The organism is Eubacterium sp. BL-380-WT-2B (assembly GCF_009696115.1).
Lineage (GTDB): Bacteria > Bacillota > Clostridia > Eubacteriales > Eubacteriaceae > Eubacterium > Eubacterium callanderi.
This window is the reverse complement of the sequence record NZ_VUMP01000006.1, coordinates 345,266-402,936: the sequence shown is the minus strand read 5'-3', so window position 1 is coordinate 402,936 and position 57,671 is coordinate 345,266. Positions and strand designations below refer to the sequence as shown.

General features: G+C 46.7%; 49 protein-coding genes and 2 riboswitches (2 of these 51 running past the window's edge). Of the genes, 36 read left to right on the top strand and 13 right to left on the bottom strand.

Features of this window, described 5'->3' with window-relative positions; translation table 11 throughout:
* Positions 1-1,413, bottom strand: partial view of a hypothetical protein gene (locus tag FYJ53_RS14180; RefSeq protein ID WP_154557387.1) — the 5' portion only. The gene continues 318 nt to the left of window position 1, outside the view; the window shows 1,413 of its 1,731 coding nt (coding positions 1-1,413); its start codon is at positions 1,411-1,413; its stop codon lies beyond the left edge, outside the window.
* A 38-nt stretch (positions 1,414-1,451) separates the two neighbouring features.
* Here FYJ53_RS14180 and FYJ53_RS14175 point away from each other — a divergent pair, with 38 nt between their 5' ends.
* The 4 genes from FYJ53_RS14175 (at position 1,452) to FYJ53_RS21170 (ending at position 6,534) form a co-directional block, all read left to right on the top strand.
* Positions 1,452-3,464 (top strand): sensor histidine kinase, encoded by a 2,013-nt coding sequence (locus FYJ53_RS14175; protein WP_154557386.1) that lies wholly within the window; start codon positions 1,452-1,454, stop codon positions 3,462-3,464.
* Between the two features lie 140 nt (positions 3,465-3,604).
* On the top strand, positions 3,605-4,519 hold the full coding sequence (locus tag FYJ53_RS14170) for a hypothetical protein (protein ID WP_013379356.1): 915 nt from the start codon (positions 3,605-3,607) through the stop codon (positions 4,517-4,519).
* A 162-nt stretch (positions 4,520-4,681) separates the two neighbouring features.
* Positions 4,682-5,932 (top strand): Glu/Leu/Phe/Val dehydrogenase, encoded by a 1,251-nt coding sequence (locus tag FYJ53_RS14165; RefSeq protein ID WP_148428733.1) that lies wholly within the window; start codon positions 4,682-4,684, stop codon positions 5,930-5,932.
* 314 nt (positions 5,933-6,246) lie between these two features.
* Entirely contained in the window at positions 6,247-6,534 is a 288-nt protein-coding gene (locus tag FYJ53_RS21170) for an arsenic metallochaperone ArsD family protein (protein WP_158308580.1), read from the top strand.
* A 45-nt stretch (positions 6,535-6,579) separates the two neighbouring features.
* On the opposite strand, the gene FYJ53_RS14155 is transcribed toward FYJ53_RS21170, so the two are convergent.
* Together FYJ53_RS14155 and abc-f are read right to left on the bottom strand one after the other, a co-directional pair.
* Positions 6,580-6,810 (bottom strand): hypothetical protein, encoded by a 231-nt coding sequence (locus FYJ53_RS14155; protein ID WP_038354041.1) that lies wholly within the window; start codon positions 6,808-6,810, stop codon positions 6,580-6,582.
* Between the two features lie 88 nt (positions 6,811-6,898).
* Positions 6,899-8,836 (bottom strand): ribosomal protection-like ABC-F family protein, encoded by a 1,938-nt coding sequence (gene abc-f, locus FYJ53_RS14150; RefSeq protein WP_148428731.1) that lies wholly within the window; start codon positions 8,834-8,836, stop codon positions 6,899-6,901.
* Positions 8,837-9,003: 167 nt separating this feature from the next.
* Here abc-f and FYJ53_RS14145 point away from each other — a divergent pair, with 167 nt between their 5' ends.
* The 6 genes from FYJ53_RS14145 (at position 9,004) to FYJ53_RS14120 (ending at position 14,695) form a co-directional block, all read left to right on the top strand.
* Complete coding sequence (locus tag FYJ53_RS14145; protein ID WP_013379363.1) at positions 9,004-9,696, top strand: DUF1538 domain-containing protein; 693 nt, start codon at positions 9,004-9,006, stop codon at positions 9,694-9,696.
* A complete protein-coding gene (locus FYJ53_RS14140; protein WP_013379364.1) occupies positions 9,693-10,457 on the top strand; it encodes a DUF1538 domain-containing protein in 765 nt (254 codons plus the stop codon). Before FYJ53_RS14145 ends, FYJ53_RS14140 begins: the two co-directional genes overlap by 4 nt.
* Positions 10,458-10,524: 67 nt before the next feature.
* Entirely contained in the window at positions 10,525-10,875 is a 351-nt protein-coding gene (locus FYJ53_RS14135) for a P-II family nitrogen regulator (protein ID WP_041689827.1), read from the top strand.
* Positions 10,876-11,033: 158 nt separating this feature from the next.
* Positions 11,034-11,678: a redox-sensing transcriptional repressor Rex gene (locus tag FYJ53_RS14130; protein WP_013379366.1), complete on the top strand. Its 645-nt coding sequence runs from the start codon at positions 11,034-11,036 to the stop codon at positions 11,676-11,678.
* A gap of 96 nt (positions 11,679-11,774) precedes the next feature.
* Positions 11,775-11,855, top strand: a riboswitch (cyclic di-GMP riboswitch).
* A gap of 23 nt (positions 11,856-11,878) precedes the next feature.
* Complete coding sequence (locus FYJ53_RS14125) at positions 11,879-14,002, top strand: EAL domain-containing protein (RefSeq protein WP_148428729.1); 2,124 nt, start codon at positions 11,879-11,881, stop codon at positions 14,000-14,002.
* A 150-nt stretch (positions 14,003-14,152) separates the two neighbouring features.
* Positions 14,153-14,695 carry a GNAT family N-acetyltransferase gene (locus tag FYJ53_RS14120; protein ID WP_148428727.1) on the top strand — a complete coding sequence of 181 codons (543 nt, stop codon included), beginning with the start codon at positions 14,153-14,155 and terminating at the stop codon, positions 14,693-14,695.
* Positions 14,696-14,830: 135 nt separating this feature from the next.
* On the opposite strand, the gene FYJ53_RS14115 is transcribed toward FYJ53_RS14120, so the two are convergent.
* The 3 genes from FYJ53_RS14115 to FYJ53_RS14105 form a co-directional block, all read right to left on the bottom strand.
* The gene (locus tag FYJ53_RS14115; protein ID WP_148428725.1) at positions 14,831-15,805 is read right to left on the bottom strand and encodes an EamA family transporter; all 975 of its coding nucleotides are present in this window, start codon (positions 15,803-15,805) and stop codon (positions 14,831-14,833) included.
* A 29-nt stretch (positions 15,806-15,834) separates the two neighbouring features.
* Positions 15,835-16,860, bottom strand: a complete 1,026-nt coding sequence (locus FYJ53_RS14110; protein WP_090413450.1) for a DMT family transporter — start codon at positions 16,858-16,860, stop codon at positions 15,835-15,837.
* A 74-nt stretch (positions 16,861-16,934) separates the two neighbouring features.
* Positions 16,935-18,344: a trimethylamine methyltransferase family protein gene (locus FYJ53_RS14105; RefSeq protein ID WP_013379371.1), complete on the bottom strand. Its 1,410-nt coding sequence runs from the start codon at positions 18,342-18,344 to the stop codon at positions 16,935-16,937.
* A gap of 282 nt (positions 18,345-18,626) precedes the next feature.
* On the opposite strand from FYJ53_RS14105, the gene FYJ53_RS14100 reads away from it, so the two are divergent.
* From FYJ53_RS14100 to FYJ53_RS14045, 12 genes are all read left to right on the top strand, one after another.
* Positions 18,627-19,556, top strand: a complete 930-nt coding sequence (locus FYJ53_RS14100) for a DMT family transporter (RefSeq protein ID WP_148428723.1) — start codon at positions 18,627-18,629, stop codon at positions 19,554-19,556.
* A gap of 129 nt (positions 19,557-19,685) precedes the next feature.
* Positions 19,686-20,354: a B12-binding domain-containing protein gene (locus FYJ53_RS14095; RefSeq protein ID WP_013379374.1), complete on the top strand. Its 669-nt coding sequence runs from the start codon at positions 19,686-19,688 to the stop codon at positions 20,352-20,354.
* On the top strand, positions 20,347-21,051 hold the full coding sequence (locus tag FYJ53_RS14090) for a GntR family transcriptional regulator (protein WP_013379375.1): 705 nt from the start codon (positions 20,347-20,349) through the stop codon (positions 21,049-21,051). Before FYJ53_RS14095 ends, FYJ53_RS14090 begins: the two co-directional genes overlap by 8 nt.
* A gap of 11 nt (positions 21,052-21,062) precedes the next feature.
* Entirely contained in the window at positions 21,063-21,761 is a 699-nt protein-coding gene (locus tag FYJ53_RS14085) for a GntR family transcriptional regulator (RefSeq protein WP_154557385.1), read from the top strand.
* 425 nt (positions 21,762-22,186) lie between these two features.
* Entirely contained in the window at positions 22,187-23,425 is a 1,239-nt protein-coding gene (locus FYJ53_RS14080) for a site-specific integrase (RefSeq protein WP_148428719.1), read from the top strand.
* 340 nt (positions 23,426-23,765) lie between these two features.
* Positions 23,766-32,228, top strand: coding sequence for an InlB B-repeat-containing protein (locus FYJ53_RS14075; RefSeq protein ID WP_148428717.1), 8,463 nt, complete (start codon positions 23,766-23,768; stop codon positions 32,226-32,228).
* Positions 32,229-32,490: 262 nt separating this feature from the next.
* The gene (locus FYJ53_RS14070; RefSeq protein ID WP_013379380.1) at positions 32,491-33,360 is read left to right on the top strand and encodes a hypothetical protein; all 870 of its coding nucleotides are present in this window, start codon (positions 32,491-32,493) and stop codon (positions 33,358-33,360) included.
* A gap of 16 nt (positions 33,361-33,376) precedes the next feature.
* Complete coding sequence (locus FYJ53_RS14065; RefSeq protein WP_013379381.1) at positions 33,377-33,643, top strand: PqqD family protein; 267 nt, start codon at positions 33,377-33,379, stop codon at positions 33,641-33,643.
* Entirely contained in the window at positions 33,636-34,112 is a 477-nt protein-coding gene (locus FYJ53_RS14060) for a S24/S26 family peptidase (RefSeq protein ID WP_154557384.1), read from the top strand. The genes FYJ53_RS14065 and FYJ53_RS14060 overlap by 8 nt, the downstream gene beginning before the upstream one ends.
* A gap of 102 nt (positions 34,113-34,214) precedes the next feature.
* A complete protein-coding gene (locus tag FYJ53_RS14055) occupies positions 34,215-35,903 on the top strand; it encodes an ABC transporter ATP-binding protein (RefSeq protein ID WP_090413471.1) in 1,689 nt (562 codons plus the stop codon).
* Between the two features lie 11 nt (positions 35,904-35,914).
* Entirely contained in the window at positions 35,915-37,126 is a 1,212-nt protein-coding gene (locus FYJ53_RS14050) for a nucleotidyltransferase family protein (RefSeq protein WP_148428713.1), read from the top strand.
* Positions 37,104-37,847, top strand: a complete 744-nt coding sequence (locus FYJ53_RS14045) for a hypothetical protein (RefSeq protein WP_148428711.1) — start codon at positions 37,104-37,106, stop codon at positions 37,845-37,847. The genes FYJ53_RS14050 and FYJ53_RS14045 overlap by 23 nt, the downstream gene beginning before the upstream one ends.
* A 55-nt stretch (positions 37,848-37,902) precedes the next feature.
* Here the strand turns inward: FYJ53_RS14045 and lsrF are convergent, their stop codons facing one another.
* The 4 genes from lsrF to FYJ53_RS14025 all read right to left on the bottom strand — a co-directional run bounded on the left by lsrF (position 37,903) and on the right by FYJ53_RS14025 (position 41,026).
* Positions 37,903-38,781 carry a 3-hydroxy-5-phosphonooxypentane-2,4-dione thiolase gene (gene lsrF / locus FYJ53_RS14040; RefSeq protein WP_148428709.1) on the bottom strand — a complete coding sequence of 293 codons (879 nt, stop codon included), beginning with the start codon at positions 38,779-38,781 and terminating at the stop codon, positions 37,903-37,905.
* A gap of 73 nt (positions 38,782-38,854) precedes the next feature.
* Positions 38,855-39,853, bottom strand: coding sequence for a dihydroxyacetone kinase subunit DhaK (locus tag FYJ53_RS14035; protein ID WP_013379387.1), 999 nt, complete (start codon positions 39,851-39,853; stop codon positions 38,855-38,857).
* Positions 39,854-40,040: 187 nt separating this feature from the next.
* Entirely contained in the window at positions 40,041-40,364 is a 324-nt protein-coding gene (locus FYJ53_RS14030; RefSeq protein ID WP_013379388.1) for a hypothetical protein, read from the bottom strand.
* A gap of 38 nt (positions 40,365-40,402) precedes the next feature.
* Positions 40,403-41,026 carry a dihydroxyacetone kinase subunit L gene (locus FYJ53_RS14025; protein ID WP_187367933.1) on the bottom strand — a complete coding sequence of 208 codons (624 nt, stop codon included), beginning with the start codon at positions 41,024-41,026 and terminating at the stop codon, positions 40,403-40,405.
* Positions 41,027-41,272: 246 nt separating this feature from the next.
* Between FYJ53_RS14025 and FYJ53_RS14020 the strand changes: the two genes are divergently transcribed.
* On the top strand, positions 41,273-42,211 hold the full coding sequence (locus FYJ53_RS14020) for a sugar-binding transcriptional regulator (RefSeq protein ID WP_148428705.1): 939 nt from the start codon (positions 41,273-41,275) through the stop codon (positions 42,209-42,211).
* Here the strand turns inward: FYJ53_RS14020 and FYJ53_RS14015 are convergent.
* Both FYJ53_RS14015 and FYJ53_RS14010 read right to left on the bottom strand, forming a co-directional pair.
* Positions 42,194-42,724, bottom strand: a complete 531-nt coding sequence (locus FYJ53_RS14015; RefSeq protein WP_090413482.1) for a hypothetical protein — start codon at positions 42,722-42,724, stop codon at positions 42,194-42,196. The two genes, FYJ53_RS14020 and FYJ53_RS14015, sit on opposite strands and share 18 nt — an antisense overlap.
* 25 nt (positions 42,725-42,749) lie before the next feature.
* Positions 42,750-43,355 carry a DUF2284 domain-containing protein gene (locus FYJ53_RS14010; protein WP_177190777.1) on the bottom strand — a complete coding sequence of 202 codons (606 nt, stop codon included), beginning with the start codon at positions 43,353-43,355 and terminating at the stop codon, positions 42,750-42,752.
* A 112-nt stretch (positions 43,356-43,467) separates the two neighbouring features.
* Positions 43,468-43,643, bottom strand: a riboswitch (cobalamin riboswitch).
* A gap of 355 nt (positions 43,644-43,998) precedes the next feature.
* Here FYJ53_RS14010 and FYJ53_RS14005 point away from each other — a divergent pair.
* The 8 genes from FYJ53_RS14005 (at position 43,999) to FYJ53_RS13970 (ending at position 52,726) form a co-directional block, all read left to right on the top strand.
* A complete protein-coding gene (locus FYJ53_RS14005; protein ID WP_148428703.1) occupies positions 43,999-45,423 on the top strand; it encodes a peptidoglycan DD-metalloendopeptidase family protein in 1,425 nt (474 codons plus the stop codon).
* A 297-nt stretch (positions 45,424-45,720) separates the two neighbouring features.
* On the top strand, positions 45,721-46,491 hold the full coding sequence (locus FYJ53_RS14000) for a DeoR/GlpR family DNA-binding transcription regulator (RefSeq protein WP_013379396.1): 771 nt from the start codon (positions 45,721-45,723) through the stop codon (positions 46,489-46,491).
* Positions 46,469-47,371 (top strand): 1-phosphofructokinase, encoded by a 903-nt coding sequence (pfkB, locus tag FYJ53_RS13995; RefSeq protein WP_090413485.1) that lies wholly within the window; start codon positions 46,469-46,471, stop codon positions 47,369-47,371. The genes FYJ53_RS14000 and pfkB overlap by 23 nt, the downstream gene beginning before the upstream one ends.
* Before the next feature lie 17 nt (positions 47,372-47,388).
* Positions 47,389-49,401, top strand: a complete 2,013-nt coding sequence (locus FYJ53_RS13990; protein ID WP_148428701.1) for a fructose-specific PTS transporter subunit EIIC — start codon at positions 47,389-47,391, stop codon at positions 49,399-49,401.
* A gap of 137 nt (positions 49,402-49,538) precedes the next feature.
* On the top strand, positions 49,539-49,796 hold the full coding sequence (locus FYJ53_RS13985; protein ID WP_013379399.1) for an HPr family phosphocarrier protein: 258 nt from the start codon (positions 49,539-49,541) through the stop codon (positions 49,794-49,796).
* Between the two features lie 242 nt (positions 49,797-50,038).
* On the top strand, positions 50,039-50,656 hold the full coding sequence (locus tag FYJ53_RS13980; RefSeq protein WP_013379401.1) for an aminodeoxychorismate/anthranilate synthase component II: 618 nt from the start codon (positions 50,039-50,041) through the stop codon (positions 50,654-50,656).
* The gene (pabB, locus tag FYJ53_RS13975) at positions 50,625-51,977 is read left to right on the top strand and encodes an aminodeoxychorismate synthase component I (RefSeq protein ID WP_013379402.1); all 1,353 of its coding nucleotides are present in this window, start codon (positions 50,625-50,627) and stop codon (positions 51,975-51,977) included. Before FYJ53_RS13980 ends, pabB begins: the two co-directional genes overlap by 32 nt.
* Positions 51,974-52,726: an aminotransferase class IV gene (locus tag FYJ53_RS13970; protein WP_148428699.1), complete on the top strand. Its 753-nt coding sequence runs from the start codon at positions 51,974-51,976 to the stop codon at positions 52,724-52,726. Before pabB ends, FYJ53_RS13970 begins: the two co-directional genes overlap by 4 nt.
* A 27-nt stretch (positions 52,727-52,753) precedes the next feature.
* On the opposite strand, the gene FYJ53_RS13965 is transcribed toward FYJ53_RS13970, so the two are convergent.
* Positions 52,754-53,863, bottom strand: a complete 1,110-nt coding sequence (locus FYJ53_RS13965; protein WP_148428697.1) for an Mbeg1-like protein — start codon at positions 53,861-53,863, stop codon at positions 52,754-52,756.
* 159 nt (positions 53,864-54,022) lie between these two features.
* On the opposite strand from FYJ53_RS13965, the gene FYJ53_RS13960 reads away from it, so the two are divergent.
* From FYJ53_RS13960 to FYJ53_RS13940, 5 genes are all read left to right on the top strand, one after another.
* Positions 54,023-54,517: a hypothetical protein gene (locus FYJ53_RS13960; RefSeq protein WP_013379405.1), complete on the top strand. Its 495-nt coding sequence runs from the start codon at positions 54,023-54,025 to the stop codon at positions 54,515-54,517.
* A 154-nt stretch (positions 54,518-54,671) separates the two neighbouring features.
* The gene (locus tag FYJ53_RS13955; protein ID WP_371720662.1) at positions 54,672-55,706 is read left to right on the top strand and encodes a radical SAM protein; all 1,035 of its coding nucleotides are present in this window, start codon (positions 54,672-54,674) and stop codon (positions 55,704-55,706) included.
* Between the two features lie 14 nt (positions 55,707-55,720).
* A complete protein-coding gene (locus tag FYJ53_RS13950) occupies positions 55,721-56,689 on the top strand; it encodes an ABC transporter substrate-binding protein (RefSeq protein ID WP_090413500.1) in 969 nt (322 codons plus the stop codon).
* Between the two features lie 8 nt (positions 56,690-56,697).
* Positions 56,698-57,510, top strand: a complete 813-nt coding sequence (locus FYJ53_RS13945) for an ABC transporter permease (RefSeq protein ID WP_148428695.1) — start codon at positions 56,698-56,700, stop codon at positions 57,508-57,510.
* On the top strand, positions 57,494-57,671 hold the 5' portion of the coding sequence (locus FYJ53_RS13940; RefSeq protein ID WP_013379409.1) for an ABC transporter ATP-binding protein. Its footprint extends 563 nt past the window's final position; the window shows 178 of its 741 coding nt (coding positions 1-178); it begins with the start codon at positions 57,494-57,496; its stop codon lies beyond the right edge, outside the window. Before FYJ53_RS13945 ends, FYJ53_RS13940 begins: the two co-directional genes overlap by 17 nt.

The following is a 57,671-nucleotide window of genomic DNA, read 5'->3' as shown; positions in this document are numbered from 1 at the left end:
GCTGTCCGTATTCCGATCAGGCTCATTTCTTCCGCCGCCGCCCCGGGTGCCGTCGATATCTTCAGGATCATCTCCGGTGAGAGGTAAAGATTTAAAGGTGCAGGTAACCGTATTGGAGTAACCTGCGAAGGAAGAGCCAGTTACCTTCAGTCGGTAGAGGGCTATGCCGGGTTCTTTCAGGATTTCTTCGTATAGGGCTTGGCCATCGTCATTTTGGCTGTAGGCCTGAGTGATATCCTCGCTGGTCCAACTGCTGCCACCATCGACTGATTTTTGAAGCTTTACAGAGGAGGCACCCGAAGGTGGGGTAAAGTTAAAGACGAGTCTGCATATTTTGACATCAGGCGTGGTGGTAACGCTCAGGTCGTCGATGGGCGTAGCTGTTTTAAAAGAAATATACGCTGTAGGTGTCTGGTTATTATCATTGAGGATATTCTCCTGCGTTTCCAGGGCTCCGGTGAGGGTAAAGGGTTCGTTTTTTTCAAGCCCCGCATCATAGACGATCCGGTCCCAGGTGACAGCCAAAGCAATGTAGCGGGTGTCATATGGGTTTTCGCTGTTTACGAGTTTTACAGTCATGTAGTTTGGCAATCCGCTCTCATTATATACAGTGAAAGGCGGCAACACAAAATTCAGCTCGTCGATTTCAGTGATGATCCACCGCGTGCCGTCATCGGAAAACTGGGGCGCTTTGGGTGTGAGCCGGCACAGGGTTCCTGTAACCCTGCCGTTTTGTGAAACGACAGAAACGGCTCCTTCGCCTTCAGCTGTAATGCGGCAGTTGCTCATGGAAATATCAGAGACCGTTGAAACACAGGCGCTGCCCGAGCCATCTGCTTTGACGAAGGTGTTGGACAAATAAAGCGGGTCGGGCTGTTCACAGACGATACCGCGTGCGTTGTCGCCGAAAGCCTGGATAAAGGTTGGTGCATGCAGCGTGCCGCCCACATCAATGGACCAGCTTGTGGGCTCGCCGCCCTCGTAAAAGAGCCCGGTGCCATTTTTTGCCGTAATGCTGCACTCCGCAAAGATCAGGGTTCCCATGCTTGAGGTACGGATCAGCCCCTCTGTGCCGCCGTCTCCAGTAATGGTGATGTTGGAGCCGATGAGCTCAAGCAGAGCGGTATCCTCAACATAAATATGGTAAGGGCCGGCCTCAATGGTGATAGGCGCGTCGGGCATATAGATGCTCAGAGAGTCCGTAATGATAAGATCCCCTCTGAGAACATAGGTACCGCCAATGTCCTGGTTCTCATCCAGCCATGCCTGAATAGCGTCGCAGCTGGGGGATGCCTCGGCCGGTGGGACTGGCGGGCCAATGACCATGGCACTTGCTTTTCCGGGAAGGATTCCGGCGCCTAAAAGGAGGATCATAAACAAAATAAAGTATTTTACTGAACGAATTGCTAACATACGGTTCTCCTTATAAATAATCGAAATGGAATGATGAGATGAAAAAGAAATTAAATGCTATTACAACCGGGCTGATTGTTTTAATCGTTTCTGCGGCCCTGTGCCTGGTGTTGATACAGCAGCTTTACCGGGTGGATAATAAGTATACCCAGACGACGCCGCAGGCAAAAGAAGGCGTTTTGACCCTGACAGCGGATGCTTTTTCAAGAGATAAGCTTTTTTGCCTGGTGGACGGATGGGCTTTTTACCAGGGAAAACAGATGAATCCAGAGGATTTTGCTGCGGATAGATCTGAACAGCCTGAACAGACAGAATACATTTATATCGGTGAGTACCCTGATTTTTCTATGCGCAATTTTCAGGTTTCCCCCTATGGGACCGGCGCCTATTACCTGAAAATCATCAACGAAGGCGAGCCTGTTATTTTGAGCATGGCCTTTCAGGAGATATTTTCGAGCGCGGCTATCTGGGTAAACGGTGAGCAGGTGGAAGCTCTGGGAAACATAGATCCTCAGCAGTATGAACCTTATATTAAAAACACAGTCGTCAGCTTTGAGGCGGGGGCGGAAACGGATATTCTCATCAATACTGCCAATTTTAGCCATTACTACAGCGGAATATATTATCCGCCGGTGTTGGGAGAGGCGAATGAAGTCAGCCATCTGATTTTTGTAAATCAGCTGTTTTACGCATTTCTGTGTATCTCCAGCCTGGTCATCGCTGTTTTTACATTGGTGGTCTGGATGTCTCCAGGGAGAGACAGGCTCTTTTTTTACTATGGACTCATGACGCTGTCCTTTGGACTGCATGTGGCTTATCAGCCGCTGCGCTGGATGGGAATTCCGCTGGCAGAATCCCTCTATGCGCTGGAGGACTGTACCAGCTATATTATGCTGTTATGCGTTATTGCTATCAGCAGTATTATATCACAGGTGGATCGGAAAAGCATCTACCGGACTTTTATTTTGCCGCTTTCTGCCACCATGTGCATGGTTTCAGTGGTGGTGCCGCTCCTGGTGCTGCCGGGCGCGCCCTGGCTGATCAACGCCTATGGCGGCTTCCTGGATTTTTATCAGCTTCTGGTCTTTGTTTACCTGATGACCGCCGCGGTTCTGGCCCTTAAAAGAAGGGAGACAAAGGCTTATTTCCTGATGGCTGCCAACGCCGTGTTTGGCATCAGCCTGCTGGTCCAGATTACCAGCAGCAACGCCTTTGAGCCTATTTATACTGGCTGGCAGAGCGAGTACTGCGGTTTTATTCTGGTACTGATCTTCGGTGGGATGATGGTATTTTACTACCGGCAGGTTTTGAGTGAAAACAGACGGCTCACAAAACATCTTGAGGAGGAAGTGGCTGTACGTACCAGAGAACTGACAACCCTGATGAACGAGCGTAAAAAATTTCTCTCTGATCTGGCCCATGATCTCAAAGCGCCGGTAACAGCCATCCAGGGGTTCATTGAGCTGGTAAAGTATGGCGATGTGCAGGTGGATGAGGAAGTTCAGCGCTATCTCGAGGTGATTAACCAGAAATCCAACGAAGTACAGACAAAGGTTCGCAGCCTCCAGGAGTTTACCAGCCAGGACGAGGCTGTCATGAAAAAGGAAAGAATGGATATTGGCGGGCTGCTGGATGACTTTTATGAAAACAACCGTCCGGATGCGGAGGCTAACGGCATAAGTTTCAGCATCATCAAGCCCGGGAAGCCCATTGAAATTCTGGGAAATCCAGAGCTTATTTACCGGGTATTTGAAAACCTGTTTTACAATGCCATGAGCTTCACACCCATGAACGGCAGGATCGTGGTTGAGGTTACGCTGGAGGAGGGCTGGGTGGTGATCCGGTTTTCCGATAACGGTGCGGGCATACCGCCGGATATTCTGCCAAAAATTTTCGACCGGTTTTATACCACCCGCGGTGAGAAAAATGACTCTCAGGGACTTGGGCTTTTCATTGTCCGCTACACTATAAAGGCTCACGGCGGCACTATCGAGGTAGTGTCGGAGATGGGGGAAGGGACGACCTTTACTATCCGGCTTAAAACCCTCTAAGCATGTTTAAGAAAGCTTCAAATAGCAGGGCGGTGTTCCCTTGTTTTCCAGAAGAAGGATAGTCTTAAACGACTTTTCAAAGAAACAGGCTTGTGATATAATGACTAAGAATTTTAAAAAGGAAAAAGATAGGAGGAGCAATGAACAGTATTAAGAAGATGTTATTTGTCTTGACTGGCTTACTGGTATTCGTTTGCCTCCCTGTTTTGGCAGAGGAGACAACGCCAAAGCAAACGACCTTGACAACAGAACCGTCGACGACGGTTGAATCTCAGACAACACCCTCTGCAGAGGAACCGCTGGCGATGCCGGATGAGGCTGTGACAGTAAGCCCGGAGGCAGAGGTACAGGAGGAAAATACCGAAGCGGTTACACCAGAGCAGACAGAGGAACAAGCGCCAGCGCCAGAAACTACGGTTCGGCAGCCGGAAGATAAAGCGGCTGTTCCAGAAATACCGAAAAATCTGGCAGAAGTCTTTGTGGATTCCAATGCCCTGAACAGCACTATCAGTATAGAGCTGAACGATGAAATTGTCAGCGGGCCTGGCAATAAAGTGCTGGCTGTCATACCGGCGGGTGCCAACTTCCGCGTGATTACAGAGCCGGCAGAGGGCAGCGAGCGTATGGCAGTCAACATGATGGTCAAAACCAAAGATGGCGCGGTGGCGTCCATCGAACCCTTAAGCGATGAAGGCAATGTGCAGGATTACCAGATGCCGGAGAATGCTGAGGGGATTTCAGGCGCTGTTTTTTTTGGCAACAGCGAAGAAAACACCAGCGATGAGGCTCGGAACTTTACTGTCTCGACTGCGTCGGACAATATTAATAAGCAGACCATTGTAAACAGTGAGGAAAAGCTGGAGTCTGCGGCAGGCAGCCTACAGACAGCGGACAATATCATGGGTGAGCAGGCCGGAGAAGCACAGCCAGAGATCTCAGAGGTCTCCGAAGCGCCATCCACTGGCGTTGAGGATAACATTGACTTTATCCCTCTGTTTTTATGTACACTGATGATCGCAGGTGTAACCCTGTGGTCCAGAAGAGTGTTAAATTAAAAATTCTTAAGACCGAATCCGACCCGGATTCGGTCTTTTGCTTTAGTGTATTAAAAAAAAGCCAAAGAATAGCAAAAAAATATTGTCTAATGTATACATTAATATTATAATATTTATTAAGGAAGCAACAATTTAATACAATACGTAGGAGGAACACGTAAAATGATGAGTGAATTTGAAATGTACCGACAGCAGTTGCGCAATGCAATTGATGAAATGGAACTGGATAATAAGGAAGCCGTATACGATCTTTTGAGCGAGGTTAACCGCTTTTACGAAGTATCTTTCCCAGTCCAGATGGACGATGGAACAAAGAAAGTCTTTAAGGGCTACCGTTCACAGCATAATTCCGCACTTGGACCAACAAAAGGTGGCTTAAGATTTCATCCAGGGGTTGACGAAGGCGAAGTAAAAGCATTATCTGCATGGATGTCAATGAAGTGTGCTGTAGCCGGTATCCCTTATGGCGGCGGTAAAGGCGGTATCACCGTTGATCCTAAGAAGCTTTCTGAACGTGAGCTTGAAAATCTAACAAGAGGCTTTGTGAAGGCAATGCATCCGGCGTTCGGTGAAAAGTTTGATATTCCGGCTCCAGACGTTAACACAAATGGCCAGATCATGTCCTGGATGATTGATGAATACAACGCCATCACCAGAAGCCAGAACATCGGCGTATTCACCGGTAAACCACTGGAACTGGGCGGTTCTCTGGGCAGAACCGAGGCCACCGGCTACGGCGTAGGCTTTACTGTGCGTGAAGCGGCTGCTAAAATTGGTCTGGACCTGAAGGGCGCGCGCGTTGTGCTCCAGGGCTTTGGCAATGTCGGAAGCTTTGCGGCGGAATGGCTCTACAAACAGGGCTGCAAGATTATCGCCATTGCTAACAGCCGTAATGGTCTTTATGACGCAGAAGGCATGAACATTCCTGCCTTAATGAAATATTACGAAGAAAACGGCAATGACCTGGCAGGCTATCCAGACGCAAAACCATTTGACAAAGACGAAGTTTTCTCAATCGAATGTGATATCCTCCTGCCATGTGGTCTGGGCGGAGCCATCACCAAGGACAACGCGGATAAAATCAATACAAAGATCATCAGCGAAGGCGCCAACGGACCGTTAACACCGGAAGCCGATGAGATTTTAATTAAAAAAGGCGTGTTTATTGTGCCGGATATCTTGGCAAACAGCGGCGGGGTTACCGTATCTTACTTTGAATGGGTTCAGAACCTTCAGGGCTACTACTGGAGCAAGGAAGAAGTTTTTGAAAAAGAAGAAGACCTGATCGTTAAAGCCTTCAACGGCGTATACGATGTACTGGTCAATGAAAAAGCCTCCAATATGCGTACAGCGGCATTCAATTACGCTATTAAGAAGATTGCAAAAGCCATGAAGCTTAAAGGCTGGTACTAATTTTGGCGTCAAAAACACCCGAACTGCTGCGTTGCAGCGTTTTTGAGCCTCAGTCACATATTTAAAATATGCTCCTTCGGCTAAAAAACGCCGCGCCTTGCATTTCGGGCGTTTTTATAGCCAGAATGGGAGAGGTGGTATATATAGCGTAAAAAATGCAAAAAGCATATAAAAACAACAATATATTGCGGTATACGTCAAAACGGCGTATACCGTTTTTTCTATTTTTTTCTATTGAAGGACAGATATTGCCATTAACTGGGGCGGGCGGACTGTGGTATAATAATGAAAACGAAAGAAAGCAGGTTTTGGGGATGGCAGAAATTAATATTTATGAAACGACACTCAATCATAACGGTGAGCAGGGAATCATTGATTTTGATGTGCTCCTGAAGGCTTTCCAGAATGCCGGGATCACCATTAATGTATTTAATATCTGGGATAATCCGAGCTTGATGACAGAGGTCCGTCCGGTGGAGCAGGTACTGCTGCAGGAGGGCGTTGAAGCAATGCCCATTACCGTTGTTGGCGGCGAAATCTGGAAAAAGGGCGCCTACCCGGATTATAATGAGCTCATGAAATGGAGCGCTAAAACAGAGTAATAAAAAAGCTGTATGACCTGTGCAAGGCCATACAGCTTTTCTTTTCTAAACCTCGTAGGGAATGCCGGCGAATACCTCCTGCATTTCCTCAGGCTCTGCGTTGTAAATTTTTAAGATGAGCCCGTTGACCAGCGTGATGATCTCCTGTGAATCCACAGTGCCGTCGTTGGCAGGCTTGGCGGCATAAAGCGCGCAGAGCATCTCGTTCCGGGTCGTTCCTGTAATGCCGCTGAACAGACTGTTCAGAACTCTTTTTTCCTGTTCGTTTAATTTCATATTTTTATCCCCTTGATTTCTGGTTTTAGATTATTATAACAATTATCCCATGACAATCAAGAGATTATCTGGCGGGATAAGAAGAATATTATTGTTCCTCCCATTCCTCGATTTCGAGCAGTAGCTCCTCCCAGCGCTCTGTCAGGCTGGCTACAGCCTCCCTGGCGGTATTATAGGCTACGGTTACAGCATTTACATTGTTCAGGTCGTCATAAAAATCATTTTGGCACATCTGGGCTTCATAATCTGCGATTTCGTTTTCCAGGTGCTCAATATCGGCTTCCACGGCTTTCAGTTCTTTCTTTTTACCGCGAAATGCGGCCTCCTGCTCCTTCTGCTTTTTACGGTCTGCCTTCTGTCTGGTTTTGGTGATCACCGTCCGGTTTTTCTCTGCCTCCAGGGCCTCCCGGAGGGCGGCCTCGTCCTTGTAATGGATATAGTCGTCGTAATTGCCAAGGGTGACCTCAATGCCGGTGGGGGTGAAGTTATAGATTTTGGTCGCCACCCGGTTGAGGAAGTAACGGTCATGAGAGATGAACAGGAGCGTTCCCTGATAGGCGATCAGAGCGTTCTCGAGAATCTCCTTTGTGCGCATATCAATGTGGTTGGTGGGCTCGTCCATGAGCAGGAAATTGGACTGGGACAGCATCAGGCGTGCCAGAAGAAGCCGGGCCTTTTCGCCGCCGGACAGAGAGCTCACAGCCTTAAACACATCGTCGCCGGTAAAAAGAAAGGCGGCCAGGATGCTCCGCAGCTCGCCCTTGGTAAAATGCATGTCAATGTCCCAGAGGGTCTCCAGGAGGTTTTTGTCATAAAACTGCTTTAAGTCATTGTTTTCCTGGTCATAATAGCCAATGTGGACCTTGTGGCCGTACTCGATGACGCCGCTGTCCCGCGACACCTTGTCCTGGATGATGCGGAACAGGGTGGTCTTGCCGATGCCGTTGGCGCCGATGATGCCCACCTTGTCGCCGCGGTGGATGTCAAAGGAAATATTTTCAAAAAGGGGCTGCCCATCAAAGGATTTTGACACATCGCGGACGGTCAGGACATCCTTGCCGCTCTGGATGCGGGGCTTAAAGTTGAAATGGGCGTCGGATTCTGTCTGAACCTTTTCCACCACCTCCATTTTTGCCAGAGCCTTTTCACGGCTGGCAGCGCGTTTGGAGCTGTGGACAGAGTTGTAACGGCGGAACCGGGCGATCATTTCCTGCTGACGCTTAATCTCGCGCATCTGCTGAGCATACTGGTGATCCAGATCCATGAGCAGCTTTTCTTTCTTTTCGACATAGGTGGTGTAGTTTCCGCTGTAGCTGTCCAGGGAATGGCGTGAGACCTCCAAAATACGGCCGCAGACCTTATCCAGAAAGTAGCGGTCATGGGAGATGATGACAAAGGCGCCGTCATAGGCCTTCAGAAACTGCTCCAGCCATTGGAGGGAGTCGATGTCCAGGTAGTTGGTGGGCTCGTCGAGGAGCAGAAGCTCAGGCTCCTGAAGCAGGTTGCGCCCCAGGGCGGCCCGGGTTTTTTCGCCGCCTGACAGGACGCCAAAGGGCTTTGCCATATCCTCATCGGTAAAGCCGAGTCCCTTGGCAATACCCCGGATGCGGCTGGGATATTCATAGCCCTTCTGCTCTGCAAAGCGGTCCTGCAGCTCGCCGTAGGTTTTCATGACCTTTTCCTGCTCTGCGCCGTCTGTTTCGCCGATCTGGTGCTCCAGCTCACGCAGACGCTCCTCCATTTTGATGAGAGGCTCAAAGACAGAGAGGAAGAGGGCGTCCAGCGTGGTGTCCGCGGGAAAATCGGCTTCCTGGGCCAGATAACCGATGGTCAGGTTGGATTTTTTGCTGATGACGCCGCTGTCGGGGGTAAGCTGGCCGGCCAAGAGCTTGAGAAAGGTGGATTTGCCTGAGCCGTTGCGCCCCACCAGGCCGATCATTTCCTTTTCTTGTATGGAGAGGCTCAGCTGGTTAAAAATTTCATTGATGCCGTAACTAAAACTAAGATTTTCAATGTTGATAAGCATAAGGTTTTCTGCCTGTTCTTTCCATAGTATTCCTTATATATGATACCAAAAAAGAGGGTGTATGTCGACTGCGGACAGGGGCAGGGAAAAGAAATTTGCAAAATGATGAATATTTTGCATCTAAGTGGGTATAAAAAGAATGTATTCCAAAATGAGGAGGAGGTTTGATGAAAAAACTGCTTAATAGCTTTAAAGAAGTTCTTGTATCAATTTTGCCAATGACGGTTCTGATTATGATCATCAGTGGTATCTGGGCGCCCTTTACGTCTGAAATGCTTGTGTCCTTTATCGGCGGTGCCATCATGATGATGATCGGCATGGCGCTTTTTTTGTTTGGTGCGGATATCTCCATGATGGAGGTCGGCGAACGTGTGGGAAGCTTTCTGGTCTCCCGGAGAAGCCTGAAAATTTTGATTGCCGCCGGTTTTTTTGTGGGCATGTTCGTGACCATTGCCGAGCCGGATGTGCAGGTACTGGCCGGCCAGGTGGCCGCAGTCTCGGATGGAACGATCAATCGGACAATGCTTATCGCTGTGGTCGGGGTCGGGGTCGGTATTTTCCTGGTCATCGCCCTGCTGCGGTTTGTTTTCCAGATGAAGCTGTACCATATCCTGATCGTCGGATATATTGCTGTTTTTGCCCTGTCCTTTTTTACCAACCCTGAGATGGCGCCAGTAGCCTTTGATTCCGGCGGCGTTACCACTGGTCCCATCACAGTGCCCTTTATACTGAGTCTGGGCAGTGGGATTACCAGCGGCGTAAGAACCAGCAGGGAAGGAACAGACAGTTTTGGGATGGTCGCCCTGTCCTCACTCGGGCCGGTGTTGGCCGTCATGATTTTGGGGGTGATCTTCCGATGAATCAGATATATCATTTATTTCACGGCATGGCAGAGGTGGCATGGGAGGTTTTTCTGGCCATTTTGCCCATTGTGTTGATTTTCCTGTTTTTAAACGCCATTGCACTGCGGCTGCGGGCGCCTATCATCAAGCGGATTATGGGTGGCTTTGTGGTGACCTATCTGGGGCTGGTATTGTTTCTCCAGGGTGTAAATATTGCCTTTGTGCCCGCAGGTGAGTTTCTGGGAACAGCGCTCGCAGAGCTTGAGTACAGCTGGATTCTCATTCCGCTGGGCTTTGCCATTGGCTTTCTTGTCGCCTTTGCCGAGCCGGCCGTCCAGGTCATGGTTAAGCAGGTTGAGGAAATGACCAGCGGCGCCATCAAGGCGCGGGTTATGCTGCTGGCCATCTCACTGGGGGTAGCGTTGGCGGTTATGACAGCCATGATCCGGCTGCTGGCCGGTATCTCCCTCTGGTGGATTCTGGTTCCCGGCTATATACTGGCCTTTATTCTCGGCCGTTTTGTGGAGCCGAATTTTCTGGCTATGGCCTTTGATAACGGCGGCGTGGCTACTGGTCCAATGTGCTCGACCTTTATTCTGTCCCTCTCAGTAGCTGTGGCAGGCGCGACACCGGGTCGTAATCCGCTGCTGGACGGCTTTGGCGTCGTGGCTCTAATTGCTCTCGCACCGATCCTGACAACCCTGTTCCTGGGCTTTTTTTACAAGCAGAAAGAAGCCTATAGAAAAAGGCAGTGCAAAAAACAGTCCAGTGATTCTTAATCGGTATTGACAGAAGATTTTAATCATATATAATATGTAGATTACTTAGCGAATGATGGAGGAAAAAATGGAAGACAGAAATAAAATTAAAACCGAACTGATTGTGGTGATTGTGGAAAAGGATATGTCCGGCGAGGTCATTGACGCAGCCAAACAAGGCGGTGCTGACGGAGCGACTGTTATGTACGGCCGCGGATCCGGGATTCATGAGAACGCGCGGTTTTTCGGTATTACCATAGAGCCGGAGAAGGAGATTGTTTTGATTCTTGTGGACGCGGCCATAAGGAACGCGGTGCTCTGCTCAATCCAGAAAAAAATCGAAATTGACAGGCCGGGTATGGGTATCGCTTTTGTGCTGGATGTCGCTAAGGTGATCGGCAGCCCGCATCTTAACCTGATGTCAGATATTACAGATTAATTGCTTTTAAAGACACACCGAAGGCGCATATTGCTTGGTTTCTGAAAGATTCAAAAAACTTTGACACTTTTTTGATTAATTCGGTCATAAAAATTGACGTTTTTTTAACAACTTGATATAATAAAAAGGATAAGTACGACGCAGGAGGGGAGTGCAGAATGCAAACTTTTTCAAAAAGGGTATCGATGACAGTTGTTAAGCGTCTGCCCAAGTATTACCAGTATTTAACCGATTTACAGGATCAACATATTGAAAAAATCTCGTCTAAGGAGCTGGCGGCAATGATGGGGCTGACGGCTTCACAAATCCGGCAGGATTTGAATTCTTTTGGTGCTTACGGGCAGCAGGGATATGGCTATAAGGTAAAAGAGCTGAAGGAGGCCATTCGCAAAATTCTGGGGCTTGATCTCCAGTATAACTGCATTATTATTGGTTCTGGAAACCTGGGGCACGCCATTGTCAATTATGAGCGTTTTAAGGAAGAAGGCATCCATTTCAAGGCCATGTTTGATGTGGACCCGGATCAGATCGGTAAGAAGGTCGGCAATGTAACAGTCTACCATATGGATGATCTTGACGCCTTTGTCGCGCACCACAAAATTGATATCTGTATCCTGAGTGTGCCGCAGAAGGTTGGGCAGGAAACCACTGATCGTGTTGTAGAACTGGGCATCAAGGCGATTCTGAACTTTGTTCCTCTGGACCTGACAGTGCCCGATGACGTGGTGGTAGAGAGTGTAAATATCACCGACAGCCTTTTCACGCTGACCTATCTGATTAACGAAGAGGACGACGACGAATAAATGTATAAAGCAGGCTTTAAGCCTGTTTTTTTGTAAAAAATAGGAGTTGTGTTTCAAAAAAATCTATTATATAATAGAAGCTGGTTATAAATAGAATTAATATCAGGGCAAATCTGTTGAAAGACAGAGACGCAAAGCTAAAGGGCCTAAACAACCACTATCAACTGAGCTGCAGTTAAACCCACAATAGGAGCTGTAAAATGGCAGAAGAGAAGATGAATAAAAACATTGAAAAGAATATTTACGATGTGGCTTTGCGCAATATTTACGACGAGCTCTATGAACTGAACGTTACAAGAAACCGTTATCGCATTATCTACCATGTGGAGAATAAGTATGTGACACCGCCGGAAGAAGGCATATTATCGGAGGCTGTTGCCGATGTGGCCGAACACATGATCCACCCGGAGGATTCGAAACGGTTTTTGGAATTTTTTGATCTCGATAAAGTATACGCGACTCTGGAATCCGGAAAGGGCAGCGTTATCGGCGAGTTCCGTAAGTTATGGGTAGATGGGGATTTTCACTGGGCTTCGTTGACGGTTTTTCCGGCAGTCTCTGGCGGTGGTGAGGATGAGATACTGCTCTGCTTTATCATGGATATCGGTTACAAGAAGCAGCTGGAAGACATTGAAAAAGAAAACGAGAGTCTCCAGAAAAAGCAGATGGACGATGAGCGTTACCGTCTGGTCATCGAGCAGACGAATACCCTGGTATTTGAATGGATTATTGGGACAAGCCAGCGCTACTATGCGCCCAAATTCTCTGAAATATTCATGGGTAGCTATGACGGACGGGATATCAAGGAAATATGGCTTGACGACGAGGTGGTCCACCCCAAGGATATTGATGTATTAAAGCAGAAAATGAGTATGGAGGCCATCAGTAACGGGCAGGTGGAGATGGAGATACGCCTTTGCAACAAAGAAGGACGCTACATCTGGTGCAAAGTGGTCTTCAATGTGCTTTATAATGAGGATGGCAGCATCAAGCGGGTGGTCGGTACTCTGAACAATATCGACGAATCCAAGCGCGTCCACGAAACTCTGAAGTATAGGGCAGAGTTTGATTTGCTGACCGGTATCTACAATATCAACACCTTTTACGCCCAGGCTGAGAGGTTGGTCAGGGAGCATCCATGCCAGAAATTTGCCGTGGTGCGTCTGGATGTCAACCGTTTTAAATTTATTAACGACCTGTACGGGCGTGAGGAGGGCAATCGCCTGCTCCGCTTTATGGCGACGGTTATCTCGGCCAACATGGGGACTATGGATGCCTTTGGGCGGATGAACAGTGATGTGTTTTGCCTTTGTATGTCCTATGCTTCAGGCGATCCTCTGCTCGTGCGCATAAAAAAGATTTTAAAAGAGATCAACCAGTTTTCGGAGAGCTATCAGGTCATGCCCTCCTGTGGAATTTGTATTGTGAAAGACCGCGATACCCAGATGAGTATTCTCTGCGATTGGGCAAATCTGGCCCAGAAAACCATAAAGGGAAGCCTGATCAAGCAGTGGGCCTTTTATGATAAAAAGCTGAGAGCCAAGCAGCTTGATGAGCGGCGCATTGAAAATGAAATGAATGAGGCTCTTAACAAACGCCAGTTCAAGGTATACCTCCAGCCCAAGCACAACGTGCAGAACGGCTCGGTGATCGGCGCTGAGGCGCTGGTGCGGTGGGACCACCCCGAGAGGGGGTTCCTGACCCCCGACAGGTTCATTCCGCTCTTTGAGCGCAACGGTTTTATCATCAAGCTGGACGAATATGTCTGGGAAGAGACCTGCCGGATCATCAAATCCTGGCTGGACAGGGGGATGGTGGCAGTTCCAGTATCAGTCAATGTGTCCAGAGTACAGGTGTACAACCCGAATTTTTATAAAAAGCTGCTGAACATTATTCGAAGGTACGATATTCCCAAAAAGCTTTTGGAGGTCGAGTTGACCGAGAGCAGCTTTGTGGAGAACACTGTAGACCTGTACCGCGGCATGGAGCGCCTGAGAGAGGAGGGAATCTCCTTTTCAATGGACGATTTTGGGTCAGGCTACTCCTCGCTCAATATGCTTAAAAATGTTCCGGTCAACACCATCAAGCTGGATCGTGAATTCTTTAACGAGAGTGTGGCGACCCAGAAGGGCAAGACCATCATTGAGCATACCATTGGCATGATCAATGATCTGAAGCTTCAGGTCATTGCCGAGGGTGTGGAGACCAACGAGCAGGCAGCCTTCCTGAATGACTGCGGATGTCTGGCGGCCCAGGGCTATTATTATTCCAGACCCATGCCGGTAGATGAGTTCGAAAAACAATTTTTAAAAGAGAATAACTAAAAAAGAGCTGAGTGGCACAGCTCTTTTTTGACGCGTTAACTTTATGACCTGCCTTGTAGCAATGGTGTTTTTAAGGATCAGGGTTTATAAATCGTTTTGAAAAAATATAGGTGCAGTCTTTATTTTAAGAGCGGCAAGGAGTACAGCTTTATGCAGATAGAATTAAATGAGATATTGATCAGGGATTTTCGTCGAAAAGATGCCGAGCCTCTTCATAGCATTGTGCGCGAAAGTGCAATTGTCAAGTTTATGAAAGATTGGTCTGAGAATGCCAAAAATCCTGAAGATTTTTATGGATTTATAGATTGGCTGCAAACAAAGAAAGCATCAACGGATATTTTTGAAAACAAACGATATGCTATTGTGTTAAAAAAAACAGACGAACTAATTGGAATGGTTGGTATGGGACTTAAAGATACATTAAACGAAGTTGAGGTTGCATACTTCATGAGCGAGAAGTATCAACACAGAGGCTATACAAAAAAGGCAGTAACTGCTCTTGTTAACTGGTGTTTTCAAGTGTCAGATGTTCCCTATTTAATTTTAACGATCGATTGTATAAATACACCTTCCTGCAAGCTGGCAGATAGCTGTGGTTTTGAATTATTTGAAAAAAGGACCCCTATTGGACATATTCAACCTAATATGGGAAGTGACAGCTATTATTACTATCGTATATACAGGAAAGGCTGAAATACCATAATTTAAAGAATTTCTGCAAAAGATTGTAAAAAAGTTATGAAGCGATTTTACCTTTAAAATCAAAAAATGGCAGCCTATACCTCAATCGGTACGGCTGCCATTTTTTTCTTTTCATTTCCAGATTTATCACTCGTTTTGAACCGCTTTTTTCTTTTCATTCCGTTTTGCCTGGGCTTCATCGGCCTTGTCACCAGTATACTGCATATAGACAATGGCGCACACAGCAATGACCATCCCGACGATTTGGAGGGAGCCGAGATGCTGGCTCAGGACGAGAAAGCCCAAAAGCGCGGCTGTGGTGGGTTCAAGGACAAAGGTCAGGGAAGCCGTCGAGGCTTCGATATAATTGTAAGAAACGGCGATGGTCCCATAGGAGATGACCAGAACGGCAAAGTAGCCGAGCAGCATGAGCCACATGGTCAGGCCGCCTGAAGGGGCAGCGGCCGCGAATTCCCGGAACACCTCGGCTGGCGTGGTCTTAAAGGAAAAAACGATGAGGCCCATAGCGTTGGAATAGACCAGATAGGCCAGATAAGAAACGCCGTTTGAAATGTGAAAATAATCAAAAAGGTAGGCGAAAGCTAAGCTGAAACAGTTGGCCAGCCCCCAGAAAATACCAATGGTTGTAATATCGCTGACATGTGTGCCGAAAAGATTGAGTACCAGCACCATTCCAAAAACGGCAATGACACAGGCGATCACCTTTTCTCTGGTAATCTTCGATTTAAAAAAGATGCGCATCAGAAAAACCAGAACAATGGCGTTCGAGAAATCCAACAGCGAGGCGACAGCGATGGGCAGCGTGTTAAAAGACCGGATCGAGGTATAAATATAAATAGGCGATGCGATCATTCCACTGCACACAATGAGGGTAAAATAGAACAGCTTCCTAGGCAGCTTGAGAACCTTTGGCTGTGTGACAAGGGTGTAGATAAGGTAAAAAGATAAGACAGCCAGCGGCGTAAAAGTCGACATGGCGTTTTCGGAAATGCCAAGGCTGTCAAAATAGTTCAGAAACACACCAAAGGTACCGGTAGCCACCGCGGAGGAAGCGGCCAGCAGGACGCCGTAGGCGGCGCCTTTATGCCTGAGAAGAGACATTATCTTTCACACTCCTTTGGACATGAAGGCTATTCGACGTCAACTTCAGGATTTGCATTTGCAGAATCCTGGTTGAGACCTGTGGCTTTGGCCTGGGCGGCAAGCTCGGCCTTTTCGCGTTTGCCCTCGGAGTATTGCATATAAACAATGGCGCAAACCGCAATGGCGATCCCCAGCATCTGGAGAGGCGTCAGCGTTTCGTGCAGTATAATAAAGCCAAGAATGGCCGCGACACTGGGTTCCAGAACAAAAGTGAGCGCGCCGTAGGAGGCGTCGATATAGTTATAACAGGCCGTAATAGAATAGTAAGACCACATGAGCACCGCACAGTAAACAAGGGCAACCACAATGACGATGGCGCCGTTTGCGGAAACAGATTCCATGATGTTCTGGCCGACCGCCGCTGGATTAGAGGTGATCAGCAGGATGATGGAGCTGCACAGGCAGGCATAAATCTGAGTGGTGATAACCGGCACATCATGGCTGATGTGGAAATAGTCAATGGAATAAACAAACGCCAGGGCACAGGCAACCGCCACGCCCCAGAAGATTCCCATGCTCGTGATTGGGACACTGTCATCCGGCGCCACAGCGCCGAAGGTAATAACCTGAAGCACCAGCATAATACCGACAATGGCCAGCACACAGCAGATCAGTTTTTCCTTAGTAATCTTCTGCTTAAACAGAATCCGCATCAAAAACACCAAAACGATGGAATTTGAGAAGTGGAACAGGGAAGCGATGGCCATGGGCAGATTGGCGAATACACGTACATAAGTAAAATTATACAGCGGATACAAAACAAAACCGCTGACCACAATCATTGTAAAATAATACAGCTTTTTCGGCGCTAGGAGCAGCCTGCGGTCCTTGATGAGCGCGATCAGTAAAAAAGCAATAAACATAAATACCGGGCCGATGAGGGTAACCGTATCATCGCTGAGCCCAAAGGCCGACAGGTAGTGCAGAAAGATGCCAAAGGTACCGGTCGCAACCGCGGAGCTGCACGCCAGAAAGATACCAAACCCGACGCCTTTTCTTTTCTTTGCGTCCATTTTTTTCTCCTTTATAAGAACTTAAAAACCAGTGGGAGCAGGGAGACCCCTTTTGCAGGGTCTCCTTAAAATGCTTAGTCTATATATTTTTCAAAGATTTCTTTCATTTTGACTTTTTTGTCTTCTGGAATTTCAGGCGCAACGTAAGAATCCATCCGTTTCTTTAACTGGTCGTCGATGCGCTGTGTGATATCCTTGTTTTCGATGACATATTCCTCGTAGGTGCTACGGACACCGAAATCCGGAAAGCTGTGTTCCTTGCGGTAGTTACGCAGCGTGTTTTTATGTTTGACATAGGTACCGTGCTGCCCAACCTCGGTGATCAGGTCAACGGTTTTATCAATATTCATATCCTTGGCCGGCTTAATATAAGCCTGAACATGCTTGATGATTTCTTCATCCAGAATAAATTTGCGGTAGTTGGCGCTGTTGAAGCTGTCGAGACTGCCCAGCATAAACATGGCGATATCCAGCTTAGCAGCAAAGGCGTTCATGATGGCAGTTGTCGATTCGAGGGCAGCCTGGACGTCGCAATTTTTGGCGTCGGTGCTGCCGGACGGCATATCAAAGGGCACTTCATAGTATCCGGCCATCTGGCGGGCCATGGCGCACATCTTAATGCTTTCAGAAGCGCCGGTACAGAGCTGAAGGGTACGCATGTCAGTAATGCAGGTATAGGTGGAATAAACCACTGGCAGGCCCGGATTGATGAGCTGGATCAATGTGAACATGGCCACGTTTTCTGCGTTGGTCAGAACCACGTTGTCGATGCCGGTAATCGGTCCGGTCAGGCCGGCTGCAGAGCAAGGGGTAACCTCCATGACCTGATTCTTTTCAGCCGCGTAGAACAAGCCGTCCAGGAGTTCTTCGTCAAAGCGGAGCGGAGAAATAGGAGACAGAGACGCGAACAGGGGATAGCCGCCTTCCTTTTCTGTGAGCAGGTGCATCATTTCCATGGTCATGTCAATGGTGTTGCGGTCAACAGAGCACAGGTTCATGGGTTTGTCCATGTGCAGGAAGTATTCATAGATGGCGGTGATAACGCCTTCCTTGTAGGTGCAGTTGTCTGTCGGGAATACGATCAGCTGCCCGCCGATATCGACACAGCTGCTGCTCTGAGACAGCTTGAAGAAATTGCGCATGTCATCAAAATTGACCTTGCGGCGTTTGAACTCTTCGTCAATGATAAAGGGAGAGGTAGCGTTCGGAGCGATGAGGGGACGGTCCGTTGCGCCGATGTTGACGGAGCGGTCTGGGTTGGCCGCATCCAGTATGAAGGATCTCGGAGCAAGCTTCATACAATCTTCAACAACCTTTGGTGGAATCTTGATGATATTGCCTTCAACTGTCGCGCCGTGTTTTTTAAAAATTTCATGGGCACGTTCGTCGCACATTTCAACGCCGCATTTTTCCAGCACATCCAGGGTAGCCTGATGGACGTCTTCGATCTGTTTTTTAGTCAAGGGTTCGTAAGTAAAATTCATTTTTCTTTCCTCCTAATTTTGTGCATATTGTGTTATACACTGTGCTTGTATTGTAATACGATCCTGAAGGCTTGTCAAGAAAAATCTTAAAAAAAATCTATTTACAAATAAAAAGCTAAGAAAACCTTTAAAACAGGTGGATTTAACCCATGAAAAACTTTTTGTTGTGATTGAAACTAAAAACGTGTTATAATAAATAAAATTTGAAAAAGCGGAATCAACCAAAAATATATTTTGAACATATAATATTATGCACAGAAGCTGTGCGGATAAGGTGAGGAAATGAAGCTTTTTAAAAACAGGAAACCAATGCTGGGGATTCTTTTGGGCTGTGCCGGCGCTGTTACTACTGGCATCTTCGGTATCTTTTTTAACTATTTTGATTTCATTGGTCTCAGTGAGAGCGGCAGGACGATTTTAACGCCCTTCTTTGTATTTGTATGTTTTTTTTCAGTGACACTGGCCAAGAATCCTAAAAGCCTGATCCTGAAAAATAAGCTTTTATACCTGACAACCATCTGCCTGAGCGGCGGGCTCTTGTACTCCACTTACAATTATACTTATGTAAAAGCCATCGAAAGCCTGCCCCTGGCCATCACCTCACTGTTTAATTTTTCCAACGCTGTGGTGCTGGTACTTCTGATGCGTTTGTTTTTTAAAGAAAAAATTACCGTTAAAAAGGTCATCTGCTGTCTGATCAGTCTGGTTGGAATCCTGTTTGTCCTTGAAATATTCTCAGGAGGAGACGGCAATATTACGACCATCGGTATTTTCTGGGGTGTCTCAGTGACGGTGAGCCTGGCTTTTGCCTATACTATCGACTATTTTCATATACAGAAAGAGATCCCCTTTTATGTGGTCCAGACCTACACCTGTCTGGGAGCCATAATCGTCTATTCCTTCAATTATTCGGTTTGGGATCTTTTTAAGGAGCTGAGCAGTATTACCATCCAGCACGGCGCTGTGCTGTGGCTTGTGCTGCTGCTGTACTTTGTCAATGTTGCCATTTCTTATGGCGCCACCACAGCGTCCTATAATTTCATTGACGCGTCTTATACCTCCATGACCTATGTTCTGGAGCCGACCGTCGCGGCCACTGCGGGGTTCCTTCTCTATGCGCAGAGGCTTTCAGCCGTTCAGATCATCGGGATGGTCATATCCGTCAGCGCCATTGTCTATATGCAGTATATTGAGAGCAAAGGCGAAGGGTAAAACAGGAAAATGATGCTGATAAAGGTGGGAGAAGGCTTTGCAGTGTCAATGAATTCTAAATTATGATATAATCAGTAAAAATAAAGAACAAGTTTGAGCATATAATTATGATATACAGGAGGCAAGCGAATGAACTTAACAGCATTGACCGAAAAAGTCGTAGAGCTGGAAGATGAAATGGTGACCCGCATTGTAGAGCGGGCGCTGGATCTTGGGGCTGCCCCTATGGAAATTGTCAATGCCGTCAACGACGGCCTGGACAAGGTGGGACTGCTTTACGAGCGCGGAGAATACAGCATCTCGGACCTGATGATGGCTGGCGTTATCTTTGAGGATATACTGAACATGGAGGGAATGCAGTTTCCGGCAAGCCAGCAGGAGGAGGTTTTTGCAGACACGATCCTTCTGGGAACCATTGAAGGCGATATCCATGATATCGGAAAGACGATCTTCCATTCTTTGGCCGTTTCAGTCGGTTTTAACGTCATCGATCTGGGAGTGGACGTGCCAGCCAAGCGTTTTGTGGAGGAGGCGAGGCGCTGCCACCCCAGCATTATTGGTATCAGCGCAGTTCTGACTAACACTGTGGGCGCCATTCAGCGGGCCATTGACCTGATTAAGAGTGATCCCGTAACAAAGGACATTACCACCATTATCGGCGGCGCTATGGTCAATATCGACATTGCAGCCATTTCCGGTGCCGATGCATTTGCCAAGACAGCCAAGGATGGCGTTACAGAGTGTATCCGTCTGAAAAAGCTGTTTAACGAAAAAAGACAGGATAAAAGCAATGAGTAATTCTAAATTCAAATACGAAGAAATCATTGAAAATATCAAGCATAAAATTTACACCAATGTTTATAAAGACAACGACCCTCTTCCCTCGGAGACATGCCTCTGCTCTGAATACGGCGCCAGCCGGATAACCGTCCGAAAAGCTATCTCAGTACTTCTATCAGAGGGGTATCTTTACTCCATTCAGGGGAAGGGTAACTACATCAAAAATGTCAAGAAAAATAAGTTTTCCATGCGTTACAGCTGTAAAACTATTTTTAACAATGGTTATGACGAAGCCAAGCTGATCTCATCCAGTCTGGTAACACCGGATGTTTACATGGTTTACAATCTGAACATCGCACCCAATGAAAGGGTTGTGGCCTTAAAATGGCTGATTTATGAGGATGGGCTGCCCATCGCCTATGACGAAAAATATCTGCCCTACTTTGCCGGGATCAATATTTCAGAGAAAAGTCTGAAATACAAAGATTTCTCAGAGCTGGTTAAAAACAAGATTTCTGTTTATGAGATGTACCAAGACCTTCGGATCAAAGGTGTCAATGCTGATGCGGATGTGGCCGAAAAGCTCAGGATTCCAGTGGGCAGTATCCTCATGCTCGTCGAGCTTAATGTCTATGACCAGAGCGGTTTGCCCTTTGGATGGGGCAAGCTTTATATCCTGCCGGATAAAACACGGTTTTTTGCCAAGACAGAGTAGGAGGGATCGTTGTGAAAGAATATGAAAACATCGTAGAGAACATAAAGAATAAGATCATCAATAATAAACTGGTCGCCGGGGATAAGCTACCCTCCATCAAGGAAATGACCAAAATCTATAACGTGAGCAGCATTACTGTGCGTAACAGCCTGTCCATCCTGTCTAATGAAGGTTATATCGAGACCCGGGAGCGTTCCGGCTGCTATGTTAAGGAGAGCGAAAACGATCTGTTCCATATGTTTTTTAATGAGATCACCAATATTAAGGAGACCATTCTGGACACCAAAATCCTGAGTATCTCTCAAATTTTTGACTTCAATGGCCTGGAGGAATTTGACAGCCAGAGCAGCGAGCAGATCCAGACCATTAAAATCCGCCGGACCTTCAATTCCTATCTGGACGCGCCGGTATCCTATGATATTAAATACCTTCTGCACCACTTCAGCGGTGACACTAAGAAAATGTTTTATTACGACAACCTGCGCCGGATCGACTATTTTCTGGAAAAGGAAATCAACAAGACTCTTGAAATCCGTATGATCCGTCCAACCCAGGACATCATAAACGCCTTGAGTATCTCTGAGAACACCCCGGTGTTTTATTTTAAGCAGAAATACTACGATAAATACGACCAATTGGTAGCCGTTGGCCAGACCTACACCATTGCGGACAGCATACAGGTAGTGGCCACGAGTCGGAATGGCGTATGAAGTGGAGGATGAAGTAATATAGAATTTTTGCTGAAAATTATGTATATAGTATTAAAATAATATTTTTAGTAAATAAGATAATATATAGCGGTATACGCCGAAACGACGTATACCGCTTTTTTTAGTTTTCTTAAAAAGTGCGTTCGAAAATAATGCATCAATTTGATTGTAGAAACTTGTGCAAAAAAGAAAAAACTCGTGAAATAGTACCATTTCAAGAGTGAAGTTTGTTCCAAATTTCGATAAGAAAACTATTAATCCTACCAGTTGGGGATATTATATCATCTTTGTAAAATAAATGCACGCACTTTTTTACGTGTAAAATAGAAAAAACACCATACAAATCCATTTCTTGCCCTTTGTTTTAGATATAATTGACAAAAGTATGGTCAAAATAATGGTCATACCAAGGGAGGAAAAACGATATGAAGAACTACCGTAAAAATGTAAGAAAAAGAGCGGATGGGCGTTATGAAGCGCGGTGTATTGTAGGTTATAACAATATTTATGGCAAGGCAGTCTATCGGTATTTATATGCAAAAACCTATCAGAAGGTAGTTGAAAAATTAGAATATTGTGAAAAAGAAAATTTTGAAGAAGTTGAACTGCAAAGAGTCTTAAGAAAAAACAGGAAGCGTAAAAATTCCAGTGGTGTCATAACTGAAAAATTTCAAGAAAAGGAAATTATAAACTCTGAGGAGTATTCTGCCTTTTTGCGGGAATGGCTGACGGACTGGCTTGAAAACAGCAAAAAAACAGAAATCAAGAAATCCTCTTATACACAATATAGCAGTGTTGTCTATAATCATCTGATTCCTACAATAGGTGACTATAGGCTGCAGGAAGTAACCAGTGACGTTATTCAAAACTATGTAAAAGCAAAATTAAGCCACCATCAAAAGGCGTTGTCAAGCACAACGGTCAGACGCCATATTTCTATTTTATCTTCTGCACTTAAACAAGCTGTGAAATTAGGGATTATCAAGGTCAATCCTTGTATAGATGTGTGTATTCCCGCAGCAAAGAAAAGGAAAATGGATGTTTTTAGCAAAGAAGAATATCAGAAGCTTGAGAAAACTTTGTACTGTGACCAAGACAAGGTAAAGGCGACAGCTGTTCTGTTGGCGTTAAAAACAGGCGTACGGTTTGGAGAATTAGCGGCTCTTCGGTGGTGTGATATTGATTTTGAGGAAAAAACAATGATGGTGCGCGACGCTGTTCATCGTGTGAACACATCAGAAGATGCTGGTGGTAAAAAAACGACAATGATTTTTGAAGGAACGAAATCCTATTATTCCGAAAGGAATATTCCAATGAATCATGAGATTTATACATTGCTAAAAGGCTATGAGGCAATCCTTTCGGTGAAAGGAGAGTTTGTTTTTTTAAGTAAAAAAGGATCATTTATTGATCCAAGAGTTTATCAAACCTATTTTGCAGATGTCTTAAAAAATGCAGGTATCAAGAAAAGGAATTTCCATATTTTAAGGCACACATTTGCCACAAGGGCCGCAAGTAAAAATATGCAGTTAGCTGTCCTGAGCAGGCTTTTGGGGCACTCCAATATTACTGTCACATTAAAGAGCTACATCCATCCGCTGACAGAACAGGATCGTATTGAAATGAATAAATTATCAGAGATTCCAATAGATAAAGAAAAATAAAATGGTCAAAAAAATGGTCGAAATCTATCAGGATGGTGTAAATAAAGGAGTTAGCGATTAAAACTCGTGAAATGGTACTATTTCACGAGTGAATTCAAGACTTCTTAGTTTACGCATCATTGTACTTTTATTCTGATATTCAGAGATGGCAACTCTAGAATATAAAACTTTTTGTAATCGCGGAGGATGGCCTATTCCTCCGCCCATTTCTCAACCCAAATCGTACATAGTGTACGATATTAAAATTAAATTTACGTTAAGGTAAAGAAAGAGGTGAAGCCTGCAACAAAAATGTGTGAAAGTATATGGGATTAGGGATTCAAACAGGAGGTAAAAGAAAGTGAGAAAGTCTAAATTAAAACAGACCATATCAATGCTGCTCGCAGTATTGATGGTATTCATGTCCATGAATTTCTCAGTGTTTGCGGAAGAATTAACCGCTCCGACCGACGAGACCAAAACACCTGCCGTCGAAGCGCCAGCTGAGGAGCCAGCAGAAGAACAGACACCAGCCGTCGAGGCGCCGGCACTGGTGGATGAGGAAACAGGGACAACAGAAGAAAATACAACAGACAATTCGTTACAAAAGGAGCAGTCGGCATTACTGCAGACACCAACAACAAATGGAGAAGTGATTGCAAAAATTGATGATCAGGATTATACAGATCAGGCAACATTTCTGACAGCATTTAACGCGCTTGCGGGAGTGCATACCGTTCAGCTATTGGCAGATGTTGATCTTGGTATAATCACGACGAATAATGCTCAAGGACATGCACAAGCCAATGATATTTTTTTAGTGAGACAAGATGCACAGATAATCCTTGATTTGAATGGTTGGGCGATTACTGGCGATCTTGCAAGCGGAAACAACTATAATGATGAAGAGATTATTGGCAATTTTGGTGTTTTGACGATTCAAGATAGTAGTGCGGATAAAACCGGTAAAATAGAAAACACTGCCGCAAATCCAAATATTTGTGTGCCAACAGTTTCTAATGAATTTAATGCGACACTGATCGTTGAGGGAGGAACTATCCAGTCAACAAAAGGTAACGCCATCACTAATTATGGAAAAACAACTATTTATAGCGGTACTATTAAAACAAACTCACCTGCTACTGGTGGTTGGGACAATGGCGCGGCAGCCATTCATAACCGAGGTAACCTTGCTATAGAGAAAAAGGACGGACTCTCTGAGCCTGAAATATCGACCAATCGAGGTTATCCTGTCTGGTGCGGTGATTCCAGAGGCATTGGTAATGCTCAGATCTCGGCCGGTAAATTTACAACCAATCATGATATGGACATAAAGATTCAGACCGGTCATTTTGACACTGTCGTTAATGTTACCGGCGGCACATGGGATAAAGATCCAACTGATTATGTCAGCAAACCTTATATTGTAAAAAAAGATTCCGGTGGAATATATACCGTTGTTAAGGGAGATGATGGAACAAAAGAGGCAGCTACTTATACAGAATTAAAAAGGATTTTATCAGATACAACAGACAATTGGGTAGAAATCCTTATCACGGACGATATCACCGTAACTGATGATTTGACGATTCCATTAAAAGCAAATGTTGAAATCCAACCGGGTAAAACGCTCAAGATCTCTAATGGAAAAAAGGTTGAATTGAGTGGTGAACTAATAAATAACGGAACTCTTGATATCAGCACTATAGACAGCGGCTGGATCAATAATATTGACCAGTTCAAAAATAACGGGCAGATTATCGGCCTTCCAACCCCCGAAAATAATGTTTATAAAATTTCGACTGTTAACCAGCTCCAGTTTTTACAGTATGTGATGGTAGCTGGAAACGGGCCCTTTACAGGAACCATTGAAATTCAAAACCCAATAGATGCGCAGGGGTACAAGTTCCGAGCATTGGGTGATAACACAAACGTTTTTTCAGGAACTTTTGATGGAAAAGAGAATGAAATCAAAAACATTACCGTCGACGCTTTCAATAATAGTGGCTCACTATTTAACCGCGTGACAGACGCGACTTTTCAGAATCTGAATCTGACAAACTGTGACATTTACACAAACGGTGGTTATCTTGGTCTGCTAGCTGGCAGCGCCAGTGGGACAACAATTGTAAAAGATTCAACATTAGGTGGGAAATTGTCTGCGGACAATACCTTCTTCGGGGGTGGACTTTTTGGTTCTATCACTCCAGGCGGTCTCTTCAATTTTGAAAATTGTGTAATGGACCTCGATATTACCGCGCCATATAATGTCGGAACTTTTTGGGGATCGACGGAAAATTCGTCTGTAGAAGTTACGATTGTCAATTGTAGCAATGCCGGCGACATCAATGCGACCGGTGGCTCCTATGGCACCATTGGTGGCTGGGGGCATGGTCTGCCCTTAAAAGTCACTGTTTTCGGTTATGATTATACAGGAACAGTAACCGAAAATGGTAAAGTGCAGGAAAACCCAAAATACTGTACAAAATCGGATAATGATCAGTTCATTGTAGCAGCTGCGAGAATTCAAAACTCAGACGGAAGCACTCAATATTATGGAAGCATTCAGGAAGCAGTGTCTAATGCTGCTAATGGAGATATTATTGAGATCGCGCCCGGCACATACAATTTAGAATCAACCTTAAAAGTTGAAAAACCATTAACCTTAAGAGGCATGGGGAGCGTTGTCATTATGCGTGATGATACCTGGAGTCCTGCTCAGGCGACAAGCGGTGAACAAGGTTCTCTTATAAACATTGACAGGGTCACAGGTCCAGTCGTGTTGGAAAACCTTACTGTACAGGACGCTCGAAATATTGATGGAGCCAGCGGACATGGCATCAACATTGTGCAGTCTGCTGACGTAACCATGAAGAACATCACCTCAAAGGGTAATGCCGCCGCAGGCGTAGTTGTCAACGGCTCTACCGTAACTGCCACAGGCCTGTATACCAGCGGAAATGGGTGGTATGGGGTTAATGTGGATCAAGGGAACGGTGTGACTGATGATACTCTGTTCACGTTAAAGGCACCCTATCGCTTTGGGGAAACTTATCAAATTGTATCCGATAAATATAATTCAAATGATAACATCGAGGTAAATCTGCCGGATGCGTTTGTACAAAGTGATTTGGAGAATGGATCCGTTTATTGGAATGATTTTTCAACAATGATCAAGAATCAAAATAAAAACAGAACCTACCCAACTATTCAGGCAGCCATTGATGATGCGAACCGGAACAATACGATTCTGATTCCGGCAGGAATCTATGCGGAAGACCTGAACATCGAACAATCCGTCACTCTGAAGAAAGCGGAAAATACAGAAGGTGATTGCGTTTTAGACGGAAATATTACAGTGGCTGAAGGTAAAAAAGTAACACTCAGTGACCTGAACGCGGGAACAAATGCTGCCGTTATGGTTAAAAAAGGTGCGAATTTAGCACTGGTTAACAGTGATGCCTTTGTTGAAAATCAACATATTACTGTCGAGAAACTCTTCGGTACAGAATATGATACCAGTGTCATTAAGCAAAATGACCAGGAGGTTGCAAAAGATAAACTCTCATTTGTTTATCTGGGTGAAGAAATAAGACCAGATATGAACCTTTTCAGAGCAGATGAAGTATCTTATACGGTTAAAACGCCAGCCCAATTCTACTGGTTATCGCAGCAGATTAATAAAGGAAGCATTGATACTTCAAAAGTAACGATTAAATTAGGCAACGATCTTGATTTCCATAATGACGAATGGTTACCCGTAGGGGTAGAAGATCATGAGTACAAAGGAAATTTTGATGGACAGGGAAAGACCATTTCCAATTTATATATTAATAGGCCAGGTGAAAATTACCTTGGACTGTTTGGAACGGCCAATAATAACAACGCATTAAGAAATATAACATTTGACAAAGTGGAGATTATTGGAAAGAGCTTATACAATGGTGGACCAGGTGGTCTTTATGGAGGTAATTACGCTGGTGCCCTTGTTGGTAGATTGTTAACTGGCATGGTAGATAGTGTTTCTGTTAAAAGCTTTTCCTATAATTCTGATAGAGATACAGCAGCTGGTAACTTTATTGGTGGTGTCATTGGATCTGCTGAAAGTATTAATCTGTCCAACAGTAGTGTCAATACTGGTGTGTTTATGACAAGTGGTGATAATGTTGGTGGTGTTATCGGCTTTATCGAGTCAAATGCCAATGTTACAGATTGTCATGGGAATAATATTGACATAGCAGAGAACTGCACCGGTGATGCTGGCGGTGTTATCGGTACAGCAACAAACGGAAACGTAAAAGTTTATAATTGTAGCGTTAAAAATAGTACCATTAGAATTTCAACGCCGATCTATGTAGACCCAGACTACACTTACCGAGGTGAACTTATTGGCGAGATGCGTTCTGGTATTCTTTATCTGTATAATTGCACCTCTGAAAATACAACGGCAATCAACGTAAAAATTCCAAATGATGAAAGTCAGCTTGTAGGCGGCGACCAAACAAAAATTAAAATCCTGACTGTCTACAATGAAAACACTGATACACCATACGCAACCATTCAGGAAGCAATAAACGCAGCTAATTCTGGTGATACGATTACCATTGGCGCTGGCATCTATGATGAAGCTATTAATTTAAATAAAGCTGTGAACCTTGTTGGGCCAAATGCGGATATTAACCCGAATGGAGATAATGATCTGCCCTCCAGCAGAGGCGAAGAAGCAATCTTGACAGGTGGTATCAATATCACCTGTCAAGATAAGGACAGTAGTGAGTCAATCAGTATTAAAGGATTAAAATTTACAAAAAGCGGCATCTATTCAGTTGGTTGGGGGAATAACCCTAATTTGAATAGTATCACGATTGAAAACAATGTGTTTGAAAATATCGCGAATGAGTTAAATAATAGTAAAAAAAATGTATCAGCTATTCACTTTAATTTAGCGGATAATCAACCAGTTCAGAATTGCACCATCAAAAACAATCGTATTTCTGGTGTTGCCAATGGTGACTCCAGCGGGATTAATGTTTTTACGGTCAGTGGAACAACAACCATTACTGGTAATTACATTGAAAATACCAATCATAGCGCATTGCAAATTCCGGGCACAGCCGCAGGGGATGTAATGATTACCGGTAATACCTTTAAAGACTGGGATCAGGATGTAGCGAACGGCGGACGCGCCATGCGTTTTGGCAAGTTTGCAAAGGTCGACTCAATGACTGTTACAAACAATAAGATGATTCGAGACTTAGAGCCTGGTGAAGATAAAGATCAAATGGCAAAATTTGACACAATACCATATGAAGGGTCACTTGACTTTAGCTTAAACTACTGGAATGGCAAGCTGCCAGTGACAACCTATGGTAAAGCAGAAGACAGCTCTGTCATTGTCATATCAGAAGGTAATGCAAAAATCGATGCATTGCCATATTACGCTGACGAAGAAATGAAGAGACCTTTAGTACCGGTTGAAGTAAAGGACAGTACAGGGAATTTAAAAGGAAATTACTTAACGATCCCTGAAGCTGTTGCTGACGCAGAAACTAAAGATCATATTGTAATTTCCGAGGGTATCCAGACGTTATCAAGCAGTATCACCATTCCAAGTGGAAAAGACCTGACATTTGAAGGGACAGTATCCGACAGTGGCGCATTACTGACAACACTGCAGAGAAGCGCTGACGATGGTAATAACATCATTTTTTCAGCAGCACAAGAAAATGTTCAAACAACGGTTAAAAACCTGAACTTTGTCACAACAAAAGAAGGAGCATCCACTTTCTATTCAGACAAAAAATCAGCAGAATTAACCATTGAAGGCTGTAGCTTTAATCCGGCCGAGGGCATAAATTACGGTGGAAATATTGTAATGGGTGCTGGCGTTGAAAATACAGGCAAACTGAGCTTTGTTAACAATAAGGTAAACTTCAGCTTCCGAAATGGTATTAACGCAGCAGGAAACAATAGTGTTATTACCGGGAATGAATTTGTATATACCAGTGACAGAATTAATGATAGTAACAGAACCTCTGTCCTTTCACTGGTAGCTGATGATAAGAGTGGAATTATTACTATTACAGACAATATTTTTAAAAACGCGAACCGCGCTATCGCAGTAGATAATTCAAAGATGCTAAGCGGGAATAATGTAACCATCAAAGATAACCAGTTCATTGACGTGCGTTATGGATTTGAATTAAGCTCTACGGTCAACAAAGGCTGCGGCGTATATGATTTATCCAAAAACTACTACGCTAGAACACAACCAGATGGCTCAGAAATAGCCGCTCCGATGTTAATTGAGGACGCCGATATTTCTGAAGGAACACATTTTGATGGATCAAGAGATTACAAAGGCGATCAGGTCAACGTTTATCCATATTACGTTGATAAGGAAATGACAAAAACTTACGCGCCGGTAGAAGTACAGCATAAAGATGAAGGCGCAAAAACCGAATACTTCGGCACCATTGCCAAAGCATATGAAGCGGCACATGCAGGCGATACTATCGTCATCAACAGAGCTGCCAATGGAAGCGACGCGGTCATTGATGAAGCGGTCGATATGAACACAAAAGATGCGGACCTGAAACTCATGGGCAGCACAACCTTTAACGGTACTTTTGCGGGATCAACCCGAGCCAGCCTGATCTTACAGAATGGGACAACCGCGACCTTCACAAATACAGCGCAAAATGCGATTCAGTACTTTACCTCGGTTGATGTCGAAAACTTCAATGCAGAGGCTCCGACACAAATTGTTGCGCCAACAGTTAACACCTCACAAAACTCCTTCATCGCCAAAGGCGGCCTGATGGACTATGTCAAAGGTGATCCGAACAGTACATGGACCTACGGCAGCCCAAGCGACCGTTTTAACGGAGGTGATGGAACAGCCGAAAAACCATGGCAGATTAATACGCCGGAACAGCTGAAGCTTGTTCAAAGTACAGATACTACCGGCAAATACTTTAAACTGACCAATGATATCACAGTAAATGACTGGACACCACTGGCAAAATTTGAAGGTAACTTCAATGGTAATGGCTATTCAATTACTGGCAATAACGTGAACTTTATTGATGAATTAGCTAAAAGTGCTAAAGTCGAAAAACTTCGGTTTGAAGGCTTTACCAATTTAGTGAATACCAATAATGGCACCGTTGAAAACTGTTATACCGTTGGAGAAAAAACCACCGCGATTGTCAATATTATGGACAAAAATGGAAAACTGACCGACAGCTTTACAGCTGGAACAAAAGCGGTACAGACTAATGAAGCGCAAGGCACAATATTACGTGTCTACTATTGCGGTGAAACAGGCGGTATCGGCACAGCCATGACCAAAGCGGACATGCAGAAAGCACGCTTTGCTAATACGCTGAACAGTGAAAAAGAAGGTGTGTGGGATTATAACGCAGATATTGAAAGCCCATCGGCATATCCGTTTGTGATGAAGGATGACAAGACAACAACGATTCAGAAATTAGGTGAAGTTAAAGTTATCTGTGATTCAAGTATTGGTAAAGTATCAATAGTACAACCAGACGATGGAATCTATGCAAAAGATACCATCACCTTAAAAGCTGAAATCACAAATTCAGATTATGATTTCTTGTCTTGGACAAATGTAAGCGGCGAAATTATTGGAACAAATAGGACCTGTGATTATACGGTGCGCACAAAAGATGATGTTGGAACATTTACAGCAAACTTTACACGCAAACCAACAATTACAGTAAGTGCATTGAATTTCAATGCAAGTGCAGGAAGTATTAGCGTAAATGGCATCGAAAATTCAAATGCTGTGAATGCTGAGATCAATGTTGGTACTATGGCAAGATTAAAGGCAACACCAAAGGCTGGCTATAAATTTGTTAAATGGACGACTCTCCAGGACATGAACACCGCGGTTTCAGTTGAAGATACGTTTACGATTTATGCCGGAACCAGCAATTTACAATATCTCGCGCATTTTGAAGAAATTCAGGCTGATAAAGTAACAGTAAGTTTCAAAAACTCTGTAACAGGTGCGATCATTGGACAACCCCAGACCATTGATAAAAATGGTGAAGTGGCTGTACCAGAAGCGCCAGTCTATTTGGATAGAGACTTTGTCGGTTGGTATGACGGCAATATAAAAGCAAATGTTGTGAATGGCAAGATTCAAAATGTCCAAAAGGATACAACCTATGAAGCCCGTTATACACAAAAACAAATACAGTATACTGTGACCGTCACTAAAGGGAAAATTGACGGTGAAGAAGAAACAAACGTGAAAAAAGATGCTAATAGCCGCGTAACAGTTATTGCAAATACGCCGGAACAAGGCAAGCAATTTGCCGGATGGAAATATACAAACGGTGATTCCATTATCAGTTACAACGCAACTTATACTTTTACGCTAAAAGCAGATACATCAATTGAAGCAACTTATTCAGAACTTCCAGTAGAAAAGCAACCAACGGTTTCTATTGATCCGAACCCTGTTCAAATTGATCAGAGTGAAGGCCTGTATAAGCTACGCTTTATTGTAAGGTCAGAAGTTCCAGATGATGGTGGTTACACGCCAATTAAATGTGGGATTGTGGCAAAAAAAGCAGATGTAGCAAACCCAGAAGAATTAGCCTTAGGTGCAGCTGATGTAATCGTAGGTGGAAAAACAAATATCGGAAATCAATATACCTACACAGTAAACTTGGGAAATTTGGCGGTTAGTACGACTGTTTCCGCGAGAGGATACTTGACTTATATGAAGAATGGTGAGACATATACTATCTACACCGACATGGTCAAGGGAACTGTAGTAGCGAATTAAAACATAAACGCCATGGCAGAGGGCTTTATACTCTGCTATAAAAAACTTAAGTGGAGGTGAAAAATTTGAAAGACTATCTAAAACCGGGACTCGATATTCAGGAATTTGAAGTAGAAGATATTATGGTGGATAGCAGTGGTGAGGAAGATCTTTAACCTAGTGAATACTATATGGATTCTTCACTGAGCAACAAGTAAATTTGAATAGGAAACTTTATTGTAGAATAAAGTTTCCTATGTCAATATTTAAGGTAAGTAAAATAATGAATAGATACATAATAGCTGAACTTAATATCAAAATGGCAATTTTTGGAAAAATCTTGAAAGATCAGTCCAGAGCATATCAATCATTGATTAGTCCAGAAAAATATAAGTTTGAATTTAGAAGTGATCAAGATAGCATACGGATCGAAGGAAATATTATTCAAAAAACTAAAGAAAAGATTATCTCAGAAACCATTGATAAATGGATATTTTATCGCAAAGAGGACAAGATCCTGAAAATACAAAAAATTTATTATAAAAACAATAATAATGCGGAATTTCGATACAGAGAACTTTTAAAAAAATATCCACTTTTAAAATTTGATGATTATGAGTATATCAATACCGGCTTTGCCTTCTCAAGAGCACTGCTCGATTATAACGGCTTTTGTCTCCACTCCTCAGCGGTAGCGCTGGATAACAAAGCGGTTTTGTTTTCTGCGCCTTGCGGTACTGGAAAATCAACCCATACCGGATTATGGCGAAAGTACTTTGGGGAAGATAAAGCCATCATCATCAATGACGATAAGCCGGCCATCCGCTTGATGGGCGATACCTTTTATGTGTATGGTACACCATGGAGCGGTAAATCAGACTTAAACACCAATGCTAAAGTGCCTCTGCAGGCCATTGTGTTTTTGGAACAGGCATCTGAAAATTGTATTGAACGACTGAGTAATAAAGATGCCGTCAGATGGCTATATTATCAGAGCTTGCGACCGACAGGCCCTCGAAGTGAAGAAAAAACAAGTAACTTACTTAATCTTTTGGATAAAATAGTATGTCAGATACCCATCTATAAAATGGGCTGTACCATCAGTGAAGAAGCCGTAGAGCTTTCATATAATACAACAATACTTGGTAAATAGTATAGGAGAATCTTTTATGAAAATAAAAAATGGATATATGCTGAGAGAAGTTGCCGGAGAGGCTGTTGTCGTGCCCACTGGTGAAGCAACCCTCAATTTTCAGGGCATCATCTCTCTCAACGAAACCGGAGCTCTTTTGTGGAAAGAGCTGGAGCAGGGCTGCGAGAAGAAGGATTTGGTTCAGGCACTTTTAGACGAGTATGAGGTTGACGCTGAAACAGCCGAGAAGGATGTGAATGAATTTCTTAAGCGGGCAGATGACGCTGGACTGATTGATGGCTGAACCAGGCGGCCGTCGGGTTGATCTGGAACATATGCATCCCATCATCACCGAAAAGCTGTCCTCCGGCGGCGAGGTCATTTTCACATCTGCCGGTACCAGCATGCTTCTGACACTTCGTGACCGCGAGGACCAGGTCTGTATTGTGCGGCCTCCGAAACGCCTGCGCAAGTATGATCTGCCATTTTACACCAGAGACAGTGGTCAATATGTGCTGCACCGGATCGTAAAGGTAAATGCAGACGGCACCTACACACTCCGGGGAGATCATCAGTTTGTGAATGAAGAGGGGGTGCGTTCCGACCAGATCATCGGCGTTGTCAAGGGCTTCTGGCGCGGAGGCCGCTACATCTCCTGCGACAATCCCTGGTACCGCCTGTACTGCCGTGTCTGGTGGCTTTTGTACCCGGCGCGTTACGTGGTGCTGCGGGGGCGCGGGGCGGTATTCCGTCTGCGTCGTCGATTTCATTAACAGCCCCAGTCCTCTGCATCCACGCTGTCCCGCCTCTGATGATTCCGTTCTTTCAGGGATGGCGCGGGTGCACAGGTCTGGGGCTTTTGGACAGGAGTTTTCGTGAATACCAAGCGTACCTACACCGATAAAGAAGTTTTTTCCTGGCTTTACCAGAATGCGAAAGGGCAGATTTTGGCCTGTGTGCTGCTGGTTTTCGCCAATATTGGGCTGGCCTGCATGGGCGTGGCCTTTGCGCTGGCGTCTAAGAGCGTCATTGACGGGGCCACGGCAGGAGGGCTGACAGTGCTTGTCTGGCGCAGCGCGGTTTTCTTTGGCATTATCGCGCTTCAGGCACTGCTGCAGGCCTACTGCCGCCATGCCCAGGCCACCATTCAGGGCCGGCTGGAGATGGGCTTTAAATGCCGTTTTCTGTCGGCTGTTTTAAAAAAAGATTATCAGGCTGTCATGGCTTACCACAGCGGCGATCTGCTCAACCGGCTCACCAGCGACGTGCAGGCCATTGCAAACGGCGTGACCTCGCTGCTGCCCACCTTTTCCGGGCTCATCACCAAGATCGTGTCTGCTTTCTGGGTGCTCTGCATGCTGGACTGGCGGTTTTCCATGATCTTTGCCCTGGCCGGAGCGGCCATGTTTGTGGTCACCCGCTTTTTCAGGAAGCGGCTCAAGGCTCTGCACAAGCGGGTTCAGGAGACGGACGGGCGGGTGCGCTCCTTTTTGCAGGAGCTGCTTTCAAGCTTTCTGGTGATCCGCACCTTTCAGGTGGAGGGGGCCATGGAGGACAAGGGGCGGCGGCTTCAGCAGGCCAATTACGACGAAAAAATCCGTAAAAACACCATCAGCGTGGTAGCCAATACAGGCATCAGCTTTATATTTAATCTGGGCTACCTCTATGCTCTGGTGTGGAGCTGCCACGGGCTGATCGCAGGAACCGTGAGTTTTGGGACGCTGACGGCTGTGCTGCAACTGGTCAACCAGGTGCAGTCTCCCTTTGTGGGACTATCCGGCATGCTGCCCCAGTACTACGGCGCCCTGGCCTCTGCCGAGCGGATGATGGACATCGAAGCCCTGCCCGATGAACCGGCAGTGGACAACGCCCCCTATGACGTTGAGGCGCTGTATGCGCATCTGCTGGGCATTGAGCTGCGCGGCCTGAGCTTTCACTATGACCGGGAGCCCGTGCTCGAGAGGGCAGACCTGTACCTTGAGAAGGGCAGCTTCGCGGTGATTTCGGGTTTGTCGGGCATTGGGAAGAGCACCCTGCTCAAGCTGCTGCTGGGGGTTTTTACGCCGGATTCAGGGCATATTGGGCTGAGAATGGACGACGGCTTCCGGATCGCGGCGGATCGGCAGACCCGGGGGATTTTTGCCTACGTGCCCCAGGGCAATTTTCTGCTCTCCGGTACCATCCGGGAGAACATTGCCTTTATCCGGCCAGAGGCCACTGAGGAAGAAATCATCCAGGCGGCAGAGCTCAGCTGTGCCATGGATTTTATTGAGGGGCTACCCATGGGGATGGATACTATCATCGGCGAGAAAGGGCTCGGCCTGTCCGAGGGGCAGGTCCAGCGTCTGGCCATCGCCCGGGCATTGCTGGGCGGCGCGCCCATACTCCTCCTGGACGAAGTGACCTCCGCCCTGGACGCTCAGACAGAGAAGCAAGTGCTTGAGAACATTAAATGCCTCAGAAACCGGACATGCCTTATAGTTACTCACAAGGCAGCAGCCCTGGCCGTCTGTGATGTAGTGCTGCGGTTTGTGGATGGAAAAATAATCATGGAAAAAAGATAGAGAGAAGTAAAATGATCAGAGACGAAAAATATTACGTGGTAGAGCTGCTGGCAGCGGTTTTAAAGGATCGGCAGCCCAGGCCGCCAGCGCCTGGCTGCGATTGGGACGTGGTTTACAGGGAAGCCAGAAGGCATTCGGTGGCGGGGATGGCAGACTACGGGCTTGAAAAGCTCGCGGAGGAGGAGCAGCCCCCGCAACTTGTCAGACAGTCCTTCCGGCAGGCCAAGCTTACAGGCATTGCCAAGGAGGCCACTCAGCATGTCACTGTGACCGAGCTGCTGAAAACACTCGATGAACAGGGCATCCGGGCACTCCCCCTCAAGGGCTTTGTGCTCAAATACGCCTATCCAAGGCCGGATATGCGGCTCATGGCCGATGTGGATATCCTGGTGGACGACGCCAACACAAAGGCGGTCGGGAAAATTTTGACCAGCAGCGGCTTTTCCTGTGAGCACGAGGGCGGCAACCACGATGTCTACTACCGTAAGCCCTATATGAATCTGGAAATCCACCGGAATATCCTGCCGGAAAAATACACCTTCGGCGGCTATTTCGACCATGTCTTTAACCGGGCTGTTTTAAAGGAGGGAACCCAGTGCATTTACGCCATGACCCTAGAGGATTTCTACCTCTACATGGTCGCGCACTTGACCAAGCATTACGCCCAGGGCGGCACTGGCATTCGCTCCATCATGGACCTGTGGGTATACCGGCGCTATTACAGAGACACCGCCGACTGGCAGGCCATTGACCGAGGCCTTGAAGTCATGGGCCTGAAAACCTTTGGCGAAAACCTCATGCGCCTGGCCGGGGTCTGGTTTGACAGCCAGCCGGGCGATGCGGTCACGGATGCGATGGGCCGCTTTATTCTGGGCAACGGCACCTATGGCACCACCCAGAACATGGAGCTCTCTGCCTTTACCAAAGTCTACGATCCCCAGGCGGATTTCCAGACTGTCCAGCGCCGCTACCTCTGGCGCACGCTGTTTCCGGGTATGGACCATATGCGCCAGGTCTTTCCCTGGGTGGCGGGCAGGCCCGCGCTGCTGCCAGCCGCCTGGGTGATGCGGGGCGTGCGCGCCATGCTCAAAAGGCCAAAGCGCACCCTGCACCGTGTGCAGGCCGTGCGCAGCACCACCGAAGATGAAGTGGCCAAAGCCAAAATGTTTTACGCGCAGTCCGGCCTGCAGGAGTTAAATCATGAGAAAAAAAGTCATTTATAAAGAAGACGCAGCGGTCGAGGAGCTCATCGAGGCGCTGGAGAAACAAAAGGGCGTACATTTTACGCCCGAGCAGTGCAGCGCCCTTCATTACGGCCTCAGCCTGGGTGCGGAGGTGGAGCACTGCGCCGACCCTGTCTACGATGGCGGACAACTGCGCGAGTTGTTCGAGGCCCAGGCCGCCGGCCTCGACACCCGGCTGATGAAAAATCCAGCTTACAGCTTCGGCCAGATGCACGAGATCGCCATTGGCCTGAAGGACGGCGTAAACGCCAGCGTTTACGCCAACCCGTCCTACACAAGAGAGCACACGTCATGGATGAGACGCGCTATGAGCCGCGGCATCGACATCAAAAACTATCCCGATTTTTTTAAAAGCGCATACGCCGCCACTCGCCAGTACAAGGCCCTCTGCAATGGGCTGCCCGAGATTGGCCAGCACCGCTACAGGATAAAGGCACGCAGAGTGGTTGAAACCGAGTATGAGATCGTGGTGGAGTGCAGCGATTTTGAAAATCTGCAGGAAGCCCTTGAGGCGGTTAACGCCATGACTCTGGAAAGCGCTCAGTCAGTAAAAAATAAATTGTATGAGCAGAAGGTGCAGATCAGGGAAAGCCGGTTTTCAGACCCTGTGTGCAAATCGTCGCGGATCGAGCTTTTCATGGAAGAGAAAACAGAAAAGAGAGGCTTTTGTCCCGACAGGATTAATTGCACTGACATCTGAAAAACAGCAAGGCTATTTTTGCCCTGCTGTTCTTTTTTTTGATTTTTTTAATATTTTATTTTATCTTGATATCCAGATAGCATTCATAAGCTTCTGCGCCGGTGCGTCCGTTATGAACGACCTCGCGGATGGCCTGGATCATGGCTTTGGGATCATCTGCCTGGAAGACGTTACGGCCCATATCAACGCCGTGGGCGCCGCGGCTGATAGCCTGATAAGCCATTTCAAGGGCTTCAGCTTCCGGGATTTTCTTACCGCCGGCAATGACAAGCGGAACGGGGCACGCGGCTGCGACTTCCTCGAAATTATCGCAGTAGTAGACCTTGACGATCTGAGCACCGAATTCTGCCAGCATGCGGGTTGCCAGGGAGAAATACTTGGTGGTACGCTCCATTTCCTTACCAACGGCGACAACGCCGAGAGTAGGAATGCCGTAGCGGTTGCCTGCGTCAATGGTTTTTACGATGTTATTGATGCTTTCACATTCGCCCTCTGAGCCGATGAAGGACTGGATGGCCATACAGGTGGCGTTCATGCGGATGGCGTCCTCAATATCGACACCGATGACTTCATGGCTCATGTCATCCTTTAGAACAGAGCTTCCAGCAGAGCAGCGCAGAGCAATGGCTTTTTTACAGTCTGGCGGAATACAAGTGCGTAGTGCGCCCCGGGTGCCCATGAGGACATCAGCGTAGTCCATAAGCGGTGGGATGGCCAGATCAAGGCGTTCGAGTCCTTGGGTTGGTCCCATAATATAGCCGTGGTCAAAAGCGAGCATGATGGTGTTGCCGCTTTTGGGGTCAAAGATCTGGGATAGGCGTGTTTTCATACCCCAGTCTACGTTTTCGATGCCTTTGACGTGGAAGCTTTTATTTTCTGCCGGTTGGTCAAAACCAAAATTTTTTGCGTGTTTGTTGCCGTCTTTATCTGCCATAAGTTTAATCTCCTTTATTTTGAATTAAAAAGCGGCGTTTAAAGGCCGCTTTTGTGATTTGTCGTTGCTTAACTTAAACTACTTTGTATGGGGTCTTACATGGAGCATTCCAGTATTTCAGTTCTTCTTCGTCTACACGGGCCATAAACATCTGGAAGCCTGCTGTTTCCTGTACCGTCAGAATTTCGCCGACCCAGCTAGCTTTAACATAGATATCTTTTTCTTCCAGGTATTTGTAAACCTTGCGGAAAACAATGAGAAGTTCCATTAAAGTGGAGGAGCCGCTGCCGTTGATGAATACCATCACGTCTTCGCCGGCTTTAAGATCAAGATCTGCGATTAATTCGTCTGCCATGATCACAGCGGTTTCGTCGGCAGATTTCATTGGCTGGCGTCCGCCGCCGCCCTCTCCGTGCTGTCCCATGCCAACTTCCATTTCGTCATCGCCTAAGGTAGAGATAACTTCGCCGTTTGCCGGATGGGTTGCACCCTTGGCGGCTACAGCGATGGTTGCCATGTTGTCTGCGAATTTCTGGGCAATGGCAGCTACTTCGTCTAAGGATTTGCCCTCAGCTGCGGCAGCAGCAGCAATTTTGTATACAGGCACACAGCCAACCAGTCCGCGGCGGTCATCTGCGTTGGAGCGCGGTGCGTTTGCGATATCTTCTTGAGTAACCACTTTTTTAACGTTTAAGCCTAATTTTGCAGCTTCCTTCATGGTTTTATTACCTGTGAGCATATCACCTGCATGGTTTAAAACTACGAATAAAACGCCGTGGCCTTTATCAGCCATCTTTAAAGCTTCAATACAAGCCTTGTAGCCAGGTGCTGCGAAAATGTCCCCGATAACGCAGATGTCCACCATACCTTCGCCAACAAAACCTTCGATGGCTGGTTCGTGGCCAGCGCCGCCTAAGGTTACAACGGTTACGCGGTCGGCGTCCTTTAATTTTTTGTTAACAACCAGGTTGTTGCCTGTCACTTCGATAATATCCGGGTTTGCCAGTTCCAGGCCTTCCAGTAATTCCGATACAATGTTTTCCGGCTGGTTTAAGAATTTTTTCATGGTCATTTTAGTATTTCCCCCTGTTAATTTAGATTATATTTGGTTTTTAATTTTGTTTTTTTAAAAGGATCGTATCTTTTCTGAAAAACAAAAATTCAGATTGGAGTATTTTTCAGAAAAAATGCGCTTGTTCGGTTACCGCCAGTACGCTAACGCTCCTTGCTCGCTGCCAGTTTTCTTTGAAAACTGGACCTCACTTCATCTCCATGAGTTCGAGGACGGTGCCATGCACGTCGACAAAAGCGATGTCCAGGGTCTCGTCAACAGCCATTCTTCCGTTTAAGACAGTGGCGCCTTCTTCTTCAATGAACTGGTCGATGTTTGGTACTTTATAAGCGACGTGGGTTTTGTTGACAACATCTGGGTGAAGGGGAGTCCCTTCTTCAAAACGCAGATATTCAAATTTCAGGTCATTGTTGTCAGGGCCGGAGATATAAACCTTCAGGCCTTCAGCATAATCTTCAGGTAATACGGTTTCCTTTACAGGAACACCAACGTGCATGATTTCATATTTCATCTTAAATTCCTCCTAAGAACTTAATAAATTAAAACAGATTAAAGGGCGTAGCCCTCTGCCAGTCCTTCGTAAAACAGGGCAAAAGATACAGAGCCGGGATCGGTGTGGCCGATGGCGCGGTCGCCGATGTAGCGGGCGCGCCCATATTTTCCCAGCATATCTGAGGTTGCATCGGACCCTTCGCGAGCAGCTTTGGCAGCCTGGTTAAGAACTTCCTGATTAATCTTTTCGGCGTTTCTGATCACCTCGGTGGCCGGGTAAATGGCGTCCATCATAGATTTTCCGCCGGGTTTTGCACCGGATGTATCGAAGAATTCTTCGTAGGCGCCAAGAAGGATGGTCTTAATGAAGGATTCGGTATCCTGTCTGGGATCCGCTGTGTCGGCCATTCCACAGACAAAGGAGCCAAACAGAGGAGCCGCCGAGCCGCCGCTGATGTCCTCCAGGGTATCATTAAGAGCTTCTAGCGCTTCTTTGAGGTCGGTTTCTTCATTCCAGGCATCTACTTCGGTCATCAGTTCTTTGGCGATCTTTTCCATGGTGGTTCCATGGTCGCCATCGCCGAGCTCACAGTCCAGTTTGGTTAAGTTTTCGACGTTGCTGATGATTTTATTAGCAGATGTTAATAACATGTTTTTGATTTTTAAGGTTTCTACTGACATACTCTCACCTCCGTTATCGGTTTCAACTTGGTTACAGAATAGCATTGAAATTAACATATGTCAATCGAAAAAACGTAATAAAGTTTAAAAACTTTAAAAAATACAATAAAAATGCAAAAAAAAGGCTATTTTCTGACAAATGTAAAGTTGATTGGATTTTAAACCTTAAAAGCAATGGATTGACATTTGTTAAAAAATAGAGTATATTTTAGAAAAAAACAGTTGACATTTGTAAAGGAGAGCATCATGAAAGAGAAAGAACTGATCCGCCTTATTACCGCGGCGCAAATGTATTATGAAGAGAATATGACCCAGGCAGAGATTGCGAAGTCTATGGGTATCTCGAGGCCTTCGGTCAGCAATCTGCTGAACAAGGCTCGCAGGGAGGGAATTGTTAAAATTGAGATTAAGTCTTTTGACAGCACCAGCATTGGAAAAAGCCGGGAGATGTGCAACCGGTTTGGCTTAAAAAGCTGCCAGGTCGTGAGCTGTATGGACGATAAAAATGAAACTCAGGAACGCCTCTATGAGGCAGCTGTGGATTTTCTTCTGGAACTTCTTCCAAAAACCCGTATCCTGGGACTTGGCTGGGGGTATAATATCAGCCGGATCATTGATATTTTAGCGAACCGGGAGCTCACTGAACAGTATAGCGGAAAGGTCTGTCCTTTGATCGGGACTGCCACAGTGCCCCACAAGGGCTACCATCCCAATGAGCTGGCCACAGATTTTGCACGGAAAACTGGCTTTGAGGCGGATTTTCTGATCTCACCGGCTTTCCCGACTACGAAGCAGGAGCGGGATTTGTTTGTGACGACGGATAATTACAACAGCATTCTGGCCCTGTGGAAAAAGACAGACACAGCCTTAGTGACCCTAGGGGGATATCCCTGTGTACCAGACCACGCCACAGCCCTGCGTTTTGGGCGGCGGCTGATTACGGAGCGGGCCACTTCTAATATTCTGTCTTACTTTTTTAACTGGAAAGGCCAGCAGATTAAAGGGGAGGATGATTTTGCCATTCAGATTCCGCTGGCACCGCTTTCTAAAATTAAGAATTTTGTTGGTATTGTGCCTGTGGGAGCGAATGTAGGGTCGGCCATCGGCTGTCTGAATACGGGGTTCGCGCGTCACCTTATCATTGATGAGGAAACCGCTGAAAAAATTTTAAAAACGGACGTATAACAGGTCACTTCCGAAACACCCCTCATTCTTTTCGGGGCTGCGTCTCAGGATAAAGGAGGCGAGCTCCCGGCCGCCGATCCGGCGGGTGTCCCGGATACCTTCATAGGCGTCGGTGAGTGCCTGGAGTTCCTCTGTATACTGAGAAAGGGGCCTGCAGGGCTGTCTGGTTTTGATGGACAGGGAAATAACGCCTGCGTTAAAAAGATTGATGCTGAAGTCCACGCTTTTTTCTCCCGCAGAAAAGGCACTTTCCAGCAGAATCTCTGTCAACCGGCAGATGTCCCGTTCTTTCACAAAGGAGGACATGGGGTAGAAAACCATAGGATTAAAGTCAATCCCCTTTTCCTGGGCGATGGCCTGAAAGAGGGAGATGACGCCATCCAGGGCGCAGTAGGCTGTGGCTGCCTTTTTTCTTAGGCCGCTGTATTTTTCCTTGAGGGTATGGAAATCGGAAACAGTGAAAGCGGGAGGCAAGAGCTCGGCAGAAGGAATGGAAGAAATGGTCAGGTTCATAGCGGTTTTCCTTTCTGAATGGGGATTAAAACAGCACAAAGCTGAAATAGGTGACGGTTTCGGGGCCATTATTATAGGAAAGGCCGGTTTTGCTGGCCAGATCCATGACCACGATGCCGTAGCCCTCCACAGAAGGGAATATCTGGTCGGGATAACGGCAGGGGGCATCAGGGTAGGTGCACTGGTCGCAGATGATACAACCCTCTGTAGAGAGCACCAGCGCGCCTGGATAATGGGCTCTGAAAAGCCTGGCGGATTTTGCCGTGGCGGCCTCGTGGACCATGCGTGCCCGGTGCCAGCCTCTGGAGTCGTACTGGCCCTTTAAATCGGTAACGGTTGAAAGCAAACAGACATTTTCGTAGGAACGGCATTTGGCAACACAGCTGTTGTAGCTGCCTACCGCTGGCGGGCAGGCCCAGGTGGCGCCGTAATGACCGCACTGGTTCCCCTCGCACAAAAGTCTTGTGCCCATGGAAAACAGCAGGTCGCTGGTTTTGGCAAAGGCATATTCATGAATACCGAACAGCTCACGTTTATCTTCAAGCTGGCGCTTGAGGGTCATCAGGCTCTTGATGACGGTGTCGCCTTTAAATTCTTTGGCAGCCTCTGCCTGTTTTTTTATTTCGATCAATGGGAATACCTCACCTTCATTTAGTACAATAAAAAAGCCTTCTCCGGCTCGAGAAGGCAAAAAATACGAAATCAATTAAAGAACGTATCTCTTAAACAACTCTAAATCGGAGTGTTTTAAGAAAACATTATGCCGGTCTTCTGGCTCTACAATGGCATTCCCCCAACCTTCCCATCCTGAGGACAGTGGTATATTAAGAGGACATATTGCATTACAGCTGCGATTACAGCAAAGGATTTTCACCTTTTTCCCATTTACATAATGTTTACAATATTAAGTTATCCTTATCATATCCCTTTGATTTTATTTTGTCAAGGTTTATTCGGCCCTGAAAAGAGACTTCTTGTAAATTTGTTTTCTTATAACAATATTTTCCTCTTTAATTTAATTTTAGTTGTAAAGAAAAAAATAATAAATATCCGATAAAGGGGCGAGAACCGCCTTGATTAAACCTAAAATACGTATATTTTAATGAATTTTTCATAAAATATTAAGTAATTTCGGTTAAGGTATTGGCAAGTGCCAAAGGATATGTTAAAATATATCTAAATTGTAAATAACTTTACAATTTGGTCAAAATTATATAGGAGGGTGGTGATTAGGCATTAGCAACGAAAGCCATCGCTCAAGTGGCAAGCTTCAAATGTTTTTTAAGAAGCTTGCGCATTACGCCAAGCACTTGAGCAAAAGAGAAAAAGTCGTATTCACAGGTTTCTGTGTAGCGCTTCTTCTCGGATTCTTTTCTTCAACCTGTCTTGGTTACAAGGTAATGGTTGACGGAGAGGTTTTAGGCTATACCAAAGATGCAGCTGTGTTTACACAGAGTCTGGATCAGGTAGAGCAGGATATGCGATCGAAAACGTCGATAGAAACAGCATATGTCTACAATGATATACAGATTAAAAAGAGCATCACATTTAATAAACCAATGTTTTCAGAAGAAGAATTTACTGATGCATTGAACGCACAGGATCTTCAGGTCGGCGTTCATGGTGTACAATTGAAGGTTGACGGACAGGAAGTCGGGAACCTGGCTTCATCTGACCAGGTACAGGCCGGTATTGCAGGTGCAATTAATAAGATCGGTAATGTACAAGATTCAGATAAGCTGGTAAAATGCGACATCCAGAGCGACGTTGTAGAAACGCCTAAGAATTTTCCGCTCGAGGACTTAAACAGTCCGGACGAGTGCGCTAATCTTTTAGCAACAGGTAATACTAATCCGAGTAAGAGTGAAGAGAGTACGAACGCTCCAATCCAGGTAGCAAGCCGTGGTGGAGCCGATGTGGCAAGAGACCAAAGCAATGAGCCAGCCCAAGAGGAAGCTCCAGCAGCTGAAGGTACCGTTGAAAATAATAGTAATGAGAATGTAGAAAACCAGAATAATGAGACTGAGACAAGCTCCAGTATCTTAAAAATTAATCTGACTAAAACATCAACTAAAAAAGAAGACATACCTTTCCAGACCGTTGAGCAGGAAGATCCAAATATATATGTTGATCAAACTGTAGTTACACAGCAAGGTGTGAACGGAGAACTTGATAAGGAAGTCGAAACCGTCTATGAAGACGGCAAGGTTGTGAGTGAAACAACCTTATCCGAAACAGTTGCAAAAGAGCCAGTGGCTCAGATTGTTTCAAAGGGAACGAAGCAGTACCCAACCATGTCTTCAAAGAAAGGCAATTTTATTTTACCGGCAGTCGGTAATATTTCCGCTTTAGATAAGCCAGGAAGCCACGCAGGCTGCTTTGCAGTGGATATCGCGAACTCAATGGGTACGCTGATCTACGCACCGCAGAGTGGTACAGTCATCCGGGCAAGTGAATTTGGCGGTTACGGATTATGCGTTGACATTATGATGGACGATGGAAAAACCGTCCTGAGAATGGGTCATAACTCCGAATTTAAGGTAAGCGTTGGTGACCGGGTCGAAAAGGGTCAGGTTATTGCGTTGATGGGCAGCACTGGTAATTCAACCGGACCGCACTCCCATTTTGAAATCCGCATTAACGACGTTCAGCAATTTTTACCAGATTATTTTGACATCAAGGACGGCGACAACGTCTGATGTCATGATCGAAAAAATTTAGTATATGCATATCACTGATAAAAAAGAACCAAATCGCGTGTTTGGTTCTTTTTTATTTTTTGAAAACAACCTCGGGCGTCGGTCCGGCTGCCAGCGTTTCTGGTTTGTTGACTTTTATACCCGGGCGTGGTAGGCTTAAACAGTCAAATTCAGTCATTACTAATCATATTCAAGAGAAAAACAAGGGTTTTTTTGAATTATTTTGAAGTTTTTTGAATGATTATGCTTGACATTGACTGAAGATGGTGATAATATACAGTTGCGGAGGTCAAAGAGATGTTAACAGAGGAAAGATTTAACATTATTTTAAAAACCGTGGAGAGCAAAAAAGCAGTGACAGTGCAGGAACTGACTGAGCTGCTTGGAAGCTCAGAATCAACGGTGCGGCGGGACTTAACCGCCCTGCACGAGATGGGCCTTATCAATAAGGTTCATGGAGGCGCTACAGCCGTTGATAACAGCTATACGACAAGTGAAGATGATGTGGCTTACAAACATGGCCAGTACAGTGAGGAAAAAAAGCGTATCGGCAAGTACGCGGCTTCGCTCATTAAAAAAAGTGACTTTGTTTTTATTGATGCGGGAACAACTACAGAGGCTCTCATTGATTATATCAGTGAAAAGGAGGCGACTTACGTGACCGATGGACTCGGACACGCAAATAAACTCCTTAAAAAGGGGTATAAAGTATTTATTCCAGGTGGACACCTTCGGGTTTCAACTGAAGCCATGGTGGGCGAGGAAACAGTGGAAGCCCTCAGAAAATACAATTTTACCCTTGGCTTTTTTGGAACCAATGGCATCAGCCCCACGGCAGGGTACACTACGCCGGATGTTCATGAGGCCCTGGTTAAGAAGGAAGCCTTTGAAAACTGCCGGGACGCTTACGTTTTGAGTGACCCTTCAAAATTTAATAAAATTTCTTCCGTTACCTTTGGCAGCATTGGTAACGCGACGATCATCACCACAGATTTGCAGGATCATAAATACCTGAAATTCACAGAGATAATGGAGGTAGATAAAAATGATCTACACAGTGACCTTTAATCCATCCCTGGACTACATTGTAAAGGTCGATAATTTTAAGACCGGTCAGGTAAACCGAACCGCTTCAGAGCGGCTGTTCCCGGGCGGCAAGGGTATCAATGTTTCCATTGTGCTTAAAAACCTCGGATTTGACAACGTGGCCCTGGGCTTTATCGCTGGTTTTACCGGAAAAGAAATTGAGAAGCGTGTCCGGGACTTTGGATGCAGTTCTGATTTTATTGAAATCGACAACGGTCTGTCCCGAATCAACGTCAAGCTTAAGTCCCAGGAGGAGAGTGAGATCAACGGCCAGGGGCCTCAGATTTCTGAGGAAGCTCTTGAAAAGCTTTTTGGTCAGCTGGACCGGCTGAAGGCAGGTGATGTGCTGGCGCTGGCAGGCAGTATCCCCAGTTCCATGCCGTCAGATACCTATGAGCGTATCATGGCGCGCCTTGAAAAACAAGGTGTTGATATTGTGGTGGACGCTACTAAAGACCTGTTGAAAAAGGTCTTAAAATATCATCCGTTTTTAATCAAGCCCAACAATCATGAGCTTGGCGATATGTTTGGGATTACCCTTAAAAACGATGATGAGATTATTTTATATGGAAAAAAGCTCCAGGAAATGGGTGCGCGCAACGTGCTTGTTTCCATGGCGGGCGACGGAGCCATCTTTTTGAACGAGGATGGCAGTGTGCATAAAAGCGCAGCACCCAGCGGCGAGGTTAAAAATTCCGTGGGTGCGGGCGATTCTATGGTGGCAGGCTTTCTGGCAGGCTACCTGGAATCCGGCGATCTGGCAGCCGCCTTTAAAATGGGCGTGGCTGCCGGCAGCGCCAGTGCCTTCTCGGAAGAGCTGGCAACTAGACAAGAGGTCGCAGACCTTTTAAATAAAATCTAATTCCAGGGGGAAAAGAAATGCGAATTACAGATTTGCTGAAAAAAGAAGGCATTGACCTTCAGGGAAAATCTGCATCCAAGAGCGAGACCATTGATAATCTGGTCGATCTCATGGACGCGACCGGAAACCTTAACGACAAGGAAGGCTACAAAAAAGCCGTTGTTGCCAGAGAGGAACAGGGAACAACCGGAATCGGCGAAGGGATCGCCATCCCGCATGGCAAGACAAGCGCTGTGAAGGAAGCCGGACTAGCGGTCATGGTGAGCAAGGAAGGCACCGACTATGAATCCATGGACGGACAGCCCGCCCACCTGCTCTTTGCCATTGCTGTGCCGGACAACTCCGATGATACACATCTCGAGCTTTTAAGCCGCTTATCCATGATGCTCATGGATGAGGACTTCAGACAAAAGCTTATAGATGCCACAGATAAGGATGAATTCCTGAAGCTTATTGACCAAAAAGAAACTGAAAAATTTGGCGAAGAAGACGCTAAAAAAGAAAAGGAAAATATGGCAGAAAAAGCTGTGGAAAAGGTAGAAACAGAGGAAGCCAAAGTGCGGGAAGCGGCTGCTGAGGTGGACACTGGATATCCGAAGGTATTGGCGGTTACTGCCTGCCCAACCGGGATTGCTCATACCTACATGGCTGCTGAAGCCCTGGAGGGTAAAGCCAAGGACATGGGCGTCAGTATCAAGGTTGAAACAGACGGCTCCGGCGGGGTCAAGAATGAACTGACCCGAGCTGAAATCGCTAATGCCGACGCCATTATCGTGGCAGCGGATAAAAATGTGCCCATGGCTCGTTTTGACGGCAAGCCGGTCATACAGACGAAGGTGGCCGACGGCATCCATAAGCCTGAGGAGCTGATCAGCCATGCGCTGGAGGGCAGAGCCCCTATTTACCATGCGGACAGCAAGGAAGAAAATACTGCTGACAGCGGCGAAAAGCAGAGCATTGGCCGCAAGATCTACAAAGATTTAATGAATGGCGTTTCCCATATGCTGCCTTTTGTTATCGGCGGCGGTATCCTGATCGCCCTGGCCTTCCTCTTTGACGATTACGCCATCGACCCAGCCAACTTTGGGATGAACACCCCCTTCGCGGCATTCTTAAAGACCATCGGTGGCGCGGCTTTTGGTTTCATGCTCCCGATTCTGGCAGGCTATATTGCCATGAGCATCGCGGACCGTCCGGGCCTGGCCGTTGGTTTTGTAGGCGGCTACATCGCCAGCCAGGGCTATATCCTGGGCATGGTGGACGGCACCATGACCATTACCACTGGCGGGACCTCCGGTTTCCTTGGCGCGCTGGTCGCAGGCTTCCTGGCCGGTTATCTGGTGCTGGGACTGCGGAAGCTGTTTGATAAATTGCCCGATGCCCTGGAAGGAATCAAGCCAACGCTTCTGTATCCTTTTTTTGGCCTCCTGATCATGGGCGCGCTGATGGTGTTCATCATCAACCCGCCAGTCGCAGCGCTGAATACAGCCATGACCAACGGCTTAAACAGCATGGGCGAAAGCTCCAAGGTTATCCTTGGTATTATTCTGGGCGGTATGATGGCCATTGACATGGGCGGCCCATTCAATAAAGCGGCCTATGTATTTGGTACGGCAGCCATCAGCTCTGGACAGTATGACATCATGGCGGCGGTTATGATCGGCGGCATGGTGCCCCCAATTGCCATTGCCCTGTGTGCTACTTTCTTTAAGAACCGCTTTACACAGAAGGAACGTCAGTCAGCCCTTACCAACTATATTATGGGACTGTGCTTTATCACAGAAGGGGCGATCCCCTTCGCGGCAGCAGACCCTATCCGCGTTATTCCATCCTGTGTTGTGGGCTCGGCGGTGGCCGGCGGCCTCTCAATGCTCTTTGGCTGTACATTGATGGCGCCCCACGGCGGTGTGTTTGTATTCCCGGTTGTGGGCAACCCGCTGTTCTATGTTGTATCGCTGTTGATCGGCTCCGTTGTCGGCATGATTTTGCTGGCAATTTTGAAAAAACCATTAAAGAAAGAAGCGGCATAATCATTTTATAGCAATATTTATGCCAGATTAGTATAAATATAAAAATTTTTAGAAAATAGACAAGATTTGCTATGCAAGTTTGGGTAAAAATGTTAATATAATACTAGAAATTTTTATAGTCCAAAGGAGAACTTAAAATGAAAGAATTTAATTACACAATTACGGACCCAGCAGGTATTCACGCAAGACCAGCAGGCTTACTTGTTAAAAAAACCCAGCCATACGCATCTGAAATCAGTCTTGTGAAGGATGGCAAAACCGGTAATGGTAAGAGCATGTTAAGCGTTATGGGTTTAGGTGCTAAAAACGGTGAAACCATCACTGTACAGGCAGACGGTCCTGACGAAGATACCGCTATTGTTGAATTAGAAGCATTCTTTAAAGAAAACCTCTAAATCGCTCCCTCTATTAAATTAAAATATATTTGGAAAGCGGCGCCGTTTTTAATCATCACGGTGCCGTTTCCCTTTTTTTGAAAAATATCCTTGAGTTTTGAGTGAAAATCAGTTAAGATAAAAGCAGTCAACCAAATAGGGTGTGCCTTTTCAATGAAAAGAAGACTGCCAAAAACAGACGTGCTGAGGGCGCGCCTGTTTTTGGCTTTTTTTGTGCACCAAATTTACAGGGAGGACCACAAATGTATATCATGATTGACAATTACGATTCCTTTGTTTATAATCTCGATGCTTATTTTAAAGAGCTGGGACAGGAGATAGAGGTAATCCGCAATGATGCGGTAGACATTCATGCGCTGCTTGAACGTGGGGATATTCAGGGAATCATTATTTCTCCGGGTCCCAAAAATCCGGAGGACTGCGGTAAATCTGCCGAAGTCGTGCGCGCTTTTACCGGCAGAGTGCCGATTCTGGGGGTCTGCCTGGGGCACCAGATTATCGGCCATGTTTTTGGAGCAGTGGTGAAAAAAGGTGAAAGACCCATGCACGGCAAGATAACGCCAGTATTTCATAAAGGCAGAAACCTGTTTGAGGGGCTCAGGCAGGAGATGCCTGTCACCCGTTACCACTCACTGGTGGTGGCTGAAAACAGCCTGCCGGAGATTCTGCTCATTGACGCGCGGTCTGAGGACGGCGCAATTATGGCGCTTTCCCACAGGAATTACCCGGTTTACGGTATCCAGTTCCATCCCGAGGCAGTGTTGACTGAAGCGGGGCATGCGGTGTTGAGCAATTTTATTCGGTTATGTGAGGAGTGGTGGAGTCAAAATGAAAACACAGATTGTCGAATGGCCTCTTAAGTATGGCGCAGCTGAGCTTTTTGACCTTTACTGCAGCCTTCCCGGCGCTGTTTTACTGGATTCCTCCCTGGTCAATGAAATGGGGCGTTTCTCCATGATCGGGCTGAATCCCTATAAAACTCTAGAAGTAAAGGACGGCTCTCTGTTTGTGGACGGCAGTCCGTCTGAAGGCAGCCTGGAGGAAGTTCTGGGCGCGTATATGGCAGCGCATTATGAAAAGAACGATACCGTACTGCCTATGATTTCGGGCGCTATTGGCTACTTTACCTATGACTACGGCCGGTGCTTTGAGCGGATAAAGACCCGCCATGCCAGGGGTCAGGAGATTCCGGACTGTATTTTAAATTTTTATGACAATCTCATCATTGAGGACCGGCATGAAAAAAGGCTGTACCTGACAGCCAGCGGTATGCTGGCAGAGCCTGAAGTAGCTCTGGACACATTAAAAAGCGAAATTACTGCCTTTAGGCCCGGTAAAGAGACTGGAAAATGGGAAGAATACCCCGTGAAAATTGCCTCGGATTTTGAGAAAGAGGCTTATAAAAAAGCCATTGACCGGATGATCGACTATATTGTGGAAGGTGATATTTATATCGCGAATATGACCAGGCGTATTATGGCCTACAGCGGGAAGCCTCCCTACGCCATGTTTAAAAGCCTGCGTGAGAATAATCCTTCACCCTTTGGCGGCTATTTTAACTATGGGGATTTTCAGATCATTAGTGCCTCGCCAGAACGATTTCTGCACATGAAAAACGGTCTGGTAGAAACACGGCCTATCAAGGGCACACGCCGCCGGGGCGAAACGCCGGAAGAGGACGCGGTTCTGAAAAAGGAGCTTCAGGAATCCGGGAAGGATAAGAGCGAGCTGCTTATGATCGTTGATTTGGAGCGCAATGATCTCAACCGGGTCTGTGAGCCGGGGAGCGTAAAGGTCACCAGCCTGTTTGACGTGGAAACTTACGCAACAGTCTTTCACCTGGTTTCCAATATTGTCGGAAAAATGCAAAGCGGCCTGACAGCCCCTGACCTGCTGCGCGCCGCTTTCCCTGGCGGGTCGATTACCGGAGCACCTAAAATACGAGCCATGGAAATTATCGACGAGCTGGAGCAAAGCCGCAGGGGGCTGTATACGGGTTCCATGGGCTATCTTGGTTTGGATGGGAGCTGTGATCTGAACATTGTGATCCGCACCGCGCTTTACCAGAACGGCTGCTACACTCTGGGCGTGGGCGGCGGTATTACCTGCGAGTCGGATCTGGAATTTGAGTATGAGGAAACAGAGCAAAAGGCCAGGGCGCTTCTGGAGGCCATGCGATGAGCGCGCAGGAGCTGATTTTGGACGATGGCTTCTGTTTTGGACTGGGAGCCTTTGAAACCATCGCGGTAATGTACGGGCAGCCTGTGTTTTTAGAGCCACATCTGAAACGGTTAAGAGAAGCTTTGGATTTTTTTGGAATACCAGACCCTGTGACCGCGGAATGGGTGGACGAAATTCTAAAAAAACATTGCGTGAAGAACGGGGTGCTCAAGATTATGGTTTCCCAGGAGAATTGTCTGTGGTCCTGCCGGGAAAACCCTTATACCCCGGCGGATTATGAGCGTGGCTTTGTGCTGAGAACCAGTCCGGTGCGGCGCAATGAAACCTCGCCTTTGACATGGCACAAGACGCTCTGCTATGGGGAAAACATTCTTGAAAAAAGACGGGCGGCTGCCCAGGGCTTTGATGAGCCAGTATTTTTAAACACCAGAGGTCAGCTGACAGAGGGAGCGGTAACCAATCTTTTTTTTGTAAAAAAAGGGCGGCTGATTACGCCCTCTCTGTCCTGCGGTCTGCTGCCGGGTACAGTCCGAGATTACCTGATTAACCGCTACGATGTGGAAGAAAGAGTGATTTTTCCGGAGGAGATTGGTGAGTTTGATGAAGCCTTTGTCACCAACGCTCTGATGGGGATGCTGCCTGTCCGTCAGCTCGACGACATCGCTTATGGTGAAAAAAGTGTCTGGGAGGCAGTCTGGAGAGATTATCATGATCTTTTGCGGCAGGCGCTTGATTGGCCAGTGGCGTGAAGCGGTATAATGAAGAAGCCCCAGATTTTATTCTGAGGCTTTTTTGTGCGGCAGCAGGGTATGAAAGGAATCTTTGGCGGCGTCCAGGAGCTTGGAAATGGCTTCAGTCATCATTTTTTTTGTTTTGGGGTCGGTATTTTCAAGGGTTTGCTTGATGGCACGGGCATTTTTCAGGGAAAAGTGCGCCAGATCACTGACGGTCTGAGCCTGTGTCACAGACAGGATGTCATAAAAGGTATCGATAAACTGTTCGCGCTCCTCAGGAGACATGTCATCGACCCACACCTTGACGGTTTCGTCCATAAAACGGCAGCCGGCAGTCACCGATTCCAGACAGACGAAATCAGGTCCCAGAATTTCCCAGGAGTAGGGGTCATGCTGGGCAATGCCAATCTGTTTGCTGTGTACCACGGTGTAGTCCTCCGCGTGCTCAAGGAGCATGCCCACAATGGAGGTCTGAGGCACGAAGGTACAAATGCGGCCGCTTACCGCCTGATAGGATGAGCTTTCCAGTACCTCGGCGGGAAAGCCGGGACCGTCGTTGCTGTAAATCGCCTCAATACGATTGAGGTAAGCCCCGCAGTGAATGCCGGCATATACTGCCAGGTTACCGCCCTTCGAGTGACCACCCACACGCAGGCGAATGGCGCCAAGGCTTCCGGCAGCATGCTTCAGATATTCGGCGGCTTCAGTCTGGGAGGGAATACAGGTTTTAAAGCTCATGTTAAAGTCTTCTTTCCAGCCGACAAGGGTGTTGTCTGTGCCCCGATAGGCAATGAAGGCCAGTCCGTCACCGGTCAGAATGGTGAGCCCACAAAACTGCTTTTCCAGAATGGGGTCCAGCTGGTCATCGTAAAGGCAAAGCCCCATATCTGAAAAACGGCGGCTTTGCGCCAGTTTCCTTAAAAGGTGTCCATCCTCATCCACCCGCAGGCGCAGCTTCTGTTCCTCCTCAGGCAGTGCCGAAAAGCGGGCAAAGGCCTTGGTAATACTGACAGCCACGGTGCTGTTTGGAACAATGCCCTCGAAGCGGATATAGGAAACACAGCTGAGAATCAGATTATCTACCGCGTTAAAGGGAGACTGGTCCAGGGTGAGATCTCCTCGCCAGTCAAGGTAATCAAAAATATTGGACATGATAAAGTCCTCCTGTTATGTAAGCCTTGCCATTAGAATAGCTCAAAAGGAGGGAAAAGACAAGAGGATATTTTGTCAAAAGTGATTCAAAGTCGCCTTTTATTAGCTTTGAAAATATGTTAAAATGGTTGTAAACATTTACGATGAGAGGAGAAAAAAGTGAAAAAGCAAATGAAATTATTGGGGGTTTGGCTGGTCGTTTTATGCCTGATGCTGTCCATTACCGGCTGTGGCGATGATGGGACCCAGGCTTATGCCGAAGAGTTTACCGATCTGGCGACTGAAATTTCCCAGGAGAACACGGATTGGCAGAAGCTTTTAAACGGAGCAGATTATGAAAGCCAGGACTGGATCAACAGTGTGCAGTCGAAGCTTTCCGAGATGGAAGCCAGTTGGACTAAACTGGGGTCTTTAAAAGCCCCGAAGAAAATGGAAGACATTCAGTCCAGCTTTAAAGGTGCATCGGATAAAATGCTGTCCGCCATTGCCCTTTATAAGGAATGCTTCAAAGCCCCCATTGATCCCAATAATATTGATGAGGCAGGCTTGAATGCCCTTGTTGACAAGGCGGGAGAGGCTGATGCGATGGCTATGGAAGCCTCCAGCCTGATGCTGGAAGGTTCTCAAAAGGCCACAGATATGATTAAAAAATAAAGAGGTATTGAAATCCCGGACCAGATGGTTCCGGGATTTTTTAGTTTAGAAGCCGACAGCAGCACAAAATCATCTGGACAAACGCTTTAAAACACGTTATACTACATCTTGACATCTATATGACAAAGTCTAATAGAAGAACAAAGAGATATGTGTGAAAGGAAATGAAATGCAGGAAAAAGAAGAGCTGTTTGCCTTTATTGAAAGGGCTGAAAGAAATGTGCTAGAGGGGAAGGAATTGGAACGGGCAGAACTGATCCGTTTGCTGGCCATTGATCCGGATTCGGAGGCCTGTGATCGCCTGGGACAGGCGGGCCGCCGAGTGGCTTCGCGAGTGACTGGTGACAGAGCCTACCTCTGGGGCGCTATGGGAGTTGACTATAAGGCATGCCCCATGAATTGTGACTTTTGTTCTCTGGGTGAAGGCTGGGGGATTGTGGAGCCAGACCGTGAGCGGGACTTTTCGGAAACGGAAATTATTGAGAACGTTCGGGATTATGCGGAAAACAAAGTGCGTTGGATCGTCCTCAGGACTACAGAATTTTACAGTCTGGAGGTACTTTCAGAGCTTATTGGAAAGATCCGAAGGGCTGTGCCAGGCCGCTATGAAATCGGCCTGAACGTGGGTGAGTTTGATCTGGAAAAAGCCAATTCCCTTTACCGCGCCGGTGTGGACTTTGTATATCATTCTCTACGGCTTAGGGAAGGCAGGGATACCCGGTTTAGGCCAGATGAGCGTCTGAAAACACTGCGGGCCGTCAAGGATTCCCCTCTGAAGCTGGTTTTTCTGGTTGAGCCCATCGGCATTGAGCACAGCAATGAGGAAATCGCAGACATCTGTCTGTGCGCCATTGAGCACCAGGCCATCGTGACTGGCGGTATGGCCCGTGTACCGGTGCCAGGAACTCCTCTTGGTGTGCACCCGCAGATAACTGAAAACCGCCTGGCCCAGATTATAGCCGTCACGCGTCTGGCTGGCGGCAGCCGTGTGCCGGATATCTGCGTGCATCCGGCAACGCCAAAGGCCATGTGCTTTGGCGCCAATGTGGCTGTGGTGGAAACAGGATCTATCCCTCGGGACAGCTGCTGTCTGCCAAAGGAAAAATGGAATCAGTTTGACGCAAAGACAGCAGGTGAATGGTTTGAGCAGGCTGGCTATACCCTGTATGCCGGACCAGAAATGCAGTGAAAAAGGAGAATGAAATGAAAATTAAAAAATATATGGCGATGGCTCTGGCGGTGGTGATGGCTGCGGGACTGCTTGCTGGCTGTGGCAGCCCAGGAGAAGATACAGCGGCAAAAAGTGAGAAGGTAACAGTGGGAACTTGGAAAACAGCCCAGACCATCACGCCTTATTTTTACGATGAATTTATGCCGGAAAGCGTTGAGGTTTTGCCATTTACCAACCCAGGTGACCAGAAAACCGCGCTGCTGGCAGGCAGCCTGGATATGTGCGGCACCACACTGGTTACTGCCATTACGGCAGCCTCCAAGGGGGAGCCGGTCAAAATTGTCACAAGCCTGTGCAATAAATGCTCGGCATTGGTAGTGGACAAGGACTCTGGTATCCAGAGTGAGGCTGACCTGAAGGGCAAGCGCATTGCCTATGTGCCTGGCACTATGCACCATGCCCTGCTGCTGGAGGTGCTTAAGCGCAATGGCATCAACCCAGACACCGATGTGGAGCTTAAGCGCATCGACTTTTTCGATATGGGGCAGGCTTTGGTAAATGGGGATATTGATGCTTTTTTAAGCGGCGAGCCTTACCCGTCTCAGGCTGTTCAGGAGGGGTATGGACGCATTCTTAGCTATCCCTATTTTGATGACAGCGTTGGAACCATCAACGCGGCTATGATTGTTACTGAGGACACCATTAAAAACAAACCGGAAATGGTTCAGGATTTAGTGAATGCCCATGTGGACGCTACCAGGATGCTGAACGAAGATCGGGAGAAATGGTTAAATAAATCAGCAGAATTTGGCACAGACAAGGCTTTACTGGAAATCTCAGCAGATAATATTGAGCTCTGTTCGGACATTGACGATACCTTCATCCAGAATACCAGAAATCTGGCGGACCGCATGAAAGAGCTGGGCATGATCGACACAGTGCCGGATATTGACGCCATTTTTGACCTCAGTTTTCTGGAACAGGCCGCTAAGCGGCGTTAGGGAGCCACATGGAAAGGTTTCGGAACATTTTAAAGCGGGTGGACCCGGTGGGGTGGATTGTCCCGGCACTGGTGGTGCTGGTCTGGCTCTGGCTGTCTGCTTCCGGGCAGATCCCAGCTTATAAGTTGCCGTCTCCTGTGGAGCTCGTTCGGGTGCTGGCAGATTTTGCTTCTGGCGGTCTGGGCGTCACTCCTTATTCCGGGGCTCTGTGGGAAAATCTGGGCATCAGCCTGCTTCGAGTGCTGTCTGGTTTTTTCATTGCCGGGAGCCTGGGCATGATTATGGGGTTTCTGACTGGCCGTATACCTGTGCTAAAACGTCTTTTTGACCCGGTGATCCATCTGATCAAGGCGGTGCCCGGTATTGGCTGGCTGCCCATAGCCATTGTCTGGTTTGGGGTAGGCGAGGGAAATACCCTTTTCCTCATGTCGCTGGCAGCTTTTTTTCCTGTTTATGTCAATACTGCTGCTGGGGCGGCGGCTATTCCTGAGATGTATATTCAGGCTGGGCAGATGCTGGGTGCGCAAGGCTTCGGGCTTTTCCGTGCCATTGTTTTTCCGGCGGCTTTTCCTCAGGCGGCAGTGGGGCTTCGGCTTGGACTTGGCGTTGCCTGGGCTTACCTGGTGCTGGGTGAGGTCACCGGGGTCACAAAGGGACTGGGCGCGATCATGAGCGATGCCCGGATGCTCGGCCATGTAGAAATGGTTCTAACCGCCATGATTGTTATCGCTGTGGCCGCAAAGGTGACGGATTTTTTGCTGGTGGCTGTATGCAGGAGAATCTATCCACGGGGAGGCAGGGGAAATGAGTCTGGCATTTAAAAATATATTCCATGGCTACGGCGGCCTGGAGGTTTTAAAGGATGTGAGCTTCAAGACTGAGCCGGGCAGGATTACAGTACTGCTGGGGCCCAGCGGCTGCGGAAAGTCAACACTTTTGAAGCTGGCCGCTGGTTTTGAAAAGCCAGTGATGGGATCAGTAT

What these genes read in the sequence shown, in the direction of transcription:
- FYJ53_RS14175 (WP_154557386.1), top strand. Translation starts at nt 1,452, where the DNA reads ATGAAAAAGAAATTAAATGCTATTACAACCGGGCTGATTGTTTTAATC.
- FYJ53_RS14170 (WP_013379356.1), top strand. Translation starts at nt 3,605, where the DNA reads ATGAACAGTATTAAGAAGATGTTATTTGTCTTGACTGGCTTACTGGTA.
- FYJ53_RS14165 (WP_148428733.1), top strand. Translation starts at nt 4,682, where the DNA reads ATGATGAGTGAATTTGAAATGTACCGACAGCAGTTGCGCAATGCAATT.
- FYJ53_RS21170 (WP_158308580.1), top strand. Translation starts at nt 6,247, where the DNA reads ATGGCAGAAATTAATATTTATGAAACGACACTCAATCATAACGGTGAG.
- FYJ53_RS14155 (WP_038354041.1), bottom strand. Translation starts at nt 6,810, where the DNA reads ATGAAATTAAACGAACAGGAAAAAAGAGTTCTGAACAGTCTGTTCAGC.
- abc-f (WP_148428731.1), bottom strand. Translation starts at nt 8,836, where the DNA reads ATGCTTATCAACATTGAAAATCTTAGTTTTAGTTACGGCATCAATGAA.
- FYJ53_RS14145 (WP_013379363.1), top strand. Translation starts at nt 9,004, where the DNA reads ATGAAAAAACTGCTTAATAGCTTTAAAGAAGTTCTTGTATCAATTTTG.
- FYJ53_RS14140 (WP_013379364.1), top strand. Translation starts at nt 9,693, where the DNA reads ATGAATCAGATATATCATTTATTTCACGGCATGGCAGAGGTGGCATGG.
- FYJ53_RS14135 (WP_041689827.1), top strand. Translation starts at nt 10,525, where the DNA reads ATGGAAGACAGAAATAAAATTAAAACCGAACTGATTGTGGTGATTGTG.
- FYJ53_RS14130 (WP_013379366.1), top strand. Translation starts at nt 11,034, where the DNA reads ATGCAAACTTTTTCAAAAAGGGTATCGATGACAGTTGTTAAGCGTCTG.
- FYJ53_RS14125 (WP_148428729.1), top strand. Translation starts at nt 11,879, where the DNA reads ATGGCAGAAGAGAAGATGAATAAAAACATTGAAAAGAATATTTACGAT.
- FYJ53_RS14120 (WP_148428727.1), top strand. Translation starts at nt 14,153, where the DNA reads ATGCAGATAGAATTAAATGAGATATTGATCAGGGATTTTCGTCGAAAA.
- FYJ53_RS14115 (WP_148428725.1), bottom strand. Translation starts at nt 15,805, where the DNA reads ATGTCTCTTCTCAGGCATAAAGGCGCCGCCTACGGCGTCCTGCTGGCC.
- FYJ53_RS14110 (WP_090413450.1), bottom strand. Translation starts at nt 16,860, where the DNA reads ATGGACGCAAAGAAAAGAAAAGGCGTCGGGTTTGGTATCTTTCTGGCG.
- FYJ53_RS14105 (WP_013379371.1), bottom strand. Translation starts at nt 18,344, where the DNA reads ATGAATTTTACTTACGAACCCTTGACTAAAAAACAGATCGAAGACGTC.
- FYJ53_RS14100 (WP_148428723.1), top strand. Translation starts at nt 18,627, where the DNA reads ATGAAGCTTTTTAAAAACAGGAAACCAATGCTGGGGATTCTTTTGGGC.
- FYJ53_RS14095 (WP_013379374.1), top strand. Translation starts at nt 19,686, where the DNA reads ATGAACTTAACAGCATTGACCGAAAAAGTCGTAGAGCTGGAAGATGAA.
- FYJ53_RS14090 (WP_013379375.1), top strand. Translation starts at nt 20,347, where the DNA reads ATGAGTAATTCTAAATTCAAATACGAAGAAATCATTGAAAATATCAAG.
- FYJ53_RS14080 (WP_148428719.1), top strand. Translation starts at nt 22,187, where the DNA reads ATGAAGAACTACCGTAAAAATGTAAGAAAAAGAGCGGATGGGCGTTAT.
- FYJ53_RS14070 (WP_013379380.1), top strand. Translation starts at nt 32,491, where the DNA reads ATGAATAGATACATAATAGCTGAACTTAATATCAAAATGGCAATTTTT.
- FYJ53_RS14065 (WP_013379381.1), top strand. Translation starts at nt 33,377, where the DNA reads ATGAAAATAAAAAATGGATATATGCTGAGAGAAGTTGCCGGAGAGGCT.
- FYJ53_RS14060 (WP_154557384.1), top strand. Translation starts at nt 33,636, where the DNA reads ATGGCTGAACCAGGCGGCCGTCGGGTTGATCTGGAACATATGCATCCC.
- FYJ53_RS14050 (WP_148428713.1), top strand. Translation starts at nt 35,915, where the DNA reads ATGATCAGAGACGAAAAATATTACGTGGTAGAGCTGCTGGCAGCGGTT.
- FYJ53_RS14045 (WP_148428711.1), top strand. Translation starts at nt 37,104, where the DNA reads ATGAGAAAAAAAGTCATTTATAAAGAAGACGCAGCGGTCGAGGAGCTC.
- lsrF (WP_148428709.1), bottom strand. Translation starts at nt 38,781, where the DNA reads ATGGCAGATAAAGACGGCAACAAACACGCAAAAAATTTTGGTTTTGAC.
- FYJ53_RS14035 (WP_013379387.1), bottom strand. Translation starts at nt 39,853, where the DNA reads ATGACCATGAAAAAATTCTTAAACCAGCCGGAAAACATTGTATCGGAA.
- FYJ53_RS14030 (WP_013379388.1), bottom strand. Translation starts at nt 40,364, where the DNA reads ATGAAATATGAAATCATGCACGTTGGTGTTCCTGTAAAGGAAACCGTA.
- FYJ53_RS14025 (WP_187367933.1), bottom strand. Translation starts at nt 41,026, where the DNA reads ATGTCAGTAGAAACCTTAAAAATCAAAAACATGTTATTAACATCTGCT.
- FYJ53_RS14020 (WP_148428705.1), top strand. Translation starts at nt 41,273, where the DNA reads ATGAAAGAGAAAGAACTGATCCGCCTTATTACCGCGGCGCAAATGTAT.
- FYJ53_RS14015 (WP_090413482.1), bottom strand. Translation starts at nt 42,724, where the DNA reads ATGAACCTGACCATTTCTTCCATTCCTTCTGCCGAGCTCTTGCCTCCC.
- FYJ53_RS14005 (WP_148428703.1), top strand. Translation starts at nt 43,999, where the DNA reads ATGTTTTTTAAGAAGCTTGCGCATTACGCCAAGCACTTGAGCAAAAGA.
- FYJ53_RS14000 (WP_013379396.1), top strand. Translation starts at nt 45,721, where the DNA reads ATGTTAACAGAGGAAAGATTTAACATTATTTTAAAAACCGTGGAGAGC.
- pfkB (WP_090413485.1), top strand. Translation starts at nt 46,469, where the DNA reads ATGATCTACACAGTGACCTTTAATCCATCCCTGGACTACATTGTAAAG.
- FYJ53_RS13990 (WP_148428701.1), top strand. Translation starts at nt 47,389, where the DNA reads ATGCGAATTACAGATTTGCTGAAAAAAGAAGGCATTGACCTTCAGGGA.
- FYJ53_RS13985 (WP_013379399.1), top strand. Translation starts at nt 49,539, where the DNA reads ATGAAAGAATTTAATTACACAATTACGGACCCAGCAGGTATTCACGCA.
- FYJ53_RS13980 (WP_013379401.1), top strand. Translation starts at nt 50,039, where the DNA reads ATGTATATCATGATTGACAATTACGATTCCTTTGTTTATAATCTCGAT.
- pabB (WP_013379402.1), top strand. Translation starts at nt 50,625, where the DNA reads ATGAAAACACAGATTGTCGAATGGCCTCTTAAGTATGGCGCAGCTGAG.
- FYJ53_RS13970 (WP_148428699.1), top strand. Translation starts at nt 51,974, where the DNA reads ATGAGCGCGCAGGAGCTGATTTTGGACGATGGCTTCTGTTTTGGACTG.
- FYJ53_RS13965 (WP_148428697.1), bottom strand. Translation starts at nt 53,863, where the DNA reads ATGTCCAATATTTTTGATTACCTTGACTGGCGAGGAGATCTCACCCTG.
- FYJ53_RS13950 (WP_090413500.1), top strand. Translation starts at nt 55,721, where the DNA reads ATGAAAATTAAAAAATATATGGCGATGGCTCTGGCGGTGGTGATGGCT.
- FYJ53_RS13945 (WP_148428695.1), top strand. Translation starts at nt 56,698, where the DNA reads ATGGAAAGGTTTCGGAACATTTTAAAGCGGGTGGACCCGGTGGGGTGG.